This is a genomic window from Pseudarthrobacter sp. MOO14, from assembly GCF_058267675.1.
This window is the reverse complement of sequence record NZ_CM177849.1, coordinates 2,607,638-2,662,551: the sequence shown is the minus strand read 5'-3', so window position 1 is coordinate 2,662,551 and position 54,914 is coordinate 2,607,638. Positions and strand designations below refer to the sequence as shown.

Genomic DNA, 54,914 nt, shown 5'->3' with positions numbered 1-54,914 from the left:
GGCCGGGTCCTTGGCTGAACTTCACGAACTGCCCGCGCTGGACCTGCGGAACCTCCTCCGCGCCGGGACGGTGTCCGCTGCTGAGGCCACCACACATTTCCTGGCGCGGATCAGCCGGCAGAACCCGTTGCTGGGGGCCTTCATCACCGTTACCGCGGACCAGGCCATGGAACGGGCCCGGGCGGCTGATGACCTCCACTCCCGCACCGGTACCGACGACCTCCCCCTGCTGCACGGCATGCCGCTGGGCTTCAAGGACCTCACCGATGTGGCGGGCGTGGTGACCACCCACGGAAGCGCCGCCGTCGAGCATAAACCGGCTCCCGCGGACGCTCCCCTGGTGGCACTCCTCACGGAGGCAGGCGCGGTTTCCCTGGGCAAGACCCAAGTACCCGAGTTCGGCCTGACGGCCTACAGCGAAAACCGCATCGCGCCGCCGTCGCGCAATCCTTACGCACCCAGCAGGAGTTCGGGCGGGTCCTCCGGCGGCAGCGCTGCCGCCGTGGCGGCGGGCTTGCTGCCCTTCGCGCCAGGGACCGACGGCGGTGGTTCAGTCAGGATTCCGGCAGCCGCCTGCGGCCTGGTGGGGCTGAAGCCGGGCCGTGGCCTGGTGGCTGCCGGGGAAAGCAGCGGTGACCCGGCCCGGCTGGTGGTCCCGGGCCCCCTTGCCCGGACCGCCAAGGATGCCGCCCTGATGCTGGACGCCATGGCACCGGGGAACGAATACCTCGCGGGCATAGGCCAGGAGCCGCCACCGTTGAGGATCGGCGTCACGCTGGAGAGCCCTTGGTCCGGCACCTTCCCCTTCAGTATCGAACCCGAAGCACTCGATGCCCTCCGGGCAGGCGAAAGGCTCCTGGAACACGCCGGCCATACCCTGGCCGAAGCTGCCGTGCGGTACGACAACCGCTATCCCGATGCCTTCACCACCGCCTGGACGGCAGGAGTGGGTTCTGCACGGATCAGCCCCTCCCGCGAAGCGCTGCTGGCGCCGTTGACCCGGACCTTCCGGCGTCGGGCCCTACAACGCAGCCCGGCGAAGCTCGCCGAAGCCCTGGCGTTCCTGCGGCAGTTCCAGCACGACACCGTCGCGCAGTACGGCCAGTGGGACCTGATGATGATGCCCGCGCTGGCGCAGACACCCCGCCCCGTGGGCTGGTTCACCGGGACCGGCCACGGCGGCGGACGCTGGCCGGCCGTGCAATGGCCAGGAGATGCCGACGGCGACTACCGGAAGCAGTGCGAATATGCGCCGTGGTCCTCGATGGTGAACGTATGCGGATTGCCGGCCATAACGCTCCCTGTCCACTGGACCGGTGGATCCGCCGGAAGCGGACTCCCAATGGGCGTCCAACTGGTGGGTCCCTTAGGCTCGGAAGCCCTCCTGCTGCAGGTGGCGCATCAACTGGGCCTCTAGGCGCCGCGGCGGTGTGGTGTTGTTGACCTGAACCTAACGCCCGCTTAACCCGGCGGTAACCCCGGCGGCGCAGACTGGAAAAACCACCTTTCGCACCCTCCGTACGCCTTTCCGCCCAATGAGGAGCTGCACCACCATGAATGCTGAACAGCACGCCACCGGCGCCGGCCCCACAGAAACTGCTGACGACGGGCGGCCGGACCTGAGCAACTCCAACGTCAGGGAGGACCTGGCCATGGCCGGCCGCTGCGGCCTGGTGCACCTGCCGACGGGCCGGGCCTGCCTCCTTCCGCTGCGCCACGGCGGCCCCTGCGAGTTCCACCGCCCGCAGGAGGCGCAGGACGTGGTGACCGGCGGCCGCTGACAGGCGCCGGCCACCACGGTATCGACTCCGGCAACAAACAGGAGGACCATTAAAGGGCAGTCACCATGAGGAGGTCTGTGATGTGCTATTCATCAAGCAAGGACTTCGGGTGGGACGCCAGGAAAGAAACCAGGCGCCGGCCTGAAGAGCGGCCTGAGACCCACGAAACTCCGAAGCCGGCCAAGGCACCGGAATTCACGTTCTGGGCCTTTCCGAAGTGGCGCAGGTCGCCTGTGCCGGGGACTCCCTCCGCCGAACGGAGCAAGGAAAGGGTCTGACGCCCGGCCCTACGCGGCCCGGGGCAGTAGTCCAAGGAGGGGTTCCCGTCGGGGCCCCTCCTTCCCCAGGGCTCCCAATCCAGCCTGCCTTTCATGCAGCAGTAGACGCGCGCGGCGCGCTCGTTGTGCTGCGGCAACCCAGGCGTCTATGGTTGCACCATAAGCATGCTTAGCATTCTGCGAAAGGACACGGGCATGAGCGAAGGACAGTACACGCCGGGACCGAACAGCCAGCCGGACCCGGACGTCAACGTCACGCCGTCGGCCACGGACCGGGCGGCAGGCGGCCGGGACGCAACCTACGGTGGCGCGCCGTCCTACGCCCCGGATGCCCCGGATGCCCCGGATTCACCCGCGGTTCCAGCACCACCAGCGGGCACGGAAAAAGCCGCAGCGGGTGGCCGCACACCCGAAAGCAAAGTTACCCGCGCCGGCGTCATCTGGGCTGGCGTTGTCGCCTCACTGATCCTGTTGATCCTGCTGATCATCTTCATCCTGCAGAACCAGGAACAGGCCATGGTGCAGTTCCTGGGTTTTGAGGGGTCTGTCCCGCTGGGCATGGCACTCTTCATTGCCGCCGTCACCGGCGGGGTCCTGGTGGCTGTGGCAGGTGGGGCGCGCATCCTGCAACTGCGTGCCACAGCCCACCGCGCCAAGGTCCGTCAACGCCGCTAGGGCAAGCGACGGCCGGAGCCGCCGGAGCGAATCCGCCGGCGGCTCCCCGGCCGTGCGTTGCGTCAGTTGCCGCCCAGGTTCCGGTACTTCCGGAACCGCGCCCCCACCAGCCCGGCCACGGGGATGTCGGCAACGGATGCAAGTTCGTATTCGATGGCACGGGCCATCCGGGCACAGAATTCGCGCGGCTCCAGGGACGCGTCGTCGCGCTCGTCCACAATGTGGTCCACCAGTCCGTTCGCATACAGCGCCGCCACATTGACGCCCTGCGCCTGTGCCATCGCGGGCGCGAAGGCCGTGGTGCGGTGCACGATCGCACTGGCGCCCTCGGGCGGCAGCGGCGACAGCCAGCTGTGCTGCGCGGCGATGGTCCTGTCCGCGGGCAGCAGTGCCAGCGCCCCTCCCCCGGCACCCTGGCCAAGCAGCACCGAGACGGACGGCGATTCCAGGCCAATCAGTTCGTACAAAGAGCGTGCGATCTCGCCGGCGAGGCCGCCTTCTTCCGCCTCCTGGGAGAGCGCGGCGCCTGCGGTGTCGATGACCGTGAGCAGGGGGAGCCGCAGTTCTTCGGCCAGCTTCATGCCGCGGCGCGCTTCCCGCAATGACCCGGGCCCCATACCGGCGGCGTCCTTGCGCAGCGGGCGGGCATGGCCGAGCACAATGCAGGACCGGCTGCCGAACCGGGCCAGCGCCAGCAGCAACCCGGGGTCCTTTTCCCCCTGACCCGTCCCGTTCAGCGGCAGGGCGTCGCTGGCGCCGAACTTGAGGAGCTGGCGCAGGTCCGGCCGCCGCGGCCGGCGCGAAATCCCGATCGACGTCCAGGCGTCCACGGGGGCCGGCCGCACGGCCAAAGTGGCCGGTGCGGCGGGCCGGACCACCGTCCCTGACGCCGCCTCCCGCCGGGGCGCCAGGATGTCCAGCGCCCGGGCCACCAGTTCCGCGAGCTCTTCGGGCTTCACGACGCCGTCGATGAGCCCCTTGTTGAACAGGTTTTCCGCCACCTGCACGTTGTCCGGGAAGGACTCCCCATGCAGTGCTTCGAACACCCGGGGGCCCAGGAATCCCAGCAGGGCGCCCGGTTCGGCAACATTGATGTGGCCCAGCGACCCCCAGGATGCCATCACGCCGCCGGTGGTGGGGTGCCGGAGGTAGACCAGGTAGGGCAGGCCGGCCTGGCGGTGCGCCCGGACGGCTCCGGTGATTTTGACCATGGACAGGAACGCCGGCGTCCCCTCCTGCATCCGGGTTCCCCCGGAGGCCGGGCCCGCCAGCAGCGGCAGTCCCTCCGAGGTGGCCCGTTCGACGGCGGCAACGATCCGCTGTGCCGCGGCGTGGCCGATGGAGCCGGCAAGGAAAGAAAACTCGCTGACGATCAGCGCCACCCGGCGCCCCCGGATCAGCCCGGTGCCGGTGAGCACCGATTCGTCGGCTCCGCTGCGTTCGCGGGCTTTGGCCAGGTCACGGGCATACTCTTCGGACAGCGCCGGCTGGTGCGGCGGCGTATCCCAGGAGACAAACGAATCCTGGTCCACCACGGCGTCGATCAGTTCGGCGGCGCGCAGGTGCCGCACTTTTTCGGTGGTTGGCATGCTAGTTCACCCCGGCCGCCACGGGAGCCGGCAAACCGAGCCATGCGCGGATGGCAGGACCGTCCGCGTCCAGCAGCGGCGGCGCGGCGTGGTCCTTCACGGTGGTTTCGGCTGTGTCCCCCTGTTCGAAGAACCGCAGCGGGGGCCCGGGGAGGCTGACGGTTCCGAGCAGCGGATGCTCCACGTCCACCACGAGCCCTTGGGAGGCCACCTGCTCCCACGCGTACACCTCGTCCAGGGAGCGCACCTTCCCTGCCGGGATCCCGGCGTCGTTCAGTTTCTCCAGCAGTTCCGCCGCGCCGTAGCCGGCGAAAGCGCGTTCGACGGCGGCAATTACCCCGGCGCGGTTCCGCACCCGTTCGGCGTTGCTGGCGAATCCGGGCGCGGCCGGCTCCAGGCCGAAGGCCGCAGCAAATGACTGCCAGAGCTTCTCGCTGCCGACGCTGATCTGCACGCTGCCGTCCTTGCAGGTGAACAGCCCGTAGGGGGCGATGGACGGGTGGTGGTTGCCCTGTGCCTGCGGAACCTCGCCGGCCACGGTGGTCCGGGTGCCCTGGAATGCGTGGACGCCGATCAGTGACGCCAGGAGGGAGGTGCGCACCACCTGGCCGCGGCCGGTGCGGTTCCGTTCCACCAGCGCCGCAAGCACGCCGAAGGCGCCGTTCATGCCGGAAAGGAGGTCTGCAATGGGGACGCCGACGCGCTGAGGGTCGTCGGGCCCGGAGCCGGTGAGTGACATGAGTCCGGCCTCGCCCTGCAGGATCTGGTCGTAGCCGCTGCGCCGGGATTCGGGCCCGTCATGGCCGAAACCCGTGATGGACAGGATGACCAGCCGGGGGTTGAGCGCATGGATGGCGGCCGTGGAGAAGCCCAGCCGGTCCATCACGCCGGGACGGAAGTTCTCGATGACCACGTCCGCACGCTCCAGCAACCCGCGCAGCACTGCCTGCCCGTCCTGGCTCTTCAGGTCCAGGCTGATGGATTCCTTGTTGCGGTTGCAGGACATGAAATAGGTGGACTGCAGGTCGTCTTCCGGGCCCACGAAGGGCGGCCCCCAGCCGCGGGTGTCATCCCCGGTGCCGGGGTTTTCCACCTTGATCACGCGGGCGCCGAGGTCCGCCAGCATCATGCCGGCGTGGGGCCCCGCCAGTGCACGGCTCAGGTCGACGACGGTGTGCCCCGCCAGGGGGCCTCGGGAATTTTCGGCTGAGCTCATGTGCTTGGGTTTCCTTTCTCAAGTGCGGGCGGCGTGGCGGGCGGCTGCGCCGGCTAGAGCCAGCCGGGGACCACCAGCGCCAACCAGGCCAGGATGGGTCCGGCCACGATCACGATGCCGCTGTAGCCGAGGATCTTCTTGTAGAACCGGTCCTTGTCCACGCCCTCCGGGGCATTGGCCAGGACCAAGGCACCGTTGGTGGAGAACGGGGAGACGTCCACGATCGTGGCTGAGACCGCGAGCGCGCAGATGACGCCGACGGCGCCGATCTCACCGGTGGAGAGGAAGGGCACGGCCAGCGGGATGAGCGCAGCCAGGATGGCGGTGGAGGAGGCGAAGGCGGACACGATGGCGCCGATGAAGCAGATAATGAGGGCCGCCAGCAGCGGCATTCCCATGCCGGCCACGCCGCCGGAGACGAATTCGATGGTGCCCGCTTCTTCCAGGACACCAACGAAAGTCAGCATGCCGCAGATGAGCAGCACGGTGGACCAGCTGATCTTGTTGATGGCACCCTTCTGGGCCGCCGGCGAGACCAGCGCAAGGACGATCGCGATGGTGATGGACACGAAGCCGACGTCCATCTTGAACCCGAGGGCCACTACGGCCAGCACGACCAGGCCCGCAATGGTGACCAGTTGCGGAATCCGCTCCTTGCGCTCCTTGGTGGCGGCAACGCCGTCGCCTGCCGGGTCGCGGGGGCCGTACATGCCGGAGCCGAAGCCTTTGAACGGAACATCGGTGCCGGCTTTGGCGCCGACGCTGACTGCCATTCGTGCCTCGGCGGCCTGCTCCACGAACTGACCCACCTTGGAGGACATGAGGTTCCTGCCGCCCAGGACCACAAAGAGGACCAGGGAGATGACCAGGTTGAAGATGAAGCTTGAGAGGAAGAGTGCTGCCGGGCTGAAGGCGAGATCGGTCTTGGCGATGATGCCGTTGACGGTGACGCCGTAGACGGCGATGGGCGAGAAGCCGCCGGCCTGGGCACCGTGGATCACCATCATGCCCATCAGCAACGGGCTGATCTTGTATTTTCCGGCGAAGCTGAGGGCAATCGGGGCAATGATGGCGACGGCGGCGGGAGACAGCGCGCCCACGGCCGTGATGACGGCAGTGATGGCGAACATGACCCAGGGGATCAGGGCAACGCGGCTGCCCACGAGTTTGACGGCGCCCCGGACCAGGAGGTCGATGGTGCCGTTGTTTTGCGCGATGGCGAACAGGTAGGTGACTCCGACGATCGTCAGGAAGAGGCCACCGGGGAAGTTGGCAAGGATGTCATTGGTGGACATGCCCAGCACCAGTGAGCCAAGCAGGAAGGCGCCCACGAAGGCGAGGGCACCCATGTTGAGGGGCAGGACGGTGGCGAGCAGGAACATCGCCGCCAGGATGATGATCGATAAGACAGGAGCGGACATCGTTGGTCCTCCATTGGAACGAAAGAATGTGACGTGAGTTACTGGCTCACTGGACTAGCCTCTTAGACAGTGAGTCTATCTGTCAATAGATGAAGGGGGTATTCTGGTCCGAGAACCTCGGGAGGAACTGTGGAAAAGACGGCACGGGCAGGCCTGGAGCGGGTCTCGCGTCCCCGGCTCTATGAGCAGCTGGTGGAGCAGATCCTCGCCTACATCGAGTCGGCCCAGCTCCGCCCCGGGGACCTGCTGCCTGCCGAACGCGACCTTGCCGAGCGGCTGGGAGTTTCCCGCGCCACCCTGGCCCAGGCCCTCGTGGCCCTCGAAGTGTTGGGAGTGATCGACGTGCAGCACGGCACAGGAGCAGTCCTGGCACGGCGTCCCAGCGTGGCATCCGTCATCAAGGGCCTCCGCGAGCACCAAAGCCGGCTGCCGGAGATCGTCGAAGCCCGCAGCACGCTGGAAGGGAAGCTCGCGGCACTGGCCGCCGAACGCCGGACCGGGGACGACCTCGCCGCCATCGACAACGCCCTGGACGTCATGGCACGGGAGATCAACGACGGCGATCGAGGCACCCATGGCGATGAGCTCTTCCACCAGGCCATAACCGCGGCGGCGCACTCCTCCGTGCTGGCGCAGCTGATGGCCTTCATCGCCGAGATGATCCTGGAAACCCGGATGGAATCGCTGGGCCAGCCCGGGCGTCCGGAACAGTCACTGGCGTCACACCGCCGGATCGCCGACGCCATCCGCGCGCAGGATCCGGCCGCAGCAACGGAGGCCATGCTGGCGCACATCGACCTCGTCTCGGACGTGGAACTGCTCCGCTAGCGGCACGACGGCAGGTTCGCAGCGGCAGCATCCCCGTCGCATGGACCAGTCCCCCTGCCATGCGCAGGGGAGCAGTCCACCCGGAGGGGACTTTGCTCGGGGCCGACCCCTAACCGCCCCGCGGCGGGGGCAGGGCGCCTAGAACGTCCCGGAATTCGAACCCGTGGTGCTGGCGACGGTGAGGCCGATGATGAGCAGCAACCAGATGGCGCCGTAGCCCAGCAGGCACAGGTAGCCCAGTACCAGGCCTGAGATGGACATCCCCTTGCCGGACGGCTCGCGCCTGAGGGCGAGGTGGCCGGTAATGATGGCGGCCAGTTGGGGAAGGAGCAGCCAGCCCATGATGACCGAGGCGATGCCGCATACCATGCTGGCGATGCTCAGGGTCTTTGGCTCGGCCGGCCTGCCGTAGTAGGCCGGCTGGCCGAAGTATTGCCCCTGGCCGTACGGGGACTGGTTGAACTGGCCCTGGTTGTAGCTTGGGCCGTACTGGGGCTGCCCATACTGGCCTTGCCCATACTGCGCCTGGCCGTACGGCGTCTGGCCGTATTGGGCCGGCGGTTGGTAGCTGGGCCACGGCGCATCGTTGCCCTGGCGGTCGGGACGCTGGTAGTCGGGCCCCTGGGACGGCTGGTCAGTCATGGTTTCTCCCCTGCGGATCTGGCTCCAGCCTACTTCAGTGCAGGACCAGGCGGACGGCCAGCACCAGCATCAAAACACCGATGCCGGCATCAATCCAGCGCCAGGTGCGCGGGCTGCCCAGGACGCCCGCCAGCGCCCGCGCCCCGTACCCCAACCCTGAGAACCACAGGATGCTTCCGGCCACGGCGCCGGCGGCAAAGATCCAGCGGAGGTCCGGTCCCTGCTGGTTGGCCAGGCTGCCGAGCAGCACCACGGTGTCCAGGTAGACGTGGGGATTCAGGAATGTGAGGGCCGCCGTGGTGGCGAAAACCGAGTGTTTGGACCGGGGCTCCTGCTCCGCCAACACGGAGGGCTTCGCTGCCGCCAGGAAGGACCGGACCGCGAACCACAAAAGGTAGGCGGCCCCTGCCCACCGCAGGACTTCGAGCACCCCGGGGAAGCGGGTCACCACGGCCCCGATTCCGGCGGTACCTCCCACGATCAGCAGCGCGTCACCGGCCATGCACACCGCCACCACCACGCCGATGTGTTCGCGGCGGATCCCTTGCCGCAGGACGAAGGCGTTCTGGGCACCGATCGCCACGATGAGCGCCAGTCCGGTCAGCATGCCGGTTATCCACGAAGTCCACATGGCTACGACGGTAGGGTCCTCTGAGATATGTAGGCAAGTAAAGGATCCTGCGTACGCATTAGAATCTCTTCATGAATCTGGAGCATCTTAAGGCCCTGGTTGCGGTTATCGACGAAGGAACATTCGAGGCGGCGGCGGACCTCCTGCGCATCACGCCGTCAGCCGTCAGCCAGCGGATCAAGGCCCTCGAGGGATCCGTGGGCCAGGTCCTGGTCCGCCGCCGGTCGCCCTGCACCACCACGGACGCCGGCGCACTGCTGCTGCGCATGGCGCGGCAGGTCCAGGTGCTGGAGGCGGAGACATCGGCAGCGCTCGGTGCGGGGCTGCCAGCCCGCGCCCACCTGCCCGTGGCCATCAACGCGGACTCCCTGGCCACCTGGTTTGTCCCCGTCCTCCATCGGGCCGCCGGATGGGAGGACGCCGTGCTGGACCTGCGTGTCGAAGACCAGGGCTACAGCAGCCAGCTGCTCCGCGAAGGAGACGTGATGGGCGCCGTAACCTCTGATCCCGTGCCCGTCAGCGGGTGCCGGGCAGAAATGCTGGGTTCCATGCGGTACGTCCCGGTGGCCAGCGCCGGACTGCGGCGCCGGTTTGCGGCGGCCGACAGTGTTGACTGGGCCGCCATGCCCGTCCTGAAATTCAACGCCAAGGACAACCTCCAGCTGCAACTGCTGGCGGCCAAGGGCATTGCGCAGCCTCCCCCCACGCACACCGTGCCGTCATCGGAGGGCTTCTTCGCGGCGGTCAAGGCGGGCCTGGGCTGGGGCATGATCCCCGAGCTCCAGCTCACGGATGGCCTTTCGGACGGCACCCTGGTCCGGCTGGATGACGGCTACCAGGATGTGGCCCTCTACTGGCAGGCCTGGACCCTCGATTCTGACGGCCTGAACCGGATCACCCGCGCGGTACGGACCGCGGCCAAAGACCGGCTGCGGCCCGGCGGCGGAGAGGGTGTCAGCGGGCCAAGTAGGGCAGGAAATAAACGGCAAAAATGACGAAGGCCGCCAGCAGGGCCAACTTCCCGCCGCTGGTGCCGCTCTGCTGCGCTTTGGCTTTCCCGCCGCGCCGGCCGGCCTGGATCCTTGCCGGTGCTCCTGCCCGGGATCCGCCGGCCGGCAGGTTGCGGCCGGCCGGATGCCGGGACATGCTTCCGCTGCGGCCCTTGCCGTCAAGTGGCCTGCTCCCTTCCGCAGCACCCGCGACGGGGCCGCCAGGCGGCAGGGCCCCTGCCGGGCGCACCACGGTTCCGGGGCGGACGTTCCGCAGGGCCGTGATGCCGGGCTCCTGTTCATGCGTGAGCTGCTGGCCCAGTTGCTCGTACAACCCCACCACCGCCTGCGGATCCAGCACCGGCGGAAGCGCCTCAATGGTCCGCACCACCCGGTGGGAACCCGCCACGGCTACATCGGAGGCGGTCACCCCGAAGAGATCCGGCTGGGCCGCCATGCAGATGAGCGGACGCACCAGCCGGCGATGCTGGGGGGCCAGCACCGAGGCGACGGCGGCGCACTGTGCCAGCGCTCCCTCCACGGCCTGGGTCCGCGCGTAGCGGCCCTGCCAGAGCACGCCGGACACTACGCGCACTTCGCCGGACCAATTCTTCGAATCAACCACCACCACCCCGCCGGGGCCCACCAGGACATGGTCAAGGTTGGCCTTGGGCCGGCCCGGCCAGTGGACATCGTGCAGCACGTACCAGCCCCGCGGGACCAGTTCGCTGAGCTTGTCCGCCACCACCCGCTCCCCCAGGGCTCCGGCGTCCCAGGCCTTGGTGGACCGTTCGGCCTCATCCAGCTGGCGCTTCAGCCTGGCAACGCGTTCGGCAGCGAGCCTGGACTGCTCGGCTGCCCCGTCTCCTGCCCCCATTGGACGTCCCCGCTTCCTTGCCGGACGGGACGATCGGCGGGTCCCGCCGTCGTCCGTTGCTTTCGCTTGCGTGCCTGGAATTTTCTTGAAAATAGCAGGGCGCTGAAGGGCCGGTATATAGGTACTTTCACGGTGCTGTACTCAGGTGCACTACTTGGTTGGTGACGTCATTGCGTGTCACAGCGTCCGGATCCTGGGCAATTCGTTTTGACTCCCGCCAGGTTCTGGCATGCTGGTCCCATGGCTAGCCGCGCGGGTACAGTTGCCCAACCCCAGGACCTTGTTGACATCACTGCGCTCCTTGATGCGTATTACGACATCGCGCCGGACCTGGGTGATCCAGGCCAGCGCGTGGTGTTCGGCACCTCCGGGCACCGGGGCTCCAGCCTCAAAGCGTCCTTCAATGAGCAGCACATCGTGGCAATCACCCAGGCGATCGTGGAATACCGGGCAGCGCAGGGTGTCACCGGCCCACTGTTCCTGGCCAAGGACACCCATGCCCTGAGCGAACCGGCGCAGAACTCCGCCTTGGAGGTGCTGGCCGCCAACGGCGTCCACGTCCTGGTGGACGCCCGCCACGGCTACACCCCCACCCCGGCCTTGAGCCACGCCATCCTCACATACAACCGGAAGGCCGCGCCCGGCGCCCCGCAGGCTGACGGCATTGTGGTGACCCCCAGCCACAACCCCCCGGCCGATGGCGGCTTCAAGTACAACCCGCCGCACGGCGGACCCGCGGACTCGGACGCCACCGGCTGGATTGCCAACCGTGCCAACGAACTGCTGGAGAACGGACTGCGCGGCGTCAAGAGGATCCCGCTGGCCGACGCGCAGGCCGCGGACACCACCGGCAAGTTCGACTTCCTGAGCAGCTACGTGGATGACCTTCCGTCCGTCCTGAACCTGGACGCCATCCGCGAGGCCGGAGTCCGGATCGGCGCCGATCCCATGGGCGGGGCGTCCGTGGACTACTGGGGCGAGATCGCCGAACGGCACCACCTGAACCTCACCGTCGTCAACCCCACCGTGGACCCGCAGTGGGCCTTCATGACCCTGGACTGGGACGAGAAGATCCGGATGGACTGCTCGTCGCCGTCCGCCATGGCCTCCCTGATCAGCCGGATGTCGGTGGGTGCCGACGGGTCCGTGCCCTTCGACGTCGCCACCGGCAACGACGCCGACGCCGACCGCCACGGGATCGTCACCCCCGACGGCGGCCTGATGAACCCGAACCACTACCTCGCGGTCGCCATCGACTACCTCTACCGCAACCGCAGCGGCTGGAACCCCGAATCCGTGGTGGGCAAGACCCTCGTGTCCTCCTCGATCATCGACCGGGTGGCGGAGAGCCTGGGCCGCAAGTTGGTGGAAGTCCCGGTGGGCTTCAAATGGTTTGTCCCCGGTCTGCTCTCCGGTGAAGGCGCGTTCGGTGGCGAGGAATCCGCCGGCGCATCCTTCAACAAGCTGGACGGCAGCGTGTGGACCACCGACAAGGACGGAATCCTGCTGGCGCTGCTGGCCTCCGAGATCACCGCCATGACCGGGAAGTCGCCGTCACAGCTGTACAAGGGGTTGACGGACCAGTTCGGCGCTCCCGTCTACGCCCGCATTGACGCAGCCGCCACGCGTGAGCAGAAGTCCAAGCTGGGGAAGCTCTCCGCCGCTGACGTCACGGCCACCGAACTGGCCGGGGAGGCGATCACCGCCAAGCTCACCGAGGCACCCGGCAACGGCGCTGCCATCGGCGGCCTGAAAGTGGTCACCGAGAACGCCTGGTTCGCTGCCCGGCCGTCCGGCACCGAGGACGTGTACAAGATCTATGCCGAGTCCTTCAAGGGTGAGGAACACCTCAAGCAGGTGCAGGCCGAGGCCAAGGCGCTGGTGGACAGCGTCATCGCCTGACCGGAAGCCCCGCAGCTTAAGCACGAACGCCCCATCACCAAGTGATGGGGCGTTCGTGGTTTAGCCGCGGAACGTGCCGTGGCGTCAGACGGTGCGGACGGCGTCGTCGTAGGAGTACTTGGGCTTCGCCTCGCCCCAGGCTTCCTCGCCGGGCTGGCCGATGTTGACCACCAGGAAGCTCTTCTGGTCACCGGCCGGGAAGAAGGCGGCGTCGATGGCCTTGAAGTCGGCGCCGGTCATCGGTCCTGCGGCGAAACCGAGTGAGCGGACGGCCAGGATGAAGTAGCCGGCCTGCAGGTGGGCGTTGTTGTTGCCCGTCGCGGCGGCGAGCTCGGGATCGGCATCGTACATGGCCTTGGGGGCGTTGTAGCCGGGCAGGAAGCTGTCCCACTTGCCCGCCCAGTCGGTGTCATAGCTGAGAATGGCCACCAGCGGAGCAGACGCGGTCTTGGCCTGGTTGCCGCGGGACAGCGCATTCACCAGGGTGGCGCGGGCTTCGGGCGAGCGGACGTACGTGACCCGCAGCGGCTGGGAGTTGAAGGCGGTGGGCCCGAACTTGGTCAGTTCGTAGATGGCCTGCCCCTGCTCCTCGGTCACCTCGCCGGTGAACGTGTTGGCGGTGCGGGCCTGGGCGAAGATCGCGTCCACGGCCGCCGAATCGATAACCGCTTCTTCGTGTGCAATGGTCATTGGCTTACCTTTCGCTGTGCCGCCCGCCTACCGGGGTGGCCTCTGTGCTTTCCATAGTTGCAACTTCAAGTGCTTGGTTCCTCTTCCCATGACGGCAGGTGACGTTGGCCACAACGGAGGGCAGCGAAATACTTGGCGGTATTCTGGACCGAGTTATCCTTCGCCCCCTCGCGGCACCCCCTGAAAGGCATTCCTTCCCATGAGCATGCTCGGAATCAAATGGAAGCTGCACGGCACCGGCAAAACCATCAAGCCCGGCCAGGTGGTGGCCCCGGATGAGCGGCTGGCCTGGCCCCTGACCATCGGCGTGGGCATGCAGCACGTGGTGGCAATGTTCGGCGCCACCTTCCTGGTGCCCATCATCACCGGGATGCCGCCGGCCACCACGCTGTTCTTCTCCGGCATCGGAACCCTGCTGTTCCTGGTGGTCACCAAGGGCCGGGTGCCCAGCTACCTCGGCTCCAGCTTTGCGTTCATCGCGCCCATCACAGCCTCGCAGGCACAGTTCGGCATCCCGGGCGCGCTGGGCGGCGTGGTACTCGCCGGTGCCACCCTGGCCCTCGTGGGTGCCGTGGTGCAGAAGTTCGGCGCCGGGTGGATCAACCGGCTGATGCCGCCCATCGTCACCGGCGCCATCGTCGCGTTGATCGGCCTGAACCTTGCCCCCGCAGCCAAGCAGAACTTCGACGCCGCACCCATCACGGCCGTCGTCACGCTGGCCACGATCATCCTGGTCAGCGTCCTGTTCCGCGGAATCCTCGGCCGGCTCAGCATCCTGGCGGGCGTCGTGGTGGGTTACCTGGTGGCCATGCTCCGGGGCGAGGTGGCCTACGACAAGATGGACGCCGCAGCCTGGGTTGGCCTGCCGCAGTTCCAGACCCCCGAGTTCCACATCGGCGTGCTGGGGCTGTTCGTCCCCGTAGTCCTGGTGCTGGTGGCGGAGAACATCGGCCATGTGAAGTCGGTTGCCGCCATGACGGGGCAAAACCTTGACGGCGTCTCCGGCCGGGCGCTGATGGCCGACGGCGCGGCAACAGTCCTCGCCGGCCTTGGCGGCGGCTCGGGAACCACCACCTACGCCGAGAACATCGGCGTCATGGCGGCTACCAAGGTGTATTCGACGGCGGCCTACTGGGTGGCCGGCATGTTCGCCATCCTGCTGAGCTTCTCCCCCAAGTTCGGCGAATTGATTGCCACCGTCCCGGCCGGCGTCCTGGGCGGCGCGGCCACCATGCTGTACGGCATGATCGGCATCCTCGGCGTGAAGATCTGGGTCCAGAACAAGGTGAACTTCGCCAATCCCGTAAACCTGACCACCGCGGCTGTGGCCCTGATCATCGGCATCGCCGACTACACCTGGACCATCGGCGACCTCAAGTTCACCGGCATCGCGCTGGGCTCGGCAGCCGCACTGGTGATCTACCACGGTATGCGCGCCATCGCCAAGGCGCGGGGAACAGCGGCCGAACCCGAAACCGAGCAGACGGGACTGCCGCCGGCCGTCAAGGCTGCCATGAATGCAGCCTCGAAGCGGACGCCCAGGAAGCGCTGACCCGGACCGGCGTCAGGCCACCCGGTCCGCCCTCCCATCCGGGCCGCCGGCTGCCGTGCCGGGGCCCATCGCCAATCCCTTGGCCGGGTGTCCCGGCGGGAAGGGACCAGGAAGGCCTTGGCCGAAGACCGGGCCGGGCTGCGGCCGCTTGGCCGCCAGCGCGTCGGCCTGGCGGGGCCGCAACTGCTTGAGCACCCACGGCATGAAATACTTCCGCGCCCACACCAGGTCCTCCGCCCGGGCCTGCGTCCACCCGTGGGCCGGCAGCGGCCTCGGCTGCAACGGCTTGAGCGCATGCTCCACTCCCAGCGCATCAAGGGTTGCCGCGGCCACGGCATGGTGGCCCAGCGGCGACAGATGCAGCCGGTCCGGGTCCCACATTGACGCGTGCTGAAGCTCGGGCAGGCACCACAGGTCAACCATGATGGCGTGGTGCCGGGCCCCGATGCTGTGCAGGTGCTCGTTGTAGATGGCCACGCGGCCGCGGATCTTGCCGAACACCGGTGTGTTGCCCCAGTCCGGGCCCGCAAAAAGAAGCACGGTGGCACCGGTGGCTGCGAGCGTGCCGATGGCCTGGTCCAGCTTCCCGGCCAGTTTGTCCGGATCGCCATGCCTGAAGATGATGTCGTTGCCACCGGCGGCAATGGCGACAAGGTCCGGCTTCAAGGACAGCGCCGCGGCCAGTTGACTGTCGAGGATCTGCCGCAGCAGCAGTCCCCGGATGGCCAGGTTGGCGTACGCAAAGTCGGGACGGCCGGACGCCAGTTCCTCGGCCACACGGTCCGCCCAGCCCCGAAGGCCGCCCAGGCTGAGCGGTTCCGGGTCGCCGATTCCTTCGGTGTAGGAATCTCCCAGCGCAACGAACCGGTGCCAGGGGTGGCTGTCCAGCCCGGCCGTGATGAATCGCGGCTCCTGCTTCTGGATGGTCATGCTGTCCTCCCCTCTGCGGGAGGCGGGGTTTCCGTCTTCACCGCAGCGTTCCTGCGGGGTTGCTTTCCGGTTGGAAAGCCCCGCCCCGCCGCCGACGGACGCGGCAGCTCCGCGACGCCGTCGTACGCTTCCTGCCGCAACGCGGACGGCGGTGCGCCGCTCGGGTCCCGGCCGGTCCCCGGGGCCACGACGTTCAGGGCCGCGTCCCGGAGGCCAAGCTCATGGTGCAGTGCCTGCGTCTGCAGGAAAAGCAGCGCCGCCTCCCTGCTGAGGCCGTATTCGCTGGTGAGGCTGCGCACGGCCAGGTCCACCAGGACCAGGGAGCTTTGGACGACGGCGAGGCCGGCCGTCGCTTCGGCCCGCTCGGCCACGCGGAATACGAGGCGAAGGGCCCGGGCCATCTGGCGCGCAAAGCCCTGAATCCTGACCAGGTCATCGCTGGCAAACGCATGCGGCACGCCCGCGTAGAAGGTGATGGCGGCGCTCGTCCCGCCTTCAGACATGATGGGAACGGAGAGCATCGACTGCACCCCGTGGCCCGACGCCGCACTCGCGTAACCGGGCCACCGACGGTCACGGCTGAGATCGGATACCAGGACGAAGGCCTCGGTGCGCATGGCCTCCATGAGGGGCCCGTCGGCGAACGAGCACTGTTCCCGGTCCGCCTCCTGCGCCTGCTCCGTGCTGGCCGCAAGGGTGTGTCCCTGGCCCAGGTGGAAGAGCGTGGCGGCCCAGCTGATACCGCGGCGTTCACCCTTGATCTCGCTCATGAAGTCATGGGTGACTTCCCGGAGGAAGGTTTCGACATCCTTGCTGTCGAAGACCGGCTCCGGGGTAACTGGAAGCAGCCCCCAGCCAACCTGCCCCGAAGGTTCAGCCGCCATGTTCCAGCCCTGTTCGAAGCGCTTCGGCCTACTACAAAACCTGGTTCCCAGAATACGTCCGAACCGGGCCCTGGCGGGAGTGGCAGCAGGAATAAGCCAAAAAGAGGAGGAAATTGTTCGCTGATAGGGTCCCCCTGTACGGCAGCAGCTGCACCGCAGCACAGGTCCGGCCGGCAGATCGGGCAAGGCATCCGCCAGCCCGGCACGTTTGTTCCGTCCACCGGTTGCGCCGCCCAGTAGCATCGGGAGAGGGAACACCGAATACTCCCTGTCCGACTGGGTACTTTTCCACGGGCAAGGGGCTACGGAGCATCCATGCCAGCACGGAGACGAGCAGTGGAAAGAGGAGCTTATGCGGGAGCCGGGGACCAGCGAGCGCGTTTCGGATGCGGAGAACACCGCCGGAGTCGGGGAAGGGGAGGCAGCCGCCACGGAGCCGGCAGCGGACCTGGAAGTCACTTTCGACGAACAGTTCTTCGCCGCCCGGCCAAAAGCGCTGCGGCCCGTCGCGCGCCGGCGCCAATTCGTGGGCAACAGGCCCTCCTTCGAATTCGACGGCCGGAACGCCGCGTACGTGGACTGGCTGCGCAACCAGGCCATGCTCGGTGACGCCAACGTGCTGGCCCGGCAATTGTCCGGCCAGGCCAGCATGTGGCAGAACTCGTACGCACATCCGAACCCCCGGGCCGCCGTCGAACGCGCCCCTGTCTGGTTCACCGCCTACCCGCTGTCCTTCATCACCGAGCCGGGCCGGTCGTTCCTGTCCGCCCTGGGAGACAAGGCCATGTGGGAAGCCTTCCGCGAGATCGGCATCCGCGGCATCCACACCGGGCCGGTGAAACTGGCCGGCGGCATCAGCGGCTGGTCGCACACGCCCAGTGTGGACGGGCACTTCGACCGGATCAGCATGGCGATCGATCCGGTCTTCGGCACCGAAGAAGAGTTCCGCAGCATGTGCGAGGTCGCTGCTGAGCACGGCGGCACGGTTATTGACGACATCGTCCCGGGCCACACCGGCAAGGGCGCCGACTTCCGGCTGGCCGAAATGAACTTCCGCGACTACCCCGGGATCTACCACATGGTGGATATTCCGGAGGAGGACTGGAACCTCCTGCCCGATGTCCCGGAGGGGGCGGATTCGGTCAACCTCAGCCCTGATTCCGAACAGGCGCTGCAGAAAGCCGGGTACATCATCGGCAGGCTCCAGCGCGTCATCTTCTACGAACCCGGGGTGAAGGAAACCAACTGGAGCGCCACCCGGCCCATCGTGGACACCACCGGCAAGACCCGCCGCTGGGTCTACCTGCACTACTTCAAGGCCGGGCAGCCCTCCATCAACTGGCTGGACCCCACCTTCGCCGGGATGCGGCTGGTGGTGGGCGACGCCCTGCACTCCCTGGTGGACCTGGGCACCGGGGCGCTCCGCCTTGACGCCAACGGGTTCCTGGGCGTGGAAAAGAGCGCCGAGGAACAGCCCGGCTGGTCCGAGGGCCACCCGCTGTCCGAGGCCGCCAACCAGCTGATCGGATCCATGATCCGCAAGGTGGGCGGGTTCTCCTTCCAGGAACTGAACCTCACCATCGACGACATCAAGGCAACCTCCGAATCGGGTCCCGACCTGTCGTACGACTTCATCACCCGCCCCGCGTACCACTACGCCCTTGTCACCGCGGACACCGAATTCCTGCGTCTGACGCTGCGCCTGTCCATGGAGATCGGAGTGGACCAGGCGTCCCTGGTCCACGCCCTGCAGAACCATGACGAACTGACCTACGAGCTCCTGCACTTCGCCGCCGGGCACCGGGAGGAGATGTTCGAACTCAACGGTGAGGAACTCACCGGCGCGCAGCTCGCCGAGCAGGTCCAGCAGACCCTGCGGGACCGGCTGACCGGTGAGAACGGACCGTACAACGCCGTCTTCACCACCAACGGCATCGCCTGCACCACCGTCAGCTTCATCATGGCCGCCCTGGGCATCCAGGATCCGGACGCCGTGACCCCGGAGCAGGAGGCACAGATCCGGGACGTCCACATCCTCCTGGCCATGTACAACGCGCTGCAGCCGGGAGTCTTCGCCCTCTCCGGCTGGGATCTCACGGGCATCCTGGCCCTGGACCGGAGCAGCGTCCGGGAACTCACCTCCCAGGGCGACACCCGCTGGATCAACCGCGGCGCGCACGATCTCATGGGGACCAGCCCGGACGCCACCACGTCCTCGGCGGGCATGCCGCGGGCGCGCAGCCTGTACGGCACGCTGCCGGAGCAGCTTCAGGATGCGAACTCGTTCGCGCGCAGGCTGCAGCGGATCCTTGCCGTCCGTGAGGACAACGGGATTGCCACGGGCACGTTGCTCGATGTCCCCGAGGTCTCCAACCGCGGGGCACTGGTGCTGGTCAACCGGCTTCAGGACGGCGCCTTGCAAGTCACGGCGCTCAACTTCTCCGGGCAGGACATCGCCGGCAGCATCCAGTCCAACGAGCTGCCCTCCGGGGCCAACGTCAAGGACCTCTTCAGCGGCGAGACGGTGGGGCAGGTGGACGACCTGCACAGCTTCTTCCTTGAACTGCCGGCCTACGGCGGGACGGCACTGCTCCTTACCGAGGCACCGGAGCTGGACGCGGAGGCTTAACGGAGGACGCCGGGCGGCGCCGGAGGATTCGTTCCCGGCGCTGCTCTGTGCTACCCCGCGATCGCGCCCGCCAGCGTGGCTTCGATGATGGCCGGCGAGAGGACGTACTGGGTGACCAGCTGGCTCGCCCCGAGGACGGCCGCCTGGTCGCCTGCCCGGGAGACATTGATGCGCAGGTGCGAGGTGGCCAGCGGCGGGGAGCGCCGGTACACCACCTCACGGATTCCCGCCACCAGGTGCTCGCCCGTCTCGCCGAAGCTGCCGCCCACCACGATGACGGACGGGTTGAGCAGGTTCACCGCGGTGGCAAGCACCTCACCGATGTCCCGGCCGGCCTGCCGCAGCGCCTGGATGGCCTGCAGGTTGCCGTCGGCGGCGAGCCGGAGCACATCCGCGCCCCTGGCGACGTCCACGCCCTGGTCCCGGAGGGAGCGTGCGACGGCGGGCCCGGACGCGAGTGCCTCAAGGCACCCGTAGTTTCCACAGGCACAGAGGACCTCCGCGCCGCGGGCCACCTGGATGTGGCCAAGGTCGCCGGCCGTGCCGTTCGCGCCGCGCTGCAGCTGCCCGTTGCTGATGATGCCGGATCCGATGCCGGTGGCCACCTTCACGAAGAAGAAATTGTTGTGCTCGGGCCAGTGGGCGGACTGCTCCCCCAGCGCCATGATGTTCACGTCGTTGTCCACGAGCACATGGACGGGCAGGGACCGCTGGACGTAGCTGACCACGTCGAACCCGTCCCAGCCAGGCATGATGGGCGGCTTGACCGGTTTTCCGGTGTCGTGTTCCACCGGCCCCGGAAGCCCGATGCCAATCCCGGCGAGTTCGGTGACGCTGCGTCCCGCGGACGCCAGCAGTTCCTTGCCCTGCGCAACCACCTGGTCCAGCACGGCTTCCGGCCCGTCTGCCACCTGCAGGGACAGCCGATGCTCGGCGAGGATTGTCCCGCCAAGGTCGGTGACGGCGACAATCACGTGCGTGGCACCGACGTCGACGGCCAACACCAGGCGGGCGGACGGGTTGAAAGCAAAGCGCGACGGCGGCCTCCCGCCGCTGGAGAGTGCCTCACCGGCAGGTCCCACCAGGCCGGAGAGCATGAGCGCGTCGATCCGGGAGGCAACCGTGGACCGGGCGAGGCCCGTGCTTAGGGCCAGCTCGGCACGGGTACGGGCCCTGCCGTCCCGCAGCAGCTGGAACAGGTCCCCCGCGCGCGACAGATTGCCGGCGTCGGATTCCTTTCCGAGCTGTTTCCCGGCGGGTGAAGAAGTCATGCACTAAGTCATAACACTCTTACTTAGCACTGTCATCACGCCAGAAGAATAACGAGAAACAAGCAACTTTTGCTTGACGCGCGGCAAAAGCAGTTCTACCTTGTGACTCAGGGCACATTCGTGAATCCGATGGCTGGTATCCACCACGGTGATCCCACCACTGCAGAGTCCGCTTACGAAGAGGTAGTTGAACTTGTCCCATCACACCGCGCCGACAGACCAGCCCTTGGGGGTTGGCATCCTGGGGGCAGGACCGGTGACCCAAGCTATCCACCTTCCCGCCCTGGCCCGGCTCCGCGATGTCCTCGAGGTACGGCACATCATGGACGTCGACGCAGCCGTTGCGGCTTCCGTGGCGGCGCGCGTCGGGGCAACGTCCAGCACCAGCATGGACGAGCTGCTGGGCGATCCGGCCGTGGACATCGTCGCGATCTGCAGCCCCCACCAGTTCCACGCGGACCAGGTCATCGCCGCATGCCGGGCCGGCAAGAAGGCTGTCCTCTGCGAAAAGCCGTTTGCAATGAACGCCGAGGAAGCCACCCGCATCTCTGCGGTCAGCACCGAAACCGGGGTCCCGATCGTCGTCGGCGCCATGCACACCTTCGATCCGGGCTGGCTCGCAGCCGAACAGAACTGGGGCGACCTTCCCGAAACGGCCCACACCATCCGTTCCTCGATCGTCCTGCCACCGAACGCCCGGTTCGAAGACTTCGCCACGGAAATCCTCACCCGCCCCGCCGCCGGGCGGCCGGACTACTCGGACATCGAGGTCCTCAAAGCCGCCCTCCACGGCGGGATCATGGGCCTGGCCATCCACGACCTTCCGCTGGTACGCCGGTTCACGCCCGATTTCGAGCACGTCGACGTCCTGCAGGCACGGCACGTCCGCCCGTTCGGCTACGCGGTCTCGCTCCGGACCCCCTCCCGGGTCATTGAACTGCGGGCCGTCATGAACGGCACCTGGAAGCCCGAGTGGACTTTCGAGGCCATCGCCGACGATTCCGCGCTCCGGATCGACTTCACACCCTCCTACGTCCAGGCCGGCTCCGCTGTGGCCACCTTTACCCGCAATGACGGCAGCGAGACCACCAGCTTCGGCCCGTTCGGCCACAACGGCTACGAGGGCGAGTGGCGCGAACTTGCCGGGCTCGCCAACGGAACCCGGCAGGCCCCGCCCGCCCAAACCCTGATCGACGACCTCACGTTCGCCCTGGCCATCGCCGAGGCCACGGTGGAAAGCGCCGCCCTGGACCATGCGGCCGCAGCCGACACGGCAGGAGTTTCCGCATGAGCGCCCACTTCACGGTGCACGCCACGCCCGCAGCCCGGGAGGCAGGCGCCGTCACCGAGACCGTGGCATCGCTGCCTGCAACGTTCGGCCCTATGCCGGCCGGCCATTCCGGGCAGGCCGACGTGCGGGTGGTTGCGGGCAGCAGTGGATGGGCCGCCGAAGCCGCCGGCGCCGTGCAGGCAGGGGCCCGCGGCATTGTGGTGGCCAACCCCGTGCCCGAGGACACCTCGGAGCTCGCGGCTGCCGCGGACGCGGCGGGGGCCGTCGTCGTCCTCGATCTCCGTTGGGCAGCGAACCCGGCCCTGGTTGGCGAAGGTTCCGGCGCGGATGCCCGTGGCGCAGTGCGCAGCGGGCTGGGCAGCGCCTCGCTGCTGGACAGCGTGGCGACGGCGGCGCCCGGCACCGATCCACGGCAACTCCTCAGCGACCACTTCGCCGCCTTGCTTGCCGTGGCGGGCCGCCTGGACGGCGTGGCCATCCTGCGCCTGGACACCTCCGGTTACACGGCCAGCGGCAGGCTGGCAAACGGTGCGCCGTTCACCGCCCAGGGCGTGCTGACCGCCGCCCGGCCCGCCGGCGTCGACATCCGCCTTTACACCGCCGACGGTGGGGTTGCCGTCCGGGTCCCCGACCCTGACGCCGCTTGGCCTGCCGAGGTCCGGGTTACCGGGCCGCACGGCGACCTCCTGCTTCCCGCCCTGTACGAATCCGCCCACCGGTTTGCGTGGCGGCGCCTGAAGGAACACCTCAGCGCCGGCACCAGGCCGGACGACCTGGCCGGGTTCGCCCGGCTGACCGACCTTTACGCAACCCTTACCGCCACGTAACCACCTTTTAGATACGCAACCGAACACAGCAGCCCAGTCCCACCTCCACTCTCAACGATGAGCAGGACCGTACCCACGGCACACTGCGTCCGACGGTCCCGAAAGGACACACCATGAATGCATCTTCCGAACCACGCCGCTCCTTCTCCCGCCGCGGTTTTCTGGGCCTGACGGCTGCCGCGGCCTCCGTGCCGCTGCTGGCAGCCTGTGGTGGCGGCTCGGCGTCGCAGGGCGGCGGGGGCGGGGCCGGCGGGACCGTCAAGTTCTGGGACATGCCCTGGGCAACGCCGGCCTACAATGATGCCGCCAAGAGCATCGCCGAGGGCTTCTCCGGTGCCAACGGCAGCAAGGCCAGCTACCAGATCATCCAGTGGAACAACTTCTACCAGACCTTCTCCTCCGCGATTGCTTCCAAGACCGGTCCCGCGGTTTCCACCGGCGGCGGCTTCCAGGCGTTCCAGTTCGAGCAGCAGGGCCAGATCGCCTATGCGGACAAGGTGATCGACAAGCTGAAGGCGAACGGCCAGTTCGATGACTTCCTGCCCGGCGTGCTGGACCCCTTCAAGTCGGACAAAGGCTACGTGGCTGTTCCCTGGCAGCTGGACATGCGCGTCTTTTGGTACCGCAAGTCCCTCTTCGAGAAGGCAAACGTTGCCCTGCCCACGGACTGGCCGTCCCTCCTTGAAGCCGGCAAGGCCCTGAAGAAGGTCGGCGCGTTCGGCTTCACCACCGGCGCAGGTGCCGGCAACAACTACGCCAACCACTCCATGATCATGATGATGGTCAACAACGGCGGCGGCGTGTTCAACAAGGACGGCGAGCTGGACCTGTTGAACGACCGCAACGTCGAGGCCATGGAGTTCGTCCTGGAGCTCGTGTCCAACGGCATCGTGGACCCCGCCGCGGTCAGCTACACCACCGACAACATGTCAGCCCAGTGGAAGGACGGCAAGGCGGGCTACGGCCTCTTCCAGGTGAACGTTCCGCAGCGCGTGGGCGACACCTCCGGCGACCTCCTGGTCGCTGACCCGATCAAGGGCCCGCACGGGGACAAAGCCACCATCGTGTTCCCGAACAACATCATGATGTACACCAACACCCCGTCCCAGGACGCCTCCGAGGAGTTCCTGGTGTACTACCTGGGCCAGCTCAAGCAGCTGTGGCAGAAGAAGCTCATGTCCGCACTGCCGGTCTTCAAATCCATCACGGAGATGCCCGAGTTCGCGGACGATCCCAACAACGTCAAGATCGTCAAGGACTGGCAGCCGATCGCCAAGACCTTCGCCTCCCAGGGCAGCAGGCTGAACGCGAATCTTGCCGCCCTCGACGGCGGCCAGGCCCTGAACCAGTTCAGCCAGACCATCATCACCGGAAAGGCCGACGCCAAGACCGCCCTGCAGACCTTCCAGTCCGGCCTCGAGTCCGTCCTGAAGAAGTAAGCGCCCGCCATGTCCTCCACCACTGCACAATCCGGCCTCGCCCGGGCCCGCCGCGGGCTTGCCCCCGGCGGGTCCGGGGCCGCCCCCGGCAAACGCAAGAGCAAGCTCTCGGCCCAGGCCACCAGGACCTTTTTCTGGCTCCTGCTCCCCTCTGTGGTCCTCCTGGTCCTGATCCACGGCTACCCGCTGATCTACGCCGCGGTCCAGGCCACGCACGACGGCGACCTGCTCCAGACCGGCAACTTCGTGGGCGTCCAGAACTTCTCCACCGTCCTGAGCTCACCGGCGTTCTGGAAAGCCGCCCAGTTCACCCTCTGGTTCACCAGCGTCGGCGTGTTCGGATCCTGGCTCGTGGGCCTGGGCCTCGCCCTGCTCCTGCGCACCAAGATCCCCGCCGGCAATACGTTCAAGGTCCTGCTGCTCCTGCCCTGGGTGGTGCCGATCGTGGTGTCCTCCACCGCCTGGAACTGGCTGGTGGCCACCCCGGACAGCCTGATTCCCGCGCTGTTCCGGAACCTTGGCCTGGGCACCCCGCTGTTCCTGGCAGACCCCACCCTGGCCTCCATCACCGTGATGGTCTTCAAAGTCTGGGTCAGCTTCCCGTTCATGATGATGATGATCTCCGCCGCCCTGGCCTCCGTGGACACCACCGTCTATGAGGCCGCCAGCATGGACGGCGCCAGCCGCTGGCAGCAATTCACCCAGATCACCCTGCCGCTGATCGCCCGCTCCACCTACATCAGCTGGATCCTGATGACCATCTTCTGCGTCAACGACTTCCCCACCATCTACCTGCTCACCGGCGGCGGACCCGTCAACGCCACCACCTCCCTGGTGGTCTTGGCCTACCGCACCGTGTTCCAGGACTTCGCCACCGGCCCCGGCGTGGCCATCGCCTTCCTCATGACCATGACCCTGGTGGTCATCTCGGTCATCCTGTACCGCCAGATCCGAAAGTCGAGTGTCGAATAATGAGCGCAGCAGTCCACGCCCATCCCCAATCCGGCCCGGCCCTGGGAGTCGGCCAGGCAGGCAACACCCGCCGGGTACTCTCCGAAGCCGGCCAACGCGGCCGCTGGTGGCGGTTCATCGCCATCCTCATCATCACCGCGATCGTGCTGGTGCCCATCATGGTCACCATCGTGCTCGCCTTCACCCCCGGTCCCAACAGCACCGCCACCGGCCTGACCTTCGAGAACCTCAGCAACGTGTTCTCCAAGACCCTTGCCGCCACCTGGCTGAAGAACAGCCTGGTCACCACCCTCTCCACCGTGGTGGTATCGGTGGCGGTGGCCGCACCCGCCGGCTACGTCCTCTCCCGCGGCCGGTCCAAGGCCGTCTCCGGCTACTCCCTGCTCCTGTTCGTCATGCAGTCGCTGCCCATCATCACCTCGGTGGTGCCGCTGTTCATCCTGTTCGCCGGGATGGGCCTGGTGGACAACCTCCTGGGCCTGACCATCATCTACGTCGGTTCCACCATGACGGTGGCCACCTGGATGATGGCCGCATACTTCGACTCCATCCCCATCAGCCTCGAGGAAGCGTCCTGGATCGACGGCTGCTCCGTCTTCGGATCCTTCACCAAAGTGGTCCTCCGAAACTCCCTCCCAGGCGTCCTCTCCACCGCCATCTTCGCCTTCCTCCTGGCCTGGAACGACTACCTCGTGGCCATCGTCTTCCTCCGCTCCAACGAAATCTTTACCCTTCCCATGGGCGTGCAGTCCTTCTTCCAGCAAAACGCGACAGACTGGACCTCAGTCATGGCCCTGGCCGTGGTCATGATGCTCCCGCCCGTCATCGTGTTCGCCGCCCTGAACAAATACTTCAGCGTCGGTGGCATCGGCGGCTCCCTCGCCGGCCGCTGACCGCCGCATTCGACCAACCACTTCCCAACACCGCTAAGGAAACCCATGTCCTACTCGCTTCAGCTCTACACGCTCCGCAACGCCATCTCCGAGGACCTGCCCGGCACCATCAAGAAGGTTGCCGATATCGGCTTCACCCAGGTGGAGCCCTACAACTTCGTAGCCACGGCCAAGGAACTCGGCGCAGCCCTGAAAGAGAACGGCCTCACCGCACCGTCCGGCCATGCCCCGCTGATGAGCCAGGACCAGGACGAGATCTTCACCGCGGCCAAGGAACTGGGCATCAGCACGGTCATTGACCCGTTCCTGCCCGCCGAGCACTGGCAGAAGGCCGAAGACATCCAAGCCACCGCCGAAAAGCTCAACCAGGCTGCCAGGAAGGGGGCCGAGTACGGCATCCGGGTGGGCTACCACAACCACGCCTGGGAGCTGGAGTCCATCATCGACGGCCGCACCGCGCTGGAATACTTCGAATCCCTGCTGGACCCGGAACTCGTCCTCGAAGTGGACACCTACTGGGTAGCCGTGGGCGGGCAGGACCCGGTGGACATCCTGGCAAAGCTGGGTGACCGGGTAAAGTTCATCCACATCAAGGACGGCCCCCTCACCAGGGACAACAAGGCCCAGCAGCCGGCGGGCCAGGGCAAAGTGCCGGTCATGGACGTGATCGCCGCGGCCACGTCGCTTGAAGTGGGAGTCGTGGAGTTCGACGACTACGCCGGTGACATCTTCGAAGGCATCGCCCAAAGCCTTGCTTTCCTGAACAGCAACACCGCAGCCGAGGGGGCCAACGCATGAGCACGCCCGCAGCAAAATCTTCCCGCAAGGGCCCGGTGGGCGTCGGCGTGATCGGCGCCGGGGTGATCAGCAAGCAGTACCTGGACAACCTCACTGCGTTCCCGGACTTGAAGGTCCACGTCATTGCGGACCTCTTCGAGGAGGCCGCCGAGGCGCGGGCCAAGGAGTACGGCATCCCCGAGTGGGGCGGGGTGGAGAAGGCCCTGAACCACCCCGACGTCGAAATCATCGTCAACCTCACCATCCCGGCAGCACACGTGGAGGTGGCCACCGCCGCCGTCAACGCCGGCAAGCACGTCTGGACCGAGAAGCCCTTCTCCCTGGACCGCGAGTCCGGGCTGGGCCTGCTCAAGACGGCGGACACCGCCGGTATCCGCCTGGGCTGCGCCCCGGACACGTTCCTCGGTGCCGGGATCCAGACCGCCCTGCGCCTGATCCAGCGCGGCGACATCGGCACCCCGCTGACGGCGATGACCACGTTCCAGACCCCCGGCCCGGAGTCCTGGCACCCCAACCCGGCGTTCCTCTTCCAGCACGGTGCCGGCCCGCTGTTCGACATGGGCCCGTATTACCTCACCACCCTGGTCCAGGCGTTCGGCTCCATCCGCAAGGTGGCCGCCGTCGGGTCCAAGGCCAAGGATGTGCGCGTGATCGGTTCCGGCCCCAAGGCCGGCGAGGAATTCACCGTCGAGGTGCCCACCCACGTCTCTGCCATGGCGCAGTTCGAGTCCGGCGCCTCCTCGCACAGCGTCTTCTCCTTCGAGTCCCCCCGGACCCGGATGGGCTTCGTGGAGATCACGGGCACCGAAGCAACCCTGTCGCTGCCGGACCCCAACTACTTCACCGGCGAGATCAAGCTCTGGCGTGCCAGCGACGAGGACTGGACCACCGTCCCGGCCACCGGACCCGCCAACGGCCGCGGCATGGGCGTGCTGGACATGGCTCGCTCACTGCGGGCAGGAACAGCCCACAGGGCCACCGGCGACCTGGCGTACCACGTGCTGGACACCATGGTTTCGATCAGTGAGTCCATCGACTCCGGCACGTTCATCGACGTCGAAAGCTCCGCCCCGGCATCCTCCGCCATCCCGGAGGACTGGGCTCCGGAAACCGCCACCCTCTGACAGGCAGCAGGAACGCATCATGAGCACACCCGCACACCCCTCCGATTCCACGCCCTCCCGACGGTCCGGCCGCCCGTTGGGTGTGGCCGCGATCGGTTACGCCTTCATGGGCAAGGCGCACTCCAACGCATGGCGGAACGTGGCCAGCTTCTTCGACGTCCCGGCCTTCGAGCAGAAGGTCCTCGTGGGCCGGGACGCCACCGCCGTGGCCGAGGCCGCGGCCGCGTACGGCTGGGCGGAGTCGGCCACCGACTGGCGCGCCGTGATTGAACGGGATGACATCGACATCGTGGACATCTGCGCGCCGGGGTGGATGCATGCCGAGATCGCGATCGCAGCGCTGGAGGCGGGCAAGCACGTGCTGGTGGAGAAGCCCCTGGCCAACACGCTGGCCGAAGCCGAACTCATGACGGCCGCGGCCGCCAAGGCCCGTGCCCGGGGCGTGCAGTCGATGATCGGCTTCAATTACCGGCGCGTCCCGGCACTGGCGCTGGCCAGGGAACTGATCGCCGAGGGACGCCTGGGCACGGTCCGGCACGTCCGCGCCGCCTACCTCCAGGACTGGCTCGCCGACGCCCAGGCACCCATGACCTGGCGGCTGCGAAAGGAAACCGCCGGGTCCGGCGCGCTGGGGGACATCGCCAGCCACGCCATCGACCAGGTCCTCTTCCTCCTCGGCGACCAGGTCAGCGAGGTCAGCGGCCGGCTGCACACCTTCGTGGACCGCCGCCCCGGCACAAGTGGTCCCGCAGGCGGGCTCGAAGAAGTGACGGTCGACGACGCCGCCTGGGCCACGCTGTCCCTCACCTCCGGGGCGGTCGCCTCAGTGGAGGTCTCCCGGGTGGCCACCGGCCGGAAGAACTCCCTCCAGATCGAGGTGTACGGCGAGAAGGGCAGCCTCCTGTTCGACCTGGAAAACCTCAACGAACTCGGTTTCCTGGACGCCACCGCCCCCGCCCGGGAGCAGGGCTTCCGCCGCATCCTGGTCAACGAACCCGAGCACCCCTACCTGGAAGCGTGGTGGCCGCAGGGACACATCATCGGCTGGGAACACACCTTCACCCACCAGGTCCGCGACTTCCTGCTGGCGGTCCGGGACGGAACCCAGCCATCGCCGTCGTTCGAAGAAGGACTAAACGTCCAGTACGTCCTGGACGCCGTGGAGGAATCCGCAGCCAATAAGAGCACCCTCACCGTCGTGCGCCACTAGCGCCCCACCACCAAGGAGCCCCCATGCCCCGCCCCTTCACCCTGTTCACCGGCCAGTGGGCCGACCTGCCCTTCGAAGAAGTCGCGCGCCTGGCCTCCGGCTGGGGCTACGACGGACTGGAAATCGCCGTCTCCGGCGACCACCTGGACGCCTGGCGCTGGGACGAACCCGGCTACGTCGAGTCCAAACTCGAGATCCTGGACAAGTACAACCTCAAAGTCTGGGCCATCTCCAACCACCTCAAAGGCCAGGCAGTCTGCGATGACCCCATCGACTTCCGGCACCAGGCCATCGTCGGCTCCAAAGTCTGGGGCGACGGCGACCCCGAAGGTGTGCGCCAACGCGCCGCGGAGGAAATGAAACACACCGCCCGGCTCGCCAAAGCACTGGGCGTGGATACCGTGGTCGGGTTCACCGGCTCCGCCATCTGGCAGTACGTGGCCATGTTCCCGCCCGTCCCGGAAAAAGTCATCGACGCCGGCTACCAGGACTTCGCCGACCGCTGGAACCCCATCCTGGACGTCTTCGATGAACAAGGCGTCCGGTTCGCCCACGAAGTCCACCCCTCCGAGATCGCCTACGACTACTGGACCACCGTCCGCACCCTCGAAGCGATCGGCCACCGCGAAGCATTCGGCCTGAACTGGGACCCCTCGCACATGATGTGGCAAGGCATCGACCCCGTCTCCTTCATCTGGGACTTCAAGGACCGGATCTACCACGTGGACTGCAAGGACACCAAGATCCGCCAGACCGGACGCAACACCGTCATGGGCTCCCACCTGCCTTGGGGCGACCCCCGCCGCGGCTGGGACTTCGTCTCCGCCGGACGCGGCGACGTCCCCTGGGAAGCCTCCTTCCGGGCCCTCTCCGCCATCGGCTACAACGGCCCCATCAGCATCGAATGGGAGGACGCCGGCATGGACCGCCTCCACGGAGCCCCCGAAGCCCTCGCCGCCCTGAAAAAATACGACTTCCCCGCCTCCCAAACCAGCTTCGACGCCGCCTTCAGCAGCAACGACTGACGCCGCGTGCGAACCCTCCGGCCGGGGCAGCAGTGCGAGGTGTGGATCGCATCCTGATGGCGAAACCATCTTCCTGTCCGCCAATGACGGCCACACGGAGTCTTTCTCGACCACGCACGGCCATGTCCAGCTCGCCCGGGTCCGTGCAGATGCCACCGGCGTCGAACAACTCCCACGGAGGCTGATACAGCATAAGCCCATACAGCAAAAACGGTGGCCCCTGGTTCCAGTATCTGATCCAGGGGCCACCGTCTTAGGTCGCTTTATCCGGCGTCGAAGCTCTCGTCGTCGTCATTGGGCGATTCCTCCTGCGGGAGGTCGTTTCCGCTGCCGTCCGGAAGGCCCGTGGCTTCCTCGCCGGATTCGGACGAAACCGGCGCCGAACCTTGGGAATCGTCATTCGACTCATCGATTTCCGCGGCGCTGGACGGAAGGTCCATGTCGTGGGGCACGGGTTCCTGGCCCGCTCCCTGCTGCGGTTCGTTGGTGTCCGCGCCGGCGGAAGACCCGCCACCGGACCCCTGGCCCTGCGTACCGGCCGCTTCCTGCTCGGCAGTGGGGGTGCCGTAACCGCCCGGGGCGGACTCGGGTTCAGCCTGCTGGTTTTCCTGCGTCATGCTTCCTCCTGTGTGCCAACTGCGGGTGATAATCAGCAAACTTATCAAATCTGGGTGCAAGTGCAACGGGATGCCTTGTTTCCGGGTACGGGAGGAGTAGAAAGAAGACCTGGTACTTGGCCTGCAAGGAAGGAGCACCGGTGTCCGATGTTGAGGACTACACGGGCCGGACGGGACGGAATGAGACCCGCGAGGAGCAGCTGGACCGCAACTGGGCAGAACTCCTGCAGGAGCTTCGCGTGCTCCAGACCGGGGTGCAGATCCTGGCCGGCTTCCTGCTGACGCTGCCGTTCCAGCAGCGGTTTGAAACGCTTGATGGCGTAGAGGTGGCCCTCTACCTCGCGAACGTCGTGGTGGCGGCCCTGACCACCGCCTTCATCCTCCTTCCGGTGAGCGTGCACCGCAGGCTGTTCCGCAAACGGTTGAAGGAAACACTGGTGTCCAGCGCGGACACCATCACCAAGATTGCCCTTGGCGGCATCGCCCTGCTCAGCGCGGGCACGGCAGCCCTCGTCTTCGACGTCGCGGCCGGGCGCTCGGCCGGAGTTTCTGCCGGCGGAGCTTTGCTGGGCATCATGGTGGTGCTGTTGGTATTCGTTCCGTTCCGACTCAACAAGCGGGCTTCGGGGAAGCCCGCCCCGCTCCCTCCCGGCAAGGCGCAGTAAGGCGGACTTGGGCCCCTGCAACCCCTCGCCGGCTAGGCGCCTTCGAGCACCTGGCTTGTTGCCCAGGCGAGGTACTTGCCCGCGTTGGCGACGGCGTCGTCCGGGCTCGCTGCCACGTCCAGCAACTGCGCCGCTGCCACCACACCATGCCCGGCGAGGTCTTCGAGGGTCACCAGGATCCGGCCGGCCACCACGATGACCGGAATCCCGCGCTCCCGGGCTGCATCCGCGAGCGCAATCGGCGCTTTGCCGGTCAGCGACTGCGAGTCCATGGACCCCTCCCCCGTAATCACCAGGTCTGCCCTGTCCAGCTGGCCGGCCAGGCCGGTCAGGCCGGCCACCAGCGCGAAGCCGCCCTCCAGCGTGGCGTCGGTGAAGGCAAGGAACGACGCCGGGAAGCCGCCGGCGGCGCCCGCCCCGGGGACGTTCACGTCCCGGCCCGTCACTTCCCGCAGTATGGATGCCCAGTTGCGCAGGCCGGCGTCAAGTAGTTCCGCAGCTTCCGGGCCCGCACCCTTCTGGGGGCCAAAGACGTGGGCTGCACCGGACGGTCCATACAGCGGGTTGCGGACGTCCACGGCGATCCGGAAGGTGGTGGCCGCGAGCCTCGGGTCCAGCCCGGATGTATCCAGGGACACGACGTCGGCCAGCGACCCGCCGCCCAGCGGCACCACATTCCCGGCACCATCAAGCGGCTTCAATCCCAGGGCGCGCAGGGCGCCGCTCCCGGCGTCGGTCATTGCCGAACCGCCCAGGCCCAGCACGATCTCGGTGGCGCCCGCGTCCAGGGCGGCGGCGATGAGCTGGCCGCAGCCGTAGCTGTGGGCGCGCAAGGCGTTGGCAGGGGTCGGTTCCATGTCGGCCAGTCCGGACGCCTGGGCCGTCTCGATCACTGCCGTGACCGTGCCGTCGGCCCCTTTGTGGATGGCCCAGGCGGCACCGACGGGAGCAAGGATCGGTCCCACCACGGCGTTGAGCCGCTCCTCGTACCCGGCCGCGACGGCGGCCTCCAGGGTCCCCTCCCCGCCGTCGGCGATGGGGAACTGGGTGGCCACGGCATCCGGGTAGACCCGCAGTGCCCCTTCGGCGATGGCGGCGGCCGCTTCTGCCGCCGTGAGGGACCCCTTGAATTTGTCCGGAGCAATAAGAATGCGCATGCGCTCCATCATGCCAGCATCCGCCGGGAAAGCGCTTGCCATCGTAATACGGACGCCCAGGGCGCCGGAAGTGCTGTTACCCCTGGCGCCAGTCGTCGCCGGCGAGGTGGGAGCCCGCTTGCGGTCCCATCTGCAGCATTCCGCCATCCACCACCCAGGCCGCACCGGTCACGTAGCTGGAAGCGGGCGAGGCGAGGAACGCAATGACGTCGGCGATCTCCCGCGCGTGCCCCGGCCGGCCGAGCGGGACACCGGGCCGCCTGATCGTCGTCGGGTCCTGGTCCTCCTGCCCCGTCATGGGCGTGGCGATCTCGCCTGGGGCCACCGTGTTGGCCGTGATGCCGTACTGGCCCAGTTCCAGGGCAAGCGTCTTCATGAGGCCGCCGAGGCCGTGCTTGGAGGCATCGTAGGCGGAGGAGCCGACGCGGGGCTGGAACTCATGGACGCTGGACACCGCAATCAGGCGCCCGCCGCTGCCGGCGCGGACCATGTACCGGGCCGCGGCCTGCAGGCAGACAAAGGCCCCGTTGAGGTTGGTATCCAGGATCCGCATCCAGTCGTCGATGCCCATGTCCAAAAACTTGGTGTTCGCCCCGGTGCCGGCGTTGTTCACAAAGACGTCCAGGCCACCCAGCTCCCCGGCGAGGTCGTCGACGACTCCGGCGGCAGCACGGAGTTCGGTGGTGTCCAGCTGCCGGACTACGGCCCTCCGGCCCAGGCTCCGAACTTCCTCGGCAGTACCCTCGGCACCCGCCCTGTCCGTATGCCAGGTGACGCCAACATCCAGGCCGGCGCGCGCGAGCGCCACCGCGGTGGCCTTGCCGATCCCGGAATCGGAGGCAGTGACGATGGCAGCGGTAGGCGTGAAATTGCTGGTGTCCGGCATGGCGGGCCTTTCATCGGTGGCAGGCGGGTAGCAGGTCAGGCGGGGCGGCGGAGTTCCGGCTCGTAGGGCCCGTCGGTGCCGCTGGAGCGCCCGCGTGGTCCGGCGGCCAGGGTGGGCGGGCTCTCGGGCGCAGACATCCACGGCACGGCGAATGTCACCACGGGCCGGCCGTCGCCGTCCGCGGACCTGACGGTCAGGCTTCTGGTGCCGGGAGGCACCGACGGGGCAAAGACCTGCAGGTTGCGGGTGCCCACCGTGGCCGAATCCTGCAGGGTGTATTCGGTCCCGAAGTGATCCTGGAGCGTGAGCCGCGGCTCGGGCGCACCATCCGAGGGCAGGTGGATGTTGACCACCAGCCCGGACGCCCACACCTCCACGGACAGGATGGTGAATTCGGCAACCTCGGTGACATGCCGCCCGTAGGTGGGCGGGAGCAGCAGCCTGCGGAGCGCCCCGGACGGAATGAACTGACGGGTGCTGTTGCCTTGGTCCCCTGCCACAGCTCTTTCCTTTCCTGCGGCCAATTGATAAGCGTACTTACCATAGAGCCTCCGGATCCGCTCCATGTCAAGGACCCGCGCCAGGACTGTGTGGATGGCCTGCGGAGATACCCACAGGCCTGCGGACACGTGCGGAAAAGCAGGCCCAGCGCGCTACCGCCGGGGCCGGACCACCGCGTAATATCCCGGCACCCGGTCCTGCCCGGGGACGCCCGTGACCGGATTGGTTTCGATGGCAGCGTGGCCGTCTTCCAGGAGTTCCCAGTCCGACGGCGGGAACGCCCGTTCGCGTTCTTCGGGGCCGAAGTGGCCGGGCATCGGCAGCCCACGGATGGCCAGTTCCAGCGGCGCCGGGATGCCGCGCGTGGTGGCACCGAGGTGGGACACGTACTCCACCGGGTTCCCGTGGAAGTTGGTTTCCGCCATGAAGACGGTGCCGCGGTTGCCGGCCAAGGTCCCCAGGTTCTCCACGAGCGCCTTCTGGTGGGCGGGATCGAGGACGTGCAGGACTCCGCGAATGAAGACGTTGGCGCCATCAGCACCCGCATGGATTGACTCTGCCAGGGCAGCGCCGGCGCCCGGTGCTGTCATGTCGAGCGCTTCGAAAGCAGGGTTGTCAGCTCCTGCGGACTGCCGCCGCGCTATCTCAACCGCGTGCGGCGACACATCCACGCCAATTACCCGCGGAAAGACACCCGCGAGCGCCCGGGTGAAACCGCCGTGGCCGCAACCGGCGTCCACCACCGGGAGGGCCGGGTCCAGGTAGCGCAGGAGGTTGTCCCGGTAGCCGAGGAACTCGTGGTCGCTGCCCGAATCCCACAGGACCTCGCCGCCCGGGCCCGTGGCGGTGATACCGGCCCAATACTGGTCCCACGCCTTATGCCGGTCCTTCGGAGCACTCCGGGACAACCTGACGAGCTTGGGGATCAACAAGTACTTCCGCCAGGCGGACGACGTCGATTTGGTTCGGGAGGACACGGCTCAAATATATGTTCCCGCTCCCGCAGGCGGCGCACCTTGCGCTACATTACGGCGCGCCCCGGCGCGGGGCGGCGGTTGGGGCGCAGGACGGCCGTAGTGGCCCCCGGCACCCTGCATCCCCCTACAATGTACTCAACTGGGAGGGAAGGGAGCACTGTGACGGCTGTCCCGAGTGATGTGCGCCTGCCCCGCACCGCCGTCGTGGCCGATCCCGATGCCGGGCGCCTGGCCCTTAACGCACACGCCCTGCGGGAGGCCGGCTACACCGTCCTGGAAGCCGCCGACGCCGCGTCCCTGGCCCGGCTGCTGGCTGCCGGCGAGCCTTCCATCATCGTCGCGGACGCGCCGCTGTCAGCGGTCCGGACGACCGCCCCGGTCCTGGTGATGGTGGACCTGAACGATCCGGCGGACATTGGGGCAGCGAACCCGCCCGGCATCCACGACTGCATCACCAAGCCGCCCGCACCGCAGGAACTGGTCCACCGCGCGTCGGTCCTTATCGAGCAGGTATCCCGCCGCCGCGCGTCACGGGAGGAGGCGGAGGGGCTCCGCGAACAGCTGCGTGAAGTGTCCGCGGCGGTGCGCGCCACCAACAATCCCCAGGAAATTGCCGACCACGTCGTGGCCGGATTCGGCCGGACCTTCAAGGCCGATTACGTTGTCCTTTCCACCTTCGAGGACCACAGGGTCCCGGTGATCACGGCCACCTGGCGCCGGCGCGGGCTCGTGGAGCTGCGCCCCGAAGCCCTGCCTGGCGAGGACGAAGCCCGTGCCACGGCGGATGCGCTCTGGGCGGGCACGGAAACGCTGTCTGCCGACGGCAGCGAGGCCGATGCGGATGCCCCCGCGAGGCCCGCACCCGCTGTAGCCGGGGCCGCCTCCACCCTGGCAGTTCCCATCGGCGAAGGAAACTCGTCCCTGGGCATCATCTGGATCGCCATGATGGAGCGGCCCAGGACCTGGTCCAGCGCCGAGCTCGGGCTGATCCAGCACGTGGCGGGCAACGCCGCGTACGGACTGATCCAGAGCCACCTGATCAACAGCCAGCAGCAGGTGGTCAAACAGCTGCGGGAACTCGACAAGGCAAAGACGGACTTCCTGGCCACCGTGAACCACGAGCTGAGGACGCCGCTGACCTCGATCATGGCCTACCTGGACATGATCCAGGAGAGCACTGAACACCCGGTATCCAAGGAAGTCCACCAGATGCTGGACATCGTGGTCCGCAACACCGAACGGCTGCGGACGCTCATCGAGGATATGCTCAGCGTCTCGCGTGGCGGACTGGATGACACCGTGATGCACTTGGCGCCCGTACGCCTGGGGCAGACCCTTGACCTGGTGGCCGCCGCACTGCGGCCGCTGGCCACGCTGCAGAACGTCACCATCGACGTCGATCCCGTTCCAGAGGATCCGGAGATCCTTGCCGACGAGGTACAGCTCCAGCAGGTCTTTACCAACCTGGTGTCCAACGCCATCAAGTTCACCCCCAGCGGCGGACGCATCGAGGTGGGCAGTGAGTCCTACGCCGGTGCCGACGGATCCAAATGGGCCACTGTCCGGATCGCCGACACCGGAATCGGCATTTCCAGCGACGAGATCAACCATGTGTTCACCCGCTTCTACCGGGCCTCCAACGCCATGAACGGGGCCATCCCGGGCACCGGCCTGGGCCTGGCCATCTCCAAGGACATCGTGGACCGCCACGGCGGCAGCATCGATGTGGCCTCCACCCTGGGCGCCGGGACCACGGTGACGGTCAGCCTTCCCCTAGGCACCGACCACGCCCAGGTCAACTAAGCGGGAAGGAGGACTGGCAATGTTTGCCGACGACGACCCCCGGCTTTCCCAGCTGCTGGAAGGCATTGTCCGGCTCGCTTCCGGCGACCTCACCTCCCGGATTGAGGTCTCCCCCGCCCGGGACGAGCTGGACGCCATCATCATGGGCACCAACCTGCTCGCCGAGGACTTGGAGATCATCTACCAGGAACTCGAACAGCGGGTCCAGGTCCGGACCCAACTGCTGCACGAAGCCCACCTGGAAATGCAGAAAATGGCGATGCAGGACCCCCTGACCGGCCTGGCAAACCGGTCCGCCCTCATCGAAGCCCTTCGGACCGCGCTGCTGGCCGTGGACGGAAGGACCCTGGAACCGGCCGGCGAGTGCCCGGCAATCCTGCTGATGGACCTGGACTCGTTCAAGTCGATCAACGACAGCCTCGGACATACCGCCGGCGACCAGGTGCTGGTGACCGTGGGCGAACGGCTGCGGGGCGCGGTGCGCGTTTCCGACGTCGTAGCCCGCCTGGGCGGGGACGAATTCGCCATCGTGATGCCCACGGCATCACCGGACCAGGCCGCCATCGTGGCGCACCGCATCCTGGCGGCGCTCAGCGAACCCATCGAGCTCCCCGGCCGCAGCGTGCGCTGCGGTGCCAGCATCGGGCTCAGCCTGGGCAGCGAAGGCCAGAGCCCTGAGGACATGCTGATGGAGGCCGACGTCGCCATGTACGCCTCCAAGGCGGAGGGCCAGAACAAGCTGCACCGGTTCGAACCCGCGCTGCTGCTGATGCGGCGCCTCCGCAGCCAGCTGGTGGATGACCTGCGCGCAGCCATCAAGGAGGATGGCCTGACCCTCTACTACCAGCCGGTGGTTGAGCTCAACACCGGACGCGTCGAGGGCGTGGAGGCGCTGGTCCGCTGGAACCATCCCACCCGGGGCTTCATCATGCCGGACGAGTTCATCCCGCTGGCGGAGGAGGCGGGGCTGATCTCCGAGCTGGGCCTGTGGGTCCTCAGGACCGCTGTGTGGCAGCTGCGGGAATGGATCGACAGCTCGCTGGTGGACAGCGATTTCTCCGTGCGGATCAACATCTCCGCCACGGACCTCCAAAGCCTGCAGTTCATCGAGGACGTGCGCAACGTCCTGAAAGAAACCCGCGTGCGGCCCGACCAGGTGGTCCTGGAACTGACGGAAGTGGCAATCGTCAAGGGCAATGAGCTGGACCGATACTCGCTGGGCGGCCTGCGGGGCCTGGGCGTGGGCATTGAAATTGACGATTTTGGCACCGGCTACTCATCCATCAGCTACCTCCGCCGTTTGCCGGTGGACCGGGTCAAGGTTGACCGGTCGCTGATCACCGGACTGGAGAGCGATCCCAGCCAGCCGGGCCTGGTGGCAGCAGTCCTCCAGCTGGTGCGTGCCTGCGGGCTGGAAGCTGTCTGGGAGGGCGTGGAAACGGCGGAGCAGGCGGAAATCCTTCGCAACCTGGGCTGCCGCAGCGCCCAGGGCTACTACTTCGGCCGGCCGGTCCCACCCGACCAGATTCCAGGTTTATTGAAAGAGCGGGCGGAAAGCGCTAACCAGTAGTGCGCAAACTACTGCGCTTTTGTGGCCGCCGTTATACGATCAGCGTGCGGTGTCCGGCTTTTTCGTCGCCGCGGAATTTCAGGTCTCACAGCAGCACCGGACTCTAAAAGGCGTTTTTGAAATTGAACATTAATGGGCCAATGGGTCATTACTTCGTCAACTGGGGGCGTAGCTAATGTCGGTTCGTGTACAAGCATGGGGAATTATCGCCGCAGTACTCTCGGATACGGATCCCGCGGGGGCCGCTGTCCGGCAGCGGCTGAGCGACAGCCTCGATGAGAATCCCGGCGTGCCCGAGCGGGCCCTGCTGGAATATCTCCTGGAGGCCCGGAGGAGCGACGCCAACACGGCGGAAACCATTGAATCCGTACGGCAGATGCGCCTGGCGCCGCCCGTACTGCCACCGAAGCTGGCCGAACAGTTGGACGCCATCCGCAGCGCCTCCCGGATCAGCGCCCTGCTGGAAAACCACATGCTGATGACCGCCTTCCAGCCCATCTACGGGCTGGAAGGAAAGGCCGTGGTGGGTGTGGAGGCGCTCTCGCGCTTCGTCAGCGACGACGGCGCCACCGCGGAACTCTGGTTTGCCGAGGCAGAGGCCGTGGGCCTGGGCGCGAACCTCGAGTTCTCAGCCCTTGGCTCGGCTGCAGCAGCTGCCCGTGACCTGCCCGGTTCCCTCTACGTGTCCCTCAACATCTCCCCCACGTCCTGCATGGACCCGCGGCTGCCCGAACTGTTCGAGCACATCGAGCTCCCCATCGACCGGGTGGTGCTCGAATTGACGGAAGACATTCCGGAAGAGGAATACCTTCAGTTCATCTCCGCACTCAATCCCCTCCGCGAAAAGGGCCTCCGGATCGCCGTGGACGACACCCACACCGGAGCCGGCGCCCTGAGCCGCATGATCCACCTGCGCCCGGACTTCCTCAAGGTGGGCCGCAACGTGATCGGTGACGTGGACAAAGACGGCGTCCAGCGCGCCCTCGCCGCTTGCCTGGTGGACTTCACGGACCAGATCGGCATCACCCTGGTGGCCGAAGGCATTGAGACAGTGGGCGAGCTGAAGGTCCTGACGGAACTCGGCATCAGCGCCGGCCAGGGCTACCTGCTGGGCCGCCCCTCGGTACGGCCTGAGGACTGGGCCAACTGGAACACCCGCCTGGACGTGGACGGCCTGGAACGCCACCTGGCCAGCCCCGGCGAGTAGCCGGCACGGAACCTACCGGGGTTCCTGCGCCGGCGGCCACTGGCCGCGTGCACTGAGCACCTCGCGCAGCAGGTCCGCACGGTCCGTGACGATGCCGTCCACCCCCAGCTCGAGGAGGCGGTGCATTACAGCGGCCTCGTTGATGGTCCAGACATGCACCACCAGGCCAAGGTCGTGGGCGCGGCGGATGAAGCCTGCGGTGACCACGGGGACCCGTCCGTACCGCACGGGAACCTGCAATGCCTGGATATCGCGGAGCGGCCGGCGCATGATCCGGCGGAAGGCCGCCCGCGGAAGGACAGGTCCCAGGAGGGTGAAGAGGGCATTCGAGGCCACGCCGGCGGAGGAGGCCACCGGCCGGCTGAGCAGCTTCAGCACCGCCCGCCGCCGCCGGTCCGAAAAGCTGGTGACCAGCACCCGGTGGTGCACCTGGTGCCGCTCGATCGCGGCGGCAGTGCTCCGCACCGAATCCCAGTCCTTGACGTCGAGGTTCAGCCTGGCCTCCGGCAGGCCGGTGACCAGCTCGTCGAACGTGGGAATGGGTTCACGGCCGTCGATCCGCGCCTTCGCCACCTCTGCGGCGGCAAGATCCCCGACCCTGCCTCTGCCGTCGGTCACCCGGTCCAGGAATTCATCGTGGAACAGCAGCAGCACGCCGTCCGCCGTGGCGTGGACATCCGTTTCGAGATAGCGGAAGCCGAGTTCGATGCCGGCGCGGAACGCGGCCATGGAGTTTTCCAGCCCGTCCACCGAGAAGCCCCGGTGGGCCATGGCGATGGGAAGCTGCCGCCCGGCGTCGTCGGGGTGTTGAAAAAAGGGCAGGGTCACCCTGCGAGCGTACCCGAGGCCCGCACCGTCAGTCCCGGCAGTCGGTCTCGCCACAGGGCAGGATGTCCACGCCGTCGCCGCAGTGCAGCAGGACGCGTCCGCGGCCGCCATCCAGGTGGACCCAGACGGCGCTGTGGTCTGCGGTAATGGTGTCCACTACCCCGCTCGCTTGGAAGCCGGGTGACAGCAGGACGCGGACCCTGTCGCCTTGGCGCAACTGTTTCCAGTGCGGATCAGGCGTTGCCTTGCGCAGCGGCGCATCTGCTGCGCGCTGTTTGACGCTTCGTGCCATCGGAACCCCCTGTGAGCCGGCCGGTGAGGGGCAAACCCTCCAGCCTTGACGGTACAGACGAAAGGTAAACGCCAGGTGAGCGCCAGCTGGAAGTACGGGGCGGGAGTCAGGAAAACTGGACGCCCAAGGCTGCCAGCCTGGCCTCCAGGACCTGGGCCACGCCGTCGTCGTCAAAATGCGGTGCCTGCCGGCCCGCCGCCCTGATGGCCTCGGGGTGGCCGCTGGCCATCGCGTAACCGTGACCGGCCCAGCGGAGCATTTCGATGTCGTTGGGCATGTCGCCGAAGGCGACCACGTCGGCGGCATCGATGCCCAGTGCGGCCGCGTACTCGGCCAGGGTGACGGCCTTGTTCACGCCCGGGAGGGACAGTTCCAGCATGGCGACGCCGGGCGAGGAGTGCGTGGCGGCGGCCAGGTGTTCGACGGCGGGCGCCACCTCGGCGAGGAAGTCATCCGGGGTGCCCTCCCGGACAATGGCCAGGAATTTGACCACGGAATCGTCCCCGGTGAGCGTTTCATGGAGCGGCGCCGGAGTGAATTCGGCGAGGAGTTCGCTGGATTCGTTTTCGATGAAGCCCGGCTCAAGGTGGAACCCGGTGAGCGTTTCGGCGGCGAACAGCGCGGCGGGACGGAGTTCCTTGATGACGCGGCGGATTTCCAGGACAGCAGCGGTGGCCAGCGCACGGGCGGATACCAGTTGGTCCGCTTCCAGGTCCCAGACGACGGCACCGTTGGAGCAGATCACCCGTCCGGCGTGGCCCAGCTGCTCCTCAAGCGGGTGCAGCCAGCGCGGAGGGCGCCCGGTGACGAAGACCAGTTCTACGCCGGCATCCCGGCAGGCGTGGAAGGCGCGTATGGTGCGCGGGCTGATTTTTCCGTCGTGCCCAAGGATCGTCCCGTCAATATCGCTCGCAACCAACCGCATCCTGCAAGTCTACGTTGACCGCCGGCTCCCGTTGTCGGCCTGCGGGGCTACACTGAAGTATCGAACATATATTCGAATAAAGGTGTGTTGTGGGCGTTATTATTGGTCCCCGCGTGATAGATGCGGGCGTCTCCTTGTTATCGGTGCTGATCTCGCCCGTGGCAGTGGCGGCGGGGTTTCCGTCGCCCGCACAGGACTACTTCGATGGCCGGATCGACCTGAACGCCCACCTGATCAAGGACATCACCAGCACGTTCGTGGTCCGGGTAACCGGGGACTCCATGGAAGGCGCGGGCATCAGCGACGGCGATGAACTCATTGTGAACCGGGCCCTGGAACCGCGGGACGGGTCTGTGGTGATCGCCGTCCTGGACGGAGAACTGACGGTCAAGCGCCTGCGCATCACCGGCAACGGCGTGGTGCTGCAGGCGGAAAACCCGCGGTATCCGGACATCCGGGTACCGGCCCTGTCCGAACTGACCATCTGGGGCGTTGCCACCCGGTGCCTTCATCATGTGTGAAGTGCATCGTGGCTAAGCCTGCCCCCATGCGGAGGATGCCGCAGATCGCCCATGTGGACGTCAACTGCTTCTACGCGTCGGCTGAGCGCGCCTTCGATCCCTCCCTGGAGGGCCGGCCGCTCGTGGTCCTGTCCAACAATGACGGCTGCGCGGTTACCCGGTCCCCCGAGGCGAAAGCCCTCGGCATCTCCACCGGGGAGCCCTGGTTCAAGCTCGCGCCGCGGGCCAAAGAATGGGGCCTGGTGGCCAAGTCCAGCAATTATGAGTTGTACGGGGACATCAGCGCCCGCGTCATGGAACTTCTCGGCCGCTACTCGGCGTGGCTGGAGGTCTACAGCATTGACGAGGCGTTCCTCGGCGTCAAGGGCGAACCGGACCAGCTGTTGGTCCTTGGCCGCCGGATCAAGGAGGCCGTGCTGCGCCACGTCGGGGTTCCGGTGTGCGTAGGGATAGCTCCCACCAAAACACTGGCCAAGCTGTGCAACAAGTGGGCCAAGAACAATCCCGCATTTGGCGGGGTGTGCCTCTGGGAGTCAGTGCCGCCGCCGGTGCGGGAGGGCTTGATGGGCCGGTTGCCCGTGGACGAGATCTGGGGCGTCGCCGGGCGCCTGGCCAAGCGCCTGAATGCCATGGGGATCTTTACCGTGCTGGACCTGATGCACGCCGACCCGGTGGCGATCAGGGGCAAGTTTTCGGTGGTGCTGATGCGCACGGTCCTCGAACTGCGCGGCACTGCCTGCATTCCCATGGAGGAGGAGCGCGTTGGCCGCGACCAGTTGATCTTTTCCCGCTCGTTCGCCACCCCGGTGACCACGTCTGCCGGTGTGCGGGAGGTGCTGGGCATTTACAGCCAGCAGGCGAGCGCACGGCTGTCCAAACACGGCCTCCAGGCAAAGGTGCTGACGGCGTTCGCAGCCACCTCGCCGTTCCGGAACCAGGAGCAGGCGCATCCTACGGTGTGCGTCCGGCTTCCCGTGCCCACCGCGGATCCGCTCCTGCTCACCAGGGCCGCGCACGCTCTGCTGCCGAAAATCCGGGAAGGGCTCAAGTATGCGAAGGCGGGCCTGATGCTGACCGATCTTCGGCCCACCGGCAACCAGCCACCGCTGGAGCCTTTCGAGAACCGGCACGAGGAACGCGGCATCGGGCCGCTGCTGGAGGACGTCAGCCGCCGCTTTGGGCGCGGTTCCATTGGTTTGGGGTACGCAGGCGTCAAGTCCGGCCTTGACTGGACCATGAAGCGCAATATGCGTTCACCCCGGTATACAACCCACTGGGACGAACTGCCGCTGGTCAAGGCCGCCTGACCTTCGGGTCCCCGACGGCGGCACCAAGGCCGGCGGCGGGGACCCTTGTGGCCATCAGGCGCGGGACCTGCCGCGGACAAAGTGGAAGATCAGGACTACCACGGCAACCACCAAAAGGATGTGGATGAGCCCGCCGCCAATATTGGCGAGCAGTCCGAGGAGCCAGAGAACGGCGATGATAATAGCGATCCAAAGCAACATGAATTTCTCCTGCATTGTTATTGGCTGGAACTGCTGCATGTGCAGTACGGCGCCTTAGCCGGGCCTACTGCAAGGAATACACCCCTACCTCCCGTTCCAGGCCCCCATGCCGCTTCCGCTCATCAGCACGGCCGATAAAACGTCGCAGTGGCCTGCTGAATCGCCACACCGAAATTGTGTGGCAAATCCCAGACTATTTCAGGACGCCCCTGCTGGAAATGGCAGGGCATCAAAAAAATAGACGTGTCCCCTTTGTGCGTGATTTCGGGCATGGATGCAAAATCCCCGCAGCTCTCCTGGAACGCACCGGGGCCGGGCAGGATCAGGCGGTGGTGAACCGGGCAGTTGCCCCGCCGTCGAGGGCCCCGCTGGGCAGCCGGCGGTCCATGAGCACCATCAGGAGGTGGTGGGCGGCGCCGCGGAGGGGCTCGCCGTCGCCGAAGGCCCAGTCCAGGTCTGTGGCTTCGAGCCGGACGCCGGCCAGGTCAAGCCGGAAATGCTTCCGGCTGAGGGGGCTGGTCGCATGGTCGAGTACCGTGCGGAGGCTTGCATCACTGACCGGGTGTTTGAGGCCGAGTGGGATGGTGATGTCCAGGCCATGGACGATGTCGTGGGTAAGGGCTCCCGGGAGTCCACCGCCGGGCGGTTTCCACAGCGTGTCCTCGTTCGCGCGCCAGCGGTGAAGCAAGGTGCTGACCGGCTCCTGGGCGTCGTGGCGAGCGACCCGATCCGCCATGCGGGCGAAGTTGCCGCGCGAGCGGAGCAACTCGCCGATGAACCGTGGGGTGGAGAAGCGCAGGGGCATGGCCATGTGCGCGACGACTTCCCGCACGCGCCAGCCGGCGCAGAGCGAGGCGGCGTCCCACGCCTGTTGCGGCAGCACTTCCAGGATTTTGGTAAAGGCCCGCCGCTCGGCTGCTATGTTCGCCATGGAGTAGCTGTCCGCACTCATCGGTGGGCTCCGGGGTGCTGTGCCAGGTAGGTCTCGAAGCGGTCCAGCGAGGTGAGGAATCCGGCCTGGGCGGCGGGATCGAGCATTGGCTCCGGAACGTTCGTTTGTTCGATGTCGACTTGGGTACGGCGCGATCCCAGCTCGGTGAAGGTGATGGTCACGGTCATCCCCGAGTGGTCCTCAATCCACGACAGGCGCTCCGGCGGGGTCACCTCAACGTACCGTGCGCTGGTCGGGTAGGTGCTGCCGTCGCGGTCGTTGACCATGACGGTGGTGAAGGCACCCCCGACGCGGGCATCCACGGTGATTGTGTCCAAGGGCGTGGTGACGCCGGCCGGACCCCAGAAGTGGGTCAAATGCTCGGGTTCGACCATGCAGCTGAAGACCAGTTGCCGTGGCGCCTCGAAGATGCGGGTGAAGCGGAGGGTGTTCTCATTCATGGCGGTCTCCATTCGGGGGTTCCTGCAGGTTGCGGAGGTGTTGGTCGAGCTTGTCGAAGCGCTCGGACCAAAGGCGCCGGTTCTCCTCGATCCAGCCGGCAGCGACATCGAGGGCCTGCAACTCCAGGTGGCAGGGGCGGAACTGGGCTTTCCGGCCTCGACTGATCAATCCCGATCTCTCGAGAACCTTCAGATGCTTGGAGATACCCGGAAGACTCAAGTTGAACGGTTCCGCCAGTTCGTTGACGGTGGCGTCGCCGGCGGCGAGCCGGACCACGATGGCCCGGCGCGTCGGGTCGGAAAGCGCACTGAACATCGCGTCGAGCCGCTGATCTTCCGCAACTGTCATGCGGGGCTCCAGAATTTCTCCATCCCTATATTTTACTTATTAGCTAATTAACCGTCAAGCAAAATAAGGTGGCTTCCGGGCTGGCGCTGCCACCCGCAAAAAGACGCTTCACGACGTTTTTTGACGCCTCGCGACGCCACGTTGCGCGTACGCGTCGCCGGGTGAACCAGTACGACACGAACGATTGTGGGCCTGGTGGGCGCTCCGTAACCTCGTCTCAGCATCCGCCCCAGCAAAGGAATCCCCATGACCAACCCGCAGGACAACGGTCCGCAGAAGTCCACACGCATCGTGGCCGGCCAGTCAGCCAAACCCAAGCGCCCCCTGGGCCTGAAAATCGGCATTGCCGCCGCAATCCTGGCCCTGGTTGGCGGTGGCGCCGCCGTCGCCTCAGCCGTCAACACTGGCGCCCCGGCCGCAACCCCGGAAAGCGCCCCGGCCGGCAATCCGGCAGCCGAGCTGAAGCTGGGCTATTTCGGCAACGTCACGCACGCCCCGGCCCTGGTGGGCGTCAGCAAAGGCTTTATCGCCGGGGAACTGGGCAGCACCAAACTCAGCACCCAGGTCTTCAATGCCGGTCCGGCCGCCATCGAAGCCCTGAACGCAGGCGCCATCGATGCCACCTATATCGGCCCCAACCCGGCCATCAACTCGTTCGTCAAGAGCCAAGGCCAATCGGTGAGCATCATCGCCGGAGCCGCCGCCGGGGGGGCGCAGCTTGTGGTCAAGCCGGAGATCACCTCCGCCGCAGACCTCAAGGGCAAGACCCTTGCATCCCCCCAGCTGGGCGGCACCCAGGACGTCGCCCTTCGGGCCTGGCTCTCATCACAGGGCTACAAAACGAACGTGGACGGCAGTGGCGACGTCGCCATCAACCCCACCGAGAACGCCCAGACCCTCAAGCTGTTCCAGGACGGAAAGCTCGACGGCGCCTGGCTGCCCGAGCCCTGGGCCTCCCGCCTGGTGCTGAACGCCGGCGCCAAGGTGCTGGTGGACGAAAAAGACCTGTGGGACGGCTCCCTCTCGGGCAAGCCGGGCGAGTTCCCCACCACCATCCTGATCGTCAACCAGAAGTTCGCGGCGGACCACCCGGACACCGTCAAGGCGCTGCTGAAGGGCCACGTGAAATCGGTTGAGTGGCTGAACAACGCCTCTGCCGCCGACAAGGCCACAGTGATCAATTCCGCCTTGAAGGAAGCCGCCGGCGCGGAGCTGAAGCCGGATGTCATTGACCGGTCCCTGAAGAACATCGTCTTCACTGTGGACCCGCTTGCCGGAACCTACCAGAAACTGCTGGCCGACGGCGTGACCGCCGGTACCACCAAGCAGGCCGACATCAACGGCATCTTCGACCTGAGGGCGCTCAACAGCGTGTCCGGCGAGAAGACCTCGGCAGCCGGGCTCGGCAAGGAATAGCTCCTACCCTTGATTGCTCCGCAGGTGCCGTTTTGTGCACCTACAGCGACTCCTGCGGAGCGCCGTTCACAGCGCGGGGCCGCCCGAACCAGGACGACGCGACGCCCGTGCAAGGAGGGCTCCCCGCAGAGGGCAGCCGGTTAGCTGCCCGGTCCCAGGTGGATGGTGACGATGGTCCCGTACTCGGGGGCGGGACCGAGGTCAAGCCGTCCGCCGGCCGCAGCGGCAATCCGGGCACAGGTTGCCAGGCCCAAGCCTGATCCGGGCGGGTCACCCTGGCGGTCAAGGCGCACCAGCGGATCGAGCACGCGTTCGCGGTCACCGGAGGCGATGCCCTTGCCGTTGTCGATGACGCGCAGGACCGCACCATCCTCGCCACGGTGGCCGGTAATGTGGATGACCGGCGGGACGCCAGGCCGGCTGTAGGCCAGGGCGTTGTGGATGAGATTCTGCAGGAGAACCCGGGTCTGGACCGGGTCCGCGGTAAATAGCAGCTCCCCCGAGTCCACGGACGCTCCCGACTCCTCCACGGCGGTGGCCAGGTCCGCGACGACGTCCCCCACGAGATCCGCCAGGGAAACCGCGGCCGGCTGCAGGTCACCGCCGATGGTGGCGAAGGCCAGGACATCCTCGACCATCGCCAGCATACGCCGGCCGGTCCGGCCCACGATGCCCAGGTACTCCGGAAGCCGGGCGTCGTCGCCTGCTTCTGCGTCCATTTCGCCCAGTTCCACGAATCCGAGGATCGAGGTCAGCGGGTTGCGGAGGTCGTGGCTGATCCTGCCGGCAAACTCCGCCAGGAGGGTGTTGCTCCGCTCGGCTTCGGCCAGCGCATCAGCCAGGCGGCGTGCGCGGCGCTCCAATTGCAGGACGTCGACGATTTGGGCGGCGAGGATTTCAAGGCCGCGGAGTTGTTCGCCGCTGAGCCGGCCGGTTTCCCGGGCGCCGGCACAAAGGGTGCCAAGGACAAACCCGTCGTCGGTCACCAGCGGAATGGAGGCATAGAACCTGACACTGCTGCGCCGGCCGTCCACGTAGGGGTTTTCGCGGTACCGGGGGTCCAAGGAAGCGTCCTCGAGGACGGTGGGTTCACCGCTAAGGAACCCCACCGCGCACATCGAGTCTTCCCTGGTGCACAGATACGGTTCCATGCCCGCGGTGGCTGCCTGGTACTGGAGGTCTTCGGTGATGATGTTGATGGCTGTCACGGGCTGGCCACAGACCGTGCGGGCCAGTTCAACAAGGTTCTGCAAGCGTTCCGACGCAGCCGGAACTTCGACATGTCCGTCCGGGCCTGGAATGGGCAGTCCGGTTCCGGCAAGGACCGCGTCTCGGACCATCTCGTTCACCGTCATGGCCTGCGCGCCTTGTTATCAGCGCGCGCGAACCACCAGCCATCCGCGCGCGCGGTGGCCAAGCCTTCCATGCCGGGATCGTCCACCGGTCCAGCATCCCATACCGGCGTCGCCGCACGGGGAGAACACAGGAGGGCCGGCTCAAATCCATGAACCGGCCCTCCTTGCCTTCCCCGGCACCGCGGCGTCACGGGGAAGGTGAACCAATCAGCCCGGGACGTTCCGGGGATCGTTGCCGTAGCTGTACTTCTCCCCGATCTGGCCATCCTGGTTTTTGATGACGTGTTCCACCTTGTCTGCTTTCGCGGCGTCGCGACCGGCGGCTACCGCCTCTTCCTTGATGCCGTAGCCGGCACCAAACGCGCGGTCAGCGCCTTCGCGCTTGTTCTTCCACTGGCCGTCTTCGTAGTACGTCTCGATATCGCCCTGAGCCATTGCACACTCCCTCTGCTGTTTGGTTCCAAGACGCCTGCTGCGCAAGCGCGGAAAGCGAAGAGCCCCGCAATACATGTTGTTGTAGAGCGGGGCCTTCGTGGCAACCACTCCGCCTGTTGGGGGGCCGGCGGAGGAGCTGACACCAAACTAATAGAAAGCATGCTTAGTTTTCAAGCCGGCAGAGAACTCCTGGGAGCGCCGCTTCCTGCCGTGGCCGTACTACAACCACGAAGGATAGCGGCTACCCGCCCACTGCGTTCAGTTCGGTTCGGGTGGGCGGGTTGGCGCCGGGGCGCGACACCGTGACGGCAGCCGCGCGGGCAGCGTGCGCCAGGAGTTCGGCCAGCCCTTCGGTGGGCAGGTCGCGCAGTTCCTCGCGGTTCTGCGCGCCGTCCAGCTCCCGGTCAACCAGGCCGGAGAGGAGCGCGGCCATGAACGAGTCGCCGGCGCCCACGGTGTCCGCCACCTCCACTTTGGGCGCGGGCACTGACGTTTCGCCGGCGCGGCAGATACCCCAGGGCCCGTCCGCGCCGCGGGTGACCACCACCAGGGCAGGGCCCTCCTCCCCGCCAAGCGCCAGCCAGGCGCGCGCGGAGTCCAGCACATCCTGGCCGGGGTAGAGCCATTCCAGGTCCTCGTCCGAGGCCTTGACCACGTCCGCCAAGCTGACGAACTTCTCCGCCTGCCGGCGCGCGTAGTCCACATCGGTGATGATGCTGGGGCGGCAGTTGGGATCGAAGCTAATGGTGGCGGACGGGTGGGCATGCTCGACGGCGGCCAGCACCTCGGCGGCGCCCGGCGCCAGCATGGTGGCAATGGAGCCGGTGTGCAGAAGCGTGGTGCCCTGCAGCATGAAGCCGAGCCGGTCCACGAGGCCGGGCAGCTCCCAGGCGAGGTCGAACGTGTAGGTGGCGGCGCCGTCGTCGTCAATCAATGCGGTGGCAACGCTGGTAGGCAACTCATCCGGAGGCAGCGGCAGCATCACGGAACTGGCGCGAAGGTGCGCGGCCACAGAATCGCCGTAGGCGTCCCGGCCGTAGCGGCCGATGAACTGCACCGGATGGTCCAGCCGGGCCAGGCCGACCGCGACGTTGAGGGGGCTGCCGCCGACGTGCGCCTCGATTCCCGAGGCACGCTGGACGACGTCGACAAGGCCTTCGCCAATAACTGTGAGCATGGTCATACTCTGCCAGAAAGCGGGCCGGCTCAGCAGTTCATGTCAGCCCAGCAGCCGGGCCGCCAGTTCGCGGCATACCGCATACGCCGGGGACTTGGGATTGATCAGGTCGAAGTGATCACCGGGCACCATGACCAGGTGCGCCGGCACGCCTCCGGCCCCGCTTGCGTCCACGTACAGCGCCGACATGGCCAGCGGCACGTCGTCGTCCGCCTCTGCATGCACCGCGTAGACCGGCACATCCAGCGGCAGGGCGGCCATGGGGTCGGCGCAGCGGTAGCGTCGGGGAAATTTCGACGACGATCCGCCAAGCAGGTTGGCCACCGCACCGTTGCTGAGGTTCAGGCGTTCGGCCTCGGCCAGGTTCAGGACGCCGGATTGGCTGACCACCCCGGCGAGGCGGACGCCGCCGGGGTCTGCGAGCTCCGCGCCCGGACCCGGCCCGGCCAGGTGCCCGCGGCCCGCCGCCCAGACGGCAAGATGTCCGCCGGCAGAATGGCCCACGGCCACCACTTTGCCGAGGTCAAGCGAGTGCTGCCCTGCCAGTTCAGCGAGTTTGTCGATCCCGGCCAGGACATCCTGGAAGGTGGCAGGCCAGCCGCCGCCGTTGCCGGCGCGGCGGTACTCCAGGTTCCAGGCGGCCATCCCATGTTCGGCAAGATCTACGGCAAGCGGCTCCCCAAGTTCTGCCCCGTATGTTGAGCGCCAGTAGCCGCCATGGATCACCACCACTACCCCCCGAAGCTGCCCGGCCGCGGGAGGATCTGGCAGGAAGAGCTCGCCCCATTGGCTGGGGTCCGCGCCGTAGGAGTACTTCAGCCGCTGCACCATATGCCAGAGACTACAGGGACCGGGCGTGGGCGGAAGCCGCGCCGGCGACAGCTGCAAACGATCCGGCATAAGCGAAAGTTCCCTCTTGCTTAGTTTTTCTATTTGCTGGACTTGGCCTAAGACCTGTGCCTATGCTTGGTGCTGCTTGTAAGAGCAATCTCTGGGGGGAGGCGTTCTGAGTGAAGTCACATCATAATCCGTGGGCTTTTCTCCGCCCCCTCCTGCTTGCCCTCGCCGCTACTGCCGCCTGGGTAGCGTTGTCCGCCGGAGGCGCTTCTGCTGATACCGGTGCGGACGATTCGGACTCCCGGCATTCCATGCTCGGATCGGTCGGATCATCCCTTCGCTCCGTCACCACCACCGTTGCGCATCAAGCCAAAGGTGCCTTGGAACCGGTGGAGGCCACCCTCAAGGGCGGTCCGGACAATGCGCCTGTCGCGAATGTTCCGGCGTTGATCCCCGCGCCATCCCTGGGCCCGGCGGTGAAAGACGTCACCGGACTTGCCGACCAGGTGGTGCAGGCCGTTCCCGTCGTCAACCGCGTAGTGCCTGCCGGAACGGTGGGCACGGTGGTGGACCCGGTTGCCGGCACTGTCGATACCGTGCTGGACCGTGCGGTGGAAACCGTGGCCCCAATTGCCGGCGCTGTTCTTGAGCCCCTTGAGCCTGTTGTGGAACCTGTCACCGACGCCGTTCCCCTTCCCGGCGTTAACCCGGCTGACTCCGGCCCGGTTCCCCCCGTGGTCACCGACGCCATCGACACTCTCACCTCTGATCCGGCGTCGACCCCCGCTCCTTCCGTGACCGGCCTTCCGCAGGCAGGCCACGAAGCGGATGCGTCTGTCACGGTCGCAAACGCCGATGCCGCCGGCACCGCGCCGGGTCGAGCCGCGATGATTCTCGGAGACGCCCTGCCCGGAACCGGCCAGGCCTGTGACACCCGAATGAATTCGGTGGCAAACGCCCCGGCACTTGCCGAAGCCGGCCCGGACCACGCACCAATCCATGAACCTTCTGATTCCCTGCCGGGCGTGCCGGGTGCCACTACCGGCGGAAGCAGCTCCTCCGGGGGCAACGGCCCGGCCGTCCCCGCATGGCTCAACGCCCACCAACTCTACGTTCCTGCGGCGGGTACCGCCGCCATCGAGGGCCGTCTGCTCGCAGCCCCGGCACCGGTGTCCTTCGACCCCGGATCTTCCCCTGATTAGTTGAGGCCCCTCCGCGCACTCACGTGCGGAAACTGAGCCATTTCCGGGCCCAAGAAGTATGCCCAAATCAACTTTTCAGGAGAACTTAAAATGATGCATCGCAACATTCGCAGGTGCCTGCTCGGCACCGCATTTGCCGGCGGACTGCTGGCCTTCGGCGGTGTCGCCGCCAACGCAGCAGACACCACAACCTCGGGAAATGACGGGCTACTTTCAGGCACTCAGGTGGTGGCCCCGGTCAACATCCCGGTCAACCTCGGAGCCACTTCGCTGGGACTTATTGGCGACTCCGCAGCGAGCACACAGAATGCCGGAGCACCGGCAGCACCCGCTCCGGCACCCGCCGCATCCACTAACGGCGGCGACGGCATCGCATCCGGAACCCAGGTAGTGGCGCCGATCACCGTTCCCATCACCCTGGGGGCAACCTCAGTGGGCGCTGTTGGCGACTCGGCAGCAAGCACCCAGAACCCCGCCACTTCGGGCACGGCACCGGCAGCCCCCGCTCCAGCACCCGCCGCGAACACCACCGGTAGTGACAGCATCGCGTCCGGAACCCAGGTAGTGGCGCCGATCACCGTTCCCATCACCCTGGGGGCAACCTCGGTGGGCGCTGTTGGCGACTCGGCAGCAAGCACCCAGGACCCCGCCACTTCGGGCACGGCACCGGCAGCACCCGCTCCGGCACCCGCCGCATCCACTAACGGCGGCGACGGGATCGCATCCGGAACCCAGGTAGTGGCGCCGATCACCGTTCCCATCACCCTGGGGGCAACCTCGGTGGGCGCTGTTGGCGACTCGGCAGCAAGCACCCAGAACCCCGCCACTTCGGGCACGGCACCGGCAGCCCCCGCTCCGGCACCCGCATCCACAAACGGCGGCGACGGCATCGCGTCCGGAACCCAGGTAGTGGCGCCTGTAACTGCGCCGATCAACCTCGGGGGCACGTCCGTGGGCGCTGTTGGCGACTCGGCAGCAAGCACCCAAAACCCCGCCACTTCGGGCGCGGCACCGGCAGCCCCGGCGCCCGCGGCGACCACCACCGGTAGTGACAGCATCGCATCCGGAACCCAGGTAGTGGCGCCTGTAACAGCGCCGATCAACCTCGGGGCCACGTCCGTGGGCCTCGTCGGTGATTCAGCTGCAAGCACCCAGAACCCCGCCACTTCGGGCACGGCACCGGCAGCCCCGGCGCCCGCGGCGACCACCACCGGCAGTGACAGCATCGCATCCGGAACCCAGGTAGTGGCGCCTGTAACAGCGCCGATCAACCTCGGGGCCACGTCCGTGGGCCTGGTCGGGGATTCAGCCGCAAGTGTTGAAGGCGCCGGCACCACAGGCACCACGACGGCACCCGCTGGACCCATCACCACCGGCGGAACCGACGGACTCCTCTCGGGAACCCAAGTGGCGGCCCCGATCACTCTTCCAATCTCCCTTGGTGCCACCTCCGTGGGCGTGATTGGGGATTCGACAGCCACCGTAGTGAACCCTCCGGTTGTCACGCCGCCTGTTGTAACTCCTCCTGTGGTGAACCCCCCGGTGGTTACTCCTCCGGTCGTGAATCCTCCGGTAGTTACCCCTCCGACCGTCACCACCCCGACGGTCACCACTCCGTCCACCGAGGTTCCGGCGGCCCAGCCGGGGGCCGGCGCTGCTGACATCCGCGCCGCAGCGGCTCCGATGCAGGCCAACTATGCTGCAGCCCCGACGGTCCTGGCCAACACGGGGGTGAACACCGGCTTGTTGCTGGTGGGCCTGCTGTTCCTGGCCTTCGGCGGTCTCCTCACCCTGGTCCTGCGTCGGAAAAGGGTCTAATCCCGGTCATGGCGTGAATCGTCTACGCACCTGAGAAGACGCCGGGAGTCCAGGAATTACAGTGGACCCAATCCGGCCGGGAAGGATGAATGGTTACAGCTGTGGCGCCGGGCGGTCGGGACAACGAACCGCTCGGCGCCGCTGCACGACCCGGTCCGGTCCCCCGGAGCCGTTAGCCAGGCGGACGCCTGCGGCCCTTCTTGGTCAGGTATGGAAGGGCCGCCTGGACATCACGGAGTGCCTGGGGGCGGCCGTAGAGATACCCTTGCCGGTAGTCGCACCCAATCCGATTCAGGTAATCGGCCTGCTCGTTGGTTTCGATCCCTTCGGCGGTAACCGCCATGCCAAGGTTGTGCGCCATGTCCACCATGGAGACCATGATTGGCGAGTGGTAGGCACCGCCGGTGATGAGCCGGGTAAAGGACTTGTCCAGCTTAACGGCGTCCACAGGCAGCTCGTGCAGACGGCCAAAGGATGAATAACCCGTACCAAAATCGTCCACGGAAATCCTAACGCCCCGGCGACGAAGCTCCGCCAACTGCGTGATGACTTCGGTCTCCTCACCGAGAAACACACTCTCGGTGACCTCAAGAACCAGTTGTCCCGGATCAACCCCGGCGGTCTGCAAAATCCGCAGCACCGATCCCGCATACTCCGTGTCACGGATTTCCAGCCCCGAAACGTTGATTGCAATGCTGCGCCCGGCATCTTCCGCCAGCCATCCGGACATGTCCGTGCAGGCCTTGGTCAGCATGGCCGCATCGAGGTCCCGGATGAGGCCCGTGCTTTCGGCATGGGAGATGAAGTCGGAGGGCAATCGCAGCTTGCCCTCATGCTGCCACCGGGCCAGCGCCTCCAGCTGGACCACTTCCCCGCTGCGCGCCACCACCACCTGATAAAAGGGGACAACGGCGCCCGTGGCAAGTGCTTTTCGGAGGTTCTCCTGCAGTGCAGCGCGCTCGATGAGCTTGCTCATCATTTCTGGCTGGAAACTCACGAAACGGCTCTTGCCCGCGGCTTTTGCCGCATACATGGCGATATCGGCCCGCCGCAAGAGGTCCTCGCCGCTATCCCGCCCAGGACAGTCAGTACCGGACCGTGCTATCCCGATA

53 protein-coding genes (1 of these 53 cut by a window edge) are annotated in these 54,914 nt (G+C 67.0%); 26 read left to right on the top strand and 27 right to left on the bottom strand.

Annotated elements, in window-relative coordinates; translation table 11 throughout:
- Positions 1–10: 10 nt before the first annotated feature.
- From AC4EEV_RS12425 to AC4EEV_RS12415, 3 genes are all read left to right on the top strand, one after another.
- On the top strand, positions 11–1,417 hold the full coding sequence (locus AC4EEV_RS12425) for an amidase (protein ID WP_491329088.1): 1,407 nt from the start codon (positions 11–13) through the stop codon (positions 1,415–1,417).
- A 136-nt stretch (positions 1,418–1,553) separates the two neighbouring features.
- Positions 1,554–1,781, top strand: coding sequence for a hypothetical protein (locus tag AC4EEV_RS12420; RefSeq protein WP_018762677.1), 228 nt, complete (start codon positions 1,554–1,556; stop codon positions 1,779–1,781).
- 473 nt (positions 1,782–2,254) lie between these two features.
- On the top strand, positions 2,255–2,734 hold the full coding sequence (locus AC4EEV_RS12415; RefSeq protein WP_133831323.1) for a LapA family protein: 480 nt from the start codon (positions 2,255–2,257) through the stop codon (positions 2,732–2,734).
- Positions 2,735–2,796: 62 nt separating this feature from the next.
- On the opposite strand, the gene AC4EEV_RS12410 is transcribed toward AC4EEV_RS12415, so the two are convergent.
- From AC4EEV_RS12410 to AC4EEV_RS12400, 3 genes are read right to left on the bottom strand one after another with little or no spacing between them, the layout of a single operon-like run.
- Positions 2,797–4,323 carry a carboxyl transferase domain-containing protein gene (locus AC4EEV_RS12410; protein ID WP_133831324.1) on the bottom strand — a complete coding sequence of 509 codons (1,527 nt, stop codon included), beginning with the start codon at positions 4,321–4,323 and terminating at the stop codon, positions 2,797–2,799.
- A gap of 1 nt (position 4,324) precedes the next feature.
- The gene (locus AC4EEV_RS12405) at positions 4,325–5,539 is read right to left on the bottom strand and encodes a CaiB/BaiF CoA transferase family protein (protein ID WP_491329087.1); all 1,215 of its coding nucleotides are present in this window, start codon (positions 5,537–5,539) and stop codon (positions 4,325–4,327) included.
- 53 nt (positions 5,540–5,592) lie between these two features.
- On the bottom strand, positions 5,593–6,960 hold the full coding sequence (locus AC4EEV_RS12400; RefSeq protein WP_018762682.1) for an SLC13 family permease: 1,368 nt from the start codon (positions 6,958–6,960) through the stop codon (positions 5,593–5,595).
- A 129-nt stretch (positions 6,961–7,089) separates the two neighbouring features.
- On the opposite strand from AC4EEV_RS12400, the gene AC4EEV_RS12395 reads away from it, so the two are divergent.
- A complete protein-coding gene (locus AC4EEV_RS12395; protein WP_018762683.1) occupies positions 7,090–7,788 on the top strand; it encodes a FadR/GntR family transcriptional regulator in 699 nt (232 codons plus the stop codon).
- Positions 7,789–7,926: 138 nt separating this feature from the next.
- Here AC4EEV_RS12395 and AC4EEV_RS12390 read toward each other — a convergent pair whose 3' ends face one another.
- Both AC4EEV_RS12390 and AC4EEV_RS12385 read right to left on the bottom strand, forming a co-directional pair.
- The gene (locus tag AC4EEV_RS12390) at positions 7,927–8,430 is read right to left on the bottom strand and encodes a DUF4190 domain-containing protein (protein ID WP_491329086.1); all 504 of its coding nucleotides are present in this window, start codon (positions 8,428–8,430) and stop codon (positions 7,927–7,929) included.
- A 34-nt stretch (positions 8,431–8,464) separates the two neighbouring features.
- The gene (locus AC4EEV_RS12385) at positions 8,465–9,037 is read right to left on the bottom strand and encodes a LysE/ArgO family amino acid transporter (RefSeq protein ID WP_491329085.1); all 573 of its coding nucleotides are present in this window, start codon (positions 9,035–9,037) and stop codon (positions 8,465–8,467) included.
- Positions 9,038–9,132: 95 nt separating this feature from the next.
- On the opposite strand from AC4EEV_RS12385, the gene AC4EEV_RS12380 reads away from it, so the two are divergent.
- Complete coding sequence (locus tag AC4EEV_RS12380; RefSeq protein WP_491329084.1) at positions 9,133–10,056, top strand: LysR family transcriptional regulator ArgP; 924 nt, start codon at positions 9,133–9,135, stop codon at positions 10,054–10,056.
- On the opposite strand, the gene AC4EEV_RS12375 is transcribed toward AC4EEV_RS12380, so the two are convergent.
- Positions 10,016–10,927 carry a nuclease-related domain-containing protein gene (locus AC4EEV_RS12375; protein ID WP_491329083.1) on the bottom strand — a complete coding sequence of 304 codons (912 nt, stop codon included), beginning with the start codon at positions 10,925–10,927 and terminating at the stop codon, positions 10,016–10,018. The two genes, AC4EEV_RS12380 and AC4EEV_RS12375, sit on opposite strands and share 41 nt — an antisense overlap.
- 240 nt (positions 10,928–11,167) lie before the next feature.
- Here AC4EEV_RS12375 and pgm point away from each other — a divergent pair, with 240 nt between their 5' ends.
- Positions 11,168–12,829: a phosphoglucomutase (alpha-D-glucose-1,6-bisphosphate-dependent) gene (pgm, locus tag AC4EEV_RS12370; RefSeq protein ID WP_461839851.1), complete on the top strand. Its 1,662-nt coding sequence runs from the start codon at positions 11,168–11,170 to the stop codon at positions 12,827–12,829.
- Positions 12,830–12,913: 84 nt separating this feature from the next.
- On the opposite strand, the gene AC4EEV_RS12365 is transcribed toward pgm, so the two are convergent.
- Positions 12,914–13,519, bottom strand: a complete 606-nt coding sequence (locus AC4EEV_RS12365; RefSeq protein ID WP_491329082.1) for a malonic semialdehyde reductase — start codon at positions 13,517–13,519, stop codon at positions 12,914–12,916.
- 199 nt (positions 13,520–13,718) lie between these two features.
- On the opposite strand from AC4EEV_RS12365, the gene AC4EEV_RS12360 reads away from it, so the two are divergent.
- Positions 13,719–15,071 (top strand): uracil-xanthine permease family protein, encoded by a 1,353-nt coding sequence (locus AC4EEV_RS12360; protein WP_285318770.1) that lies wholly within the window; start codon positions 13,719–13,721, stop codon positions 15,069–15,071.
- Between the two features lie 12 nt (positions 15,072–15,083).
- On the opposite strand, the gene AC4EEV_RS12355 is transcribed toward AC4EEV_RS12360, so the two are convergent.
- Entirely contained in the window at positions 15,084–16,001 is a 918-nt protein-coding gene (locus AC4EEV_RS12355; RefSeq protein ID WP_491329081.1) for an SGNH/GDSL hydrolase family protein, read from the bottom strand.
- A complete protein-coding gene (locus AC4EEV_RS12350; protein WP_491329080.1) occupies positions 15,998–16,885 on the bottom strand; it encodes a GAF domain-containing protein in 888 nt (295 codons plus the stop codon). The genes AC4EEV_RS12355 and AC4EEV_RS12350 overlap by 4 nt, the downstream gene beginning before the upstream one ends.
- A gap of 352 nt (positions 16,886–17,237) precedes the next feature.
- Between AC4EEV_RS12350 and treS the strand changes: the two genes are divergently transcribed.
- On the top strand, positions 17,238–19,514 hold the full coding sequence (gene treS / locus AC4EEV_RS12345) for a maltose alpha-D-glucosyltransferase (protein ID WP_491329079.1): 2,277 nt from the start codon (positions 17,238–17,240) through the stop codon (positions 19,512–19,514).
- A 50-nt stretch (positions 19,515–19,564) separates the two neighbouring features.
- On the opposite strand, the gene AC4EEV_RS12340 is transcribed toward treS, so the two are convergent.
- Positions 19,565–20,785: an ROK family transcriptional regulator gene (locus AC4EEV_RS12340; protein ID WP_018762694.1), complete on the bottom strand. Its 1,221-nt coding sequence runs from the start codon at positions 20,783–20,785 to the stop codon at positions 19,565–19,567.
- 193 nt (positions 20,786–20,978) lie between these two features.
- Between AC4EEV_RS12340 and AC4EEV_RS12335 the strand changes: the two genes are divergently transcribed.
- The 9 genes from AC4EEV_RS12335 to AC4EEV_RS12295 all read left to right on the top strand — a co-directional run bounded on the left by AC4EEV_RS12335 (position 20,979) and on the right by AC4EEV_RS12295 (position 30,364).
- Positions 20,979–22,076 carry a Gfo/Idh/MocA family protein gene (locus AC4EEV_RS12335; protein WP_243835394.1) on the top strand — a complete coding sequence of 366 codons (1,098 nt, stop codon included), beginning with the start codon at positions 20,979–20,981 and terminating at the stop codon, positions 22,074–22,076.
- Positions 22,073–22,903, top strand: a complete 831-nt coding sequence (locus tag AC4EEV_RS12330) for a hypothetical protein (protein ID WP_491329078.1) — start codon at positions 22,073–22,075, stop codon at positions 22,901–22,903. Before AC4EEV_RS12335 ends, AC4EEV_RS12330 begins: the two co-directional genes overlap by 4 nt.
- 113 nt (positions 22,904–23,016) lie before the next feature.
- Entirely contained in the window at positions 23,017–24,342 is a 1,326-nt protein-coding gene (locus AC4EEV_RS12325; RefSeq protein ID WP_109044098.1) for an ABC transporter substrate-binding protein, read from the top strand.
- A 9-nt stretch (positions 24,343–24,351) separates the two neighbouring features.
- Positions 24,352–25,314 carry a carbohydrate ABC transporter permease gene (locus tag AC4EEV_RS12320; protein WP_491329077.1) on the top strand — a complete coding sequence of 321 codons (963 nt, stop codon included), beginning with the start codon at positions 24,352–24,354 and terminating at the stop codon, positions 25,312–25,314.
- On the top strand, positions 25,314–26,207 hold the full coding sequence (locus tag AC4EEV_RS12315) for a carbohydrate ABC transporter permease (RefSeq protein ID WP_018762699.1): 894 nt from the start codon (positions 25,314–25,316) through the stop codon (positions 26,205–26,207). The genes AC4EEV_RS12320 and AC4EEV_RS12315 overlap by 1 nt, the downstream gene beginning before the upstream one ends.
- Before the next feature lie 45 nt (positions 26,208–26,252).
- Positions 26,253–27,005 (top strand): sugar phosphate isomerase/epimerase family protein, encoded by a 753-nt coding sequence (locus tag AC4EEV_RS12310; protein ID WP_491329076.1) that lies wholly within the window; start codon positions 26,253–26,255, stop codon positions 27,003–27,005.
- On the top strand, positions 27,002–28,129 hold the full coding sequence (locus tag AC4EEV_RS12305) for a Gfo/Idh/MocA family protein (RefSeq protein WP_491329075.1): 1,128 nt from the start codon (positions 27,002–27,004) through the stop codon (positions 28,127–28,129). Before AC4EEV_RS12310 ends, AC4EEV_RS12305 begins: the two co-directional genes overlap by 4 nt.
- Before the next feature lie 19 nt (positions 28,130–28,148).
- A complete protein-coding gene (locus AC4EEV_RS12300; protein WP_109044100.1) occupies positions 28,149–29,339 on the top strand; it encodes a Gfo/Idh/MocA family protein in 1,191 nt (396 codons plus the stop codon).
- Positions 29,340–29,362: 23 nt separating this feature from the next.
- Positions 29,363–30,364 carry a sugar phosphate isomerase/epimerase family protein gene (locus AC4EEV_RS12295; RefSeq protein WP_285318785.1) on the top strand — a complete coding sequence of 334 codons (1,002 nt, stop codon included), beginning with the start codon at positions 29,363–29,365 and terminating at the stop codon, positions 30,362–30,364.
- 263 nt (positions 30,365–30,627) lie between these two features.
- Here the strand turns inward: AC4EEV_RS12295 and AC4EEV_RS12290 are convergent, their stop codons facing one another.
- Positions 30,628–30,981, bottom strand: coding sequence for a hypothetical protein (locus AC4EEV_RS12290; RefSeq protein WP_018762704.1), 354 nt, complete (start codon positions 30,979–30,981; stop codon positions 30,628–30,630).
- A 140-nt stretch (positions 30,982–31,121) separates the two neighbouring features.
- Here AC4EEV_RS12290 and AC4EEV_RS12285 point away from each other — a divergent pair, with 140 nt between their 5' ends.
- Positions 31,122–31,646, top strand: coding sequence for a DUF6328 family protein (locus tag AC4EEV_RS12285; protein WP_491329074.1), 525 nt, complete (start codon positions 31,122–31,124; stop codon positions 31,644–31,646).
- A 32-nt stretch (positions 31,647–31,678) separates the two neighbouring features.
- On the opposite strand, the gene AC4EEV_RS12280 is transcribed toward AC4EEV_RS12285, so the two are convergent.
- From AC4EEV_RS12280 to AC4EEV_RS12265, 4 genes are all read right to left on the bottom strand, one after another.
- The gene (locus AC4EEV_RS12280) at positions 31,679–32,803 is read right to left on the bottom strand and encodes a glycerate kinase (RefSeq protein WP_491329073.1); all 1,125 of its coding nucleotides are present in this window, start codon (positions 32,801–32,803) and stop codon (positions 31,679–31,681) included.
- A gap of 76 nt (positions 32,804–32,879) precedes the next feature.
- Positions 32,880–33,689, bottom strand: coding sequence for an SDR family oxidoreductase (locus AC4EEV_RS12275; RefSeq protein ID WP_491329072.1), 810 nt, complete (start codon positions 33,687–33,689; stop codon positions 32,880–32,882).
- 35 nt (positions 33,690–33,724) lie between these two features.
- Complete coding sequence (locus AC4EEV_RS12270) at positions 33,725–34,189, bottom strand: hypothetical protein (RefSeq protein WP_491329071.1); 465 nt, start codon at positions 34,187–34,189, stop codon at positions 33,725–33,727.
- Positions 34,190–34,342: 153 nt separating this feature from the next.
- The gene (locus AC4EEV_RS12265; RefSeq protein WP_491330883.1) at positions 34,343–35,119 is read right to left on the bottom strand and encodes a class I SAM-dependent methyltransferase; all 777 of its coding nucleotides are present in this window, start codon (positions 35,117–35,119) and stop codon (positions 34,343–34,345) included.
- A 207-nt stretch (positions 35,120–35,326) separates the two neighbouring features.
- On the opposite strand from AC4EEV_RS12265, the gene AC4EEV_RS12260 reads away from it, so the two are divergent.
- From AC4EEV_RS12260 to AC4EEV_RS12250, 3 genes are all read left to right on the top strand, one after another.
- A complete protein-coding gene (locus AC4EEV_RS12260; RefSeq protein ID WP_491329070.1) occupies positions 35,327–36,970 on the top strand; it encodes a sensor histidine kinase in 1,644 nt (547 codons plus the stop codon).
- A 19-nt stretch (positions 36,971–36,989) separates the two neighbouring features.
- Positions 36,990–38,540, top strand: a complete 1,551-nt coding sequence (locus AC4EEV_RS12255) for a putative bifunctional diguanylate cyclase/phosphodiesterase (RefSeq protein WP_109044106.1) — start codon at positions 36,990–36,992, stop codon at positions 38,538–38,540.
- A gap of 175 nt (positions 38,541–38,715) precedes the next feature.
- Positions 38,716–39,747, top strand: a complete 1,032-nt coding sequence (locus AC4EEV_RS12250; RefSeq protein ID WP_026264838.1) for an EAL domain-containing protein — start codon at positions 38,716–38,718, stop codon at positions 39,745–39,747.
- 12 nt (positions 39,748–39,759) lie between these two features.
- On the opposite strand, the gene AC4EEV_RS12245 is transcribed toward AC4EEV_RS12250, so the two are convergent.
- From AC4EEV_RS12245 to AC4EEV_RS12235, 3 genes are all read right to left on the bottom strand, one after another.
- Positions 39,760–40,575 carry a glycerophosphodiester phosphodiesterase family protein gene (locus AC4EEV_RS12245; protein WP_491329069.1) on the bottom strand — a complete coding sequence of 272 codons (816 nt, stop codon included), beginning with the start codon at positions 40,573–40,575 and terminating at the stop codon, positions 39,760–39,762.
- A 28-nt stretch (positions 40,576–40,603) separates the two neighbouring features.
- Positions 40,604–40,867 carry a hypothetical protein gene (locus tag AC4EEV_RS12240; protein ID WP_285246709.1) on the bottom strand — a complete coding sequence of 88 codons (264 nt, stop codon included), beginning with the start codon at positions 40,865–40,867 and terminating at the stop codon, positions 40,604–40,606.
- Positions 40,868–40,973: 106 nt separating this feature from the next.
- Positions 40,974–41,792 (bottom strand): HAD family hydrolase, encoded by an 819-nt coding sequence (locus tag AC4EEV_RS12235; RefSeq protein ID WP_109044109.1) that lies wholly within the window; start codon positions 41,790–41,792, stop codon positions 40,974–40,976.
- Positions 41,793–41,881: 89 nt separating this feature from the next.
- Between AC4EEV_RS12235 and AC4EEV_RS12230 the strand changes: the two genes are divergently transcribed.
- Positions 41,882–42,313, top strand: a complete 432-nt coding sequence (locus tag AC4EEV_RS12230; RefSeq protein ID WP_026264842.1) for a LexA family protein — start codon at positions 41,882–41,884, stop codon at positions 42,311–42,313.
- Between the two features lie 26 nt (positions 42,314–42,339).
- Positions 42,340–43,620, top strand: coding sequence for a Y-family DNA polymerase (locus tag AC4EEV_RS12225; protein WP_491330882.1), 1,281 nt, complete (start codon positions 42,340–42,342; stop codon positions 43,618–43,620).
- A gap of 54 nt (positions 43,621–43,674) precedes the next feature.
- Here the strand turns inward: AC4EEV_RS12225 and AC4EEV_RS12220 are convergent, their stop codons facing one another.
- From AC4EEV_RS12220 to AC4EEV_RS12205, 4 genes are all read right to left on the bottom strand, one after another.
- Positions 43,675–43,821 (bottom strand): lmo0937 family membrane protein, encoded by a 147-nt coding sequence (locus AC4EEV_RS12220; protein WP_109044233.1) that lies wholly within the window; start codon positions 43,819–43,821, stop codon positions 43,675–43,677.
- A gap of 322 nt (positions 43,822–44,143) precedes the next feature.
- Positions 44,144–44,752: a maleylpyruvate isomerase family mycothiol-dependent enzyme gene (locus AC4EEV_RS12215; protein WP_491329068.1), complete on the bottom strand. Its 609-nt coding sequence runs from the start codon at positions 44,750–44,752 to the stop codon at positions 44,144–44,146.
- A 17-nt stretch (positions 44,753–44,769) separates the two neighbouring features.
- Positions 44,770–45,213, bottom strand: a complete 444-nt coding sequence (locus AC4EEV_RS12210; protein ID WP_491329067.1) for an SRPBCC family protein — start codon at positions 45,211–45,213, stop codon at positions 44,770–44,772.
- Positions 45,206–45,562: an ArsR/SmtB family transcription factor gene (locus tag AC4EEV_RS12205; RefSeq protein WP_285318799.1), complete on the bottom strand. Its 357-nt coding sequence runs from the start codon at positions 45,560–45,562 to the stop codon at positions 45,206–45,208. Before AC4EEV_RS12205 ends, AC4EEV_RS12210 begins: the two co-directional genes overlap by 8 nt.
- Positions 45,563–45,808: 246 nt before the next feature.
- Between AC4EEV_RS12205 and AC4EEV_RS12200 the strand changes: the two genes are divergently transcribed.
- Complete coding sequence (locus tag AC4EEV_RS12200) at positions 45,809–46,978, top strand: ABC transporter substrate-binding protein (RefSeq protein WP_133831348.1); 1,170 nt, start codon at positions 45,809–45,811, stop codon at positions 46,976–46,978.
- A gap of 140 nt (positions 46,979–47,118) precedes the next feature.
- Here AC4EEV_RS12200 and AC4EEV_RS12195 read toward each other — a convergent pair whose 3' ends face one another.
- The 4 genes from AC4EEV_RS12195 to AC4EEV_RS12180 form a co-directional block, all read right to left on the bottom strand.
- Entirely contained in the window at positions 47,119–48,333 is a 1,215-nt protein-coding gene (locus tag AC4EEV_RS12195) for a sensor histidine kinase (protein WP_491329066.1), read from the bottom strand.
- A gap of 207 nt (positions 48,334–48,540) precedes the next feature.
- Positions 48,541–48,768 carry a DUF2188 domain-containing protein gene (locus AC4EEV_RS12190; protein WP_018762732.1) on the bottom strand — a complete coding sequence of 76 codons (228 nt, stop codon included), beginning with the start codon at positions 48,766–48,768 and terminating at the stop codon, positions 48,541–48,543.
- A 241-nt stretch (positions 48,769–49,009) separates the two neighbouring features.
- Positions 49,010–49,945, bottom strand: coding sequence for a carbohydrate kinase family protein (locus tag AC4EEV_RS12185; RefSeq protein WP_491329065.1), 936 nt, complete (start codon positions 49,943–49,945; stop codon positions 49,010–49,012).
- Positions 49,946–49,987: 42 nt separating this feature from the next.
- Complete coding sequence (locus AC4EEV_RS12180) at positions 49,988–50,776, bottom strand: alpha/beta hydrolase (protein WP_491329064.1); 789 nt, start codon at positions 50,774–50,776, stop codon at positions 49,988–49,990.
- Positions 50,777–50,955: 179 nt separating this feature from the next.
- On the opposite strand from AC4EEV_RS12180, the gene AC4EEV_RS12175 reads away from it, so the two are divergent.
- Both AC4EEV_RS12175 and AC4EEV_RS12170 read left to right on the top strand, forming a co-directional pair.
- Positions 50,956–51,984: a hypothetical protein gene (locus tag AC4EEV_RS12175; RefSeq protein ID WP_491329063.1), complete on the top strand. Its 1,029-nt coding sequence runs from the start codon at positions 50,956–50,958 to the stop codon at positions 51,982–51,984.
- A 90-nt stretch (positions 51,985–52,074) separates the two neighbouring features.
- Positions 52,075–53,802 carry a beta strand repeat-containing protein gene (locus tag AC4EEV_RS12170; protein ID WP_491329062.1) on the top strand — a complete coding sequence of 576 codons (1,728 nt, stop codon included), beginning with the start codon at positions 52,075–52,077 and terminating at the stop codon, positions 53,800–53,802.
- Between the two features lie 172 nt (positions 53,803–53,974).
- Here AC4EEV_RS12170 and AC4EEV_RS12165 read toward each other — a convergent pair whose 3' ends face one another.
- Positions 53,975–54,914, bottom strand: partial view of a putative bifunctional diguanylate cyclase/phosphodiesterase gene (locus AC4EEV_RS12165; RefSeq protein ID WP_491329061.1) — the 3' end only. 1,178 nt of this gene lie beyond the right edge of the window; the window shows 940 of its 2,118 coding nt (coding positions 1,179–2,118); its start codon lies off the right edge, out of view; the stop codon is at positions 53,975–53,977.

What these genes read in the sequence shown, in the direction of transcription:
- AC4EEV_RS12200 (WP_133831348.1), top strand. Translation starts at nt 45,809, where the DNA reads ATGACCAACCCGCAGGACAACGGTCCGCAGAAGTCCACACGCATCGTG.
- AC4EEV_RS12190 (WP_018762732.1), bottom strand. Translation starts at nt 48,768, where the DNA reads ATGGCTCAGGGCGATATCGAGACGTACTACGAAGACGGCCAGTGGAAG.
- AC4EEV_RS12405 (WP_491329087.1), bottom strand. Translation starts at nt 5,539, where the DNA reads ATGAGCTCAGCCGAAAATTCCCGAGGCCCCCTGGCGGGGCACACCGTC.
- AC4EEV_RS12380 (WP_491329084.1), top strand. Translation starts at nt 9,133, where the DNA reads ATGAATCTGGAGCATCTTAAGGCCCTGGTTGCGGTTATCGACGAAGGA.
- AC4EEV_RS12330 (WP_491329078.1), top strand. Translation starts at nt 22,073, where the DNA reads ATGAGCGCCCACTTCACGGTGCACGCCACGCCCGCAGCCCGGGAGGCA.
- AC4EEV_RS12215 (WP_491329068.1), bottom strand. Translation starts at nt 44,752, where the DNA reads ATGGCGAACATAGCAGCCGAGCGGCGGGCCTTTACCAAAATCCTGGAA.
- AC4EEV_RS12340 (WP_018762694.1), bottom strand. Translation starts at nt 20,785, where the DNA reads ATGACTTCTTCACCCGCCGGGAAACAGCTCGGAAAGGAATCCGACGCC.
- AC4EEV_RS12220 (WP_109044233.1), bottom strand. Translation starts at nt 43,821, where the DNA reads ATGTTGCTTTGGATCGCTATTATCATCGCCGTTCTCTGGCTCCTCGGA.
- AC4EEV_RS12180 (WP_491329064.1), bottom strand. Translation starts at nt 50,776, where the DNA reads ATGGTGCAGCGGCTGAAGTACTCCTACGGCGCGGACCCCAGCCAATGG.
- AC4EEV_RS12170 (WP_491329062.1), top strand. Translation starts at nt 52,075, where the DNA reads ATGATGCATCGCAACATTCGCAGGTGCCTGCTCGGCACCGCATTTGCC.
- pgm (WP_461839851.1), top strand. Translation starts at nt 11,168, where the DNA reads ATGGCTAGCCGCGCGGGTACAGTTGCCCAACCCCAGGACCTTGTTGAC.
- AC4EEV_RS12415 (WP_133831323.1), top strand. Translation starts at nt 2,255, where the DNA reads ATGAGCGAAGGACAGTACACGCCGGGACCGAACAGCCAGCCGGACCCG.
- AC4EEV_RS12295 (WP_285318785.1), top strand. Translation starts at nt 29,363, where the DNA reads ATGCCCCGCCCCTTCACCCTGTTCACCGGCCAGTGGGCCGACCTGCCC.
- AC4EEV_RS12310 (WP_491329076.1), top strand. Translation starts at nt 26,253, where the DNA reads ATGTCCTACTCGCTTCAGCTCTACACGCTCCGCAACGCCATCTCCGAG.
- AC4EEV_RS12275 (WP_491329072.1), bottom strand. Translation starts at nt 33,689, where the DNA reads ATGCCGGACACCAGCAATTTCACGCCTACCGCTGCCATCGTCACTGCC.
- AC4EEV_RS12250 (WP_026264838.1), top strand. Translation starts at nt 38,716, where the DNA reads ATGTCGGTTCGTGTACAAGCATGGGGAATTATCGCCGCAGTACTCTCG.
- AC4EEV_RS12290 (WP_018762704.1), bottom strand. Translation starts at nt 30,981, where the DNA reads ATGACGCAGGAAAACCAGCAGGCTGAACCCGAGTCCGCCCCGGGCGGT.
- AC4EEV_RS12360 (WP_285318770.1), top strand. Translation starts at nt 13,719, where the DNA reads ATGAGCATGCTCGGAATCAAATGGAAGCTGCACGGCACCGGCAAAACC.
- AC4EEV_RS12390 (WP_491329086.1), bottom strand. Translation starts at nt 8,430, where the DNA reads ATGACTGACCAGCCGTCCCAGGGGCCCGACTACCAGCGTCCCGACCGC.
- AC4EEV_RS12420 (WP_018762677.1), top strand. Translation starts at nt 1,554, where the DNA reads ATGAATGCTGAACAGCACGCCACCGGCGCCGGCCCCACAGAAACTGCT.
- AC4EEV_RS12255 (WP_109044106.1), top strand. Translation starts at nt 36,990, where the DNA reads ATGTTTGCCGACGACGACCCCCGGCTTTCCCAGCTGCTGGAAGGCATT.
- AC4EEV_RS12320 (WP_491329077.1), top strand. Translation starts at nt 24,352, where the DNA reads ATGTCCTCCACCACTGCACAATCCGGCCTCGCCCGGGCCCGCCGCGGG.
- AC4EEV_RS12315 (WP_018762699.1), top strand. Translation starts at nt 25,314, where the DNA reads ATGAGCGCAGCAGTCCACGCCCATCCCCAATCCGGCCCGGCCCTGGGA.
- AC4EEV_RS12185 (WP_491329065.1), bottom strand. Translation starts at nt 49,945, where the DNA reads ATGCTCACAGTTATTGGCGAAGGCCTTGTCGACGTCGTCCAGCGTGCC.
- AC4EEV_RS12225 (WP_491330882.1), top strand. Translation starts at nt 42,340, where the DNA reads ATGCGGAGGATGCCGCAGATCGCCCATGTGGACGTCAACTGCTTCTAC.
- AC4EEV_RS12410 (WP_133831324.1), bottom strand. Translation starts at nt 4,323, where the DNA reads ATGCCAACCACCGAAAAAGTGCGGCACCTGCGCGCCGCCGAACTGATC.
- AC4EEV_RS12400 (WP_018762682.1), bottom strand. Translation starts at nt 6,960, where the DNA reads ATGTCCGCTCCTGTCTTATCGATCATCATCCTGGCGGCGATGTTCCTG.
- AC4EEV_RS12240 (WP_285246709.1), bottom strand. Translation starts at nt 40,867, where the DNA reads ATGGCACGAAGCGTCAAACAGCGCGCAGCAGATGCGCCGCTGCGCAAG.
- AC4EEV_RS12210 (WP_491329067.1), bottom strand. Translation starts at nt 45,213, where the DNA reads ATGAATGAGAACACCCTCCGCTTCACCCGCATCTTCGAGGCGCCACGG.
- AC4EEV_RS12385 (WP_491329085.1), bottom strand. Translation starts at nt 9,037, where the DNA reads ATGCTGACCGGACTGGCGCTCATCGTGGCGATCGGTGCCCAGAACGCC.
- AC4EEV_RS12325 (WP_109044098.1), top strand. Translation starts at nt 23,017, where the DNA reads ATGAATGCATCTTCCGAACCACGCCGCTCCTTCTCCCGCCGCGGTTTT.
- AC4EEV_RS12365 (WP_491329082.1), bottom strand. Translation starts at nt 13,519, where the DNA reads ATGACCATTGCACACGAAGAAGCGGTTATCGATTCGGCGGCCGTGGAC.
- treS (WP_491329079.1), top strand. Translation starts at nt 17,238, where the DNA reads ATGCGGGAGCCGGGGACCAGCGAGCGCGTTTCGGATGCGGAGAACACC.
- AC4EEV_RS12195 (WP_491329066.1), bottom strand. Translation starts at nt 48,333, where the DNA reads ATGACGGTGAACGAGATGGTCCGAGACGCGGTCCTTGCCGGAACCGGA.
- AC4EEV_RS12205 (WP_285318799.1), bottom strand. Translation starts at nt 45,562, where the DNA reads ATGACAGTTGCGGAAGATCAGCGGCTCGACGCGATGTTCAGTGCGCTT.
- AC4EEV_RS12235 (WP_109044109.1), bottom strand. Translation starts at nt 41,792, where the DNA reads ATGCGGTTGGTTGCGAGCGATATTGACGGGACGATCCTTGGGCACGAC.
- AC4EEV_RS12355 (WP_491329081.1), bottom strand. Translation starts at nt 16,001, where the DNA reads ATGACCATCCAGAAGCAGGAGCCGCGATTCATCACGGCCGGGCTGGAC.
- AC4EEV_RS12375 (WP_491329083.1), bottom strand. Translation starts at nt 10,927, where the DNA reads ATGGGGGCAGGAGACGGGGCAGCCGAGCAGTCCAGGCTCGCTGCCGAA.
- AC4EEV_RS12350 (WP_491329080.1), bottom strand. Translation starts at nt 16,885, where the DNA reads ATGGCGGCTGAACCTTCGGGGCAGGTTGGCTGGGGGCTGCTTCCAGTT.
- AC4EEV_RS12300 (WP_109044100.1), top strand. Translation starts at nt 28,149, where the DNA reads ATGAGCACACCCGCACACCCCTCCGATTCCACGCCCTCCCGACGGTCC.
- AC4EEV_RS12280 (WP_491329073.1), bottom strand. Translation starts at nt 32,803, where the DNA reads ATGCGCATTCTTATTGCTCCGGACAAATTCAAGGGGTCCCTCACGGCG.
- AC4EEV_RS12305 (WP_491329075.1), top strand. Translation starts at nt 27,002, where the DNA reads ATGAGCACGCCCGCAGCAAAATCTTCCCGCAAGGGCCCGGTGGGCGTC.